Source organism: Filifactor sp., assembly GCF_057248345.1.
In genome coordinates this window covers 57,672-106,407 of sequence record NZ_DBHIIC010000001.1, presented here as the reverse complement: position 1 = coordinate 106,407, position 48,736 = coordinate 57,672, and the positions used below count along the sequence as shown (strand labels likewise).

The following is a 48,736-nucleotide window of genomic DNA, read 5'->3' as shown; positions in this document are numbered from 1 at the left end:
CGGTATTATAAGACCGACAAATTCTTACTTATTTTTGGGGAGTATGAGGGTGAAGTTTTTGTAATCAATCCTTTATGTGAAAATCAGTATTTAGATGAAGCATTTGATGAAATAGAGCATATCTTCCGGGAGTTACAAAAACCTTTGGAATTTCGTGCAATTACAGAGGAAATAAAAACATATATTGAGAAACGATATGGTAATCGCTTTTATTATTATAATATTCGTGATAATTGGGATTATGTCTATGAAGGAGATAAAATGAGAGATCTTTCGGGACGAAAGCTTCACTCAAAAAAGAATCATTTTAATTCCTTTTTGAAAGAATATGACGGAAGATATGAATACCGTTTGCTGACAAAGGATGAATTTGAAAAATGTATTGAATTGGAAGAAAAATGGGCAAGAACAAAAGAAAATGATCAAAATTTGATTAGTGAAAGATTGGCGATTTCTAAAATATTTTCAAATATCAGATTTCTTTCTGATATAAGAGTTGGGGGAATATACGTTGATGGGAAGTTAGAAGCATTTTCAATTGGAGATTTGATTCTACCAAATATGGCGTTAATTCATGTAGAAAAAGCGAATCCTGATATTCGTGGATTGTATGTTGCAATGAGTGTGTTCTTTTTGCGAAATGAATTTGAGAACGCTGAGTTAATCAATCGTGAAGATGATTTGGGAATGGAAGGACTAAGACAGGCAAAATTGTCTTATAAACCATATAAGATGGTTGAAAAATACTGGATAACAACAGTAGAACAGAAAGATCTTACGTAGGTTTTGAAAGGAATAAAATAATATTGTTATCTCTAAGGTTGTGTAAGTAGTGGATTATATTTGTTTAGAATCTATCAATCTTATTTGAAACATCTAAATTATGAAACATATTAGAAATCATACAATTTGGGAGAAAGTATATGAAGATTCGATTTGCAAGAGAAGAAGATAAAAAAATAGTGAAACAGTTGTGGAGTTATTCTTTTCAAGATTCACAGTCTTATGTAGATTATTATTTCTCAGACCGATATAAAGCATCAAACAATATTGTTTTGGAAGATAATCAAACCATTGTAGCATCGTTATTGATTAATCCGTATACATTGGTCTTAGATGGTGAAGAAAAGAAGTTGAGTTATATTGTAGGAGTAAGTGTTTTTCCTGAGCATCGTGGAAAAGGTTATTCTTCTTTTTTGATGAAACAAACACTCTCTTTATTACAAGAAAGAAAAGATGAAATGGTACTTCTTATGCCGATTGATACATCCATTTACAGACGGTATGGTTTTATCAACACTTTTTTTGATCATTCCTTCAAAATAGAAGTCGGAAAAGTATTTCCAAACAAAACAAATATTTGTTTTGAAAAAGTAGAGAAAAACAACACAAAGCATATCGACCTTTTGTTGAAATTATATCAGCAAGAAATGGAGAAAAAAATTGCTTATATCAAGAGAACAAAAGAAGATTTCATCATTAGAATTTCAGAATGGGAATTAGAGGGTGGAGATATGTATCTGATGTATCAGGAGAACAATTCCATAGGGTATTTTATGATGCATCCTCGTTATGAAAAGGATACTGCCATGGTACAAGAACTGATTGTTACAAATCATAACGCAATATCTTCTGTGATAAATTTTTTAAATCACCATCAAACACAATGTAAAAGTGCTATCGTTCATCCGGTAAATAAAAATTTGTTTGATTTATCTATAGGCTATAATAACCAAATTTTGCGAAAATCACATCCTTTTATGATGAGCAGGGTACTGAATGCAAAAGAAGTTTTACAGGGAAAATATACAGAATTTTTTTTGGAATTAGAAGGGAAAAAAGTATTCATAGAGGATTTTGTTTTGAGTGAAAATCATGGAGTTTTTCAGTTTTTGAATGGAGATGTTGTTAAAGTAGAATCGTCAGAGTGGGATATGAAACTGAGTATAGATGCACTGACACTCTTAACGATGAGACAGATAGATATGGAAACATTGTTGCAGACAGATATGATTGAAGTAACGGAAGATATAAGAATATCTTTGAAAAAATATGCTCAAAATATTCGATTAGGAGAATCATATAGCAATGACTATGTATAAATTTATTCTATACAGGAGACCATTAGTTTTGATTGCAGTAATAGCAATTCTCTACTCATTTTTCATGACATCTTTCTATCGACCTGTTGAATTCAAACAAGAGTTGCGTGTGGAAGATACTGTTACAAAAGTGGATAGAAACCATGGTAAATTACGTGTATGGACAAGAAATGTTTGTGCAACCAATGTATCCAATCTAAAAAGTATAGGAGTAGGAGATATTATTTTGTTAGAAGGAAATTTTGAAGATGTTCTATGTCTCAAAAATCCTTCTTACGGAAAATATCTTAAATCACAACATATTACATATATTATTGATAAGCCGACAGTTAATACTACTGGAAAAAGAAATTTATGGTGCTATTTACGTGGAAAAAGTTTAGAACATCTAAATAGCAGAATTGATATAAAATTCAGGAATAGAGGTTTTTTGTGGAAGGCACTGCTGTATGGAGATAAATCTGAACTTCCTGATGAAGTGACAGATCATTTTTCAAAACTTGGAATTTCACATCTGTTAGCAATCTCCGGATTTCATGTTGGAATTATAGCATTATTTTTTCATCTCATATTATATAAAATGTCAATGAAGAAGAGAAATCTGCTGGTTTGTATATTTTTAATCACATATGCCTATATGACAGGAGCAAGAGCATCTATCATTCGTGCAGTAGGTTTCTATTTACTGTATTATCTATCGTTTCATATCAAACGAAAATATGATTTGTTCAGTACGGTTTCTTTTTTGATTACGATATTATTGATTCACAATCCATGGAAAATTTGGGATATCGGATTTCAACTTTCCTTTGCAAGTGTGATATCGATTGGTATTTTTTATCCAAGACTCCATCGTACAGTAGGAGGATTTCTTAGTTGGAATCCAATGAATATGGTATTGGATAATGTAAAGGTTGTCATAGATTATGTGATTTCCTTGATAGAAGTGACAATCTCTGCACAAGTACTGACATTACCATTGTGCATCTACTATTTTCATCAAATTCCAATCTATAGTATTGTTGCTAATTTAATTTCAATTCCAATGATTACAATTGGTATGATACTATTTCTGATTTCTTTTTTTCTTCCGAATGGATTTTTTATAGAGCATTATGTGATAGAATTATGTAACAAAGGAATGGATAGTTTGTTACATTGGACTGATTTATTGAATGCATTGCCGTTTTCAGATTTAAAACCATCTGAATTTTCACCATATTGGTTAATGGTAATCTATATTCCTTTTGTTATTTGGTATTTATATGAAGAAGAAAACACAGTAAGGAAGAATTTCTATGACATACAAAGAACAAAGAAAGAAGGTAACTACTCCGGATAAATACATTCTATATGGAGAGGAAGAGTTTTTGATAGAGGATTTTGTTGATTTTATACGTAAGAAATTAAATCCTAATTTTTCAGAATTTAATTTTATTACAATATCACAGCAAACAACAGATTATTTGGATGCAATCTCAAAAATGGAATCAGTTCCAATGATGGATGTTCAAAAAGTCATCTATTTTCCGGAATTTATGACAAGAAATACTGCTAAGAATCAGTGGTCCAAAAAAGAGATGGAACAATTTGTGCAACGAGTTGAAAACTTGTCAAAAGATACTTGGCTTATTATGAAGGTTGCAACGGAAGATAGAAAAAATACAATTTACAAATCTTTAGAAACACATTGTAAATGCCTTAATTTGAAAAAATTAACTGATCGAGAGCTATATTCTTATATTCAATATCAGTTGAATCAAAAAAAAGTAACATTATCGGATCAAGTGATAAAACAATTTATTGATCGAAGCGGATATTTGGATAAGTTATCAAACAAGACCTTGTATGATATTAACTCGGATTTAAATAAAATAATTTCATTATTGTTGCAAGAAAAAGTAGTAGATGAAAATATGTTAGATCAGCTAATGTCACCCAAAAATAGCAAAACTATTTTTGACTTGGAAAATTATATTTTTACAGGAAACGTAAAAGAGTCATTTAAGCTTTATGATATTTTGGAATTGCATAACAAGAGTCCTGAGTTTCAACTTTCTTTATTGAGTATTTTGTTTAAAAAATTGGCTATTTATATGAAAGCCGATTATTTATTGAATCAAGGATACTCACAGGGTAAAATTGCGAAAGAGTTAAATGTAAATACTTTTTATCTCACAAAAGCATTATCTTTAAAACAACGATATTCTTATCAAGAATGCCTTGTTATATTAAATGAACTCAATGACATTGATTACCGATACAAAATTGGAAAAATATCAATTTACAGACTTGTGGAACTGACAATTTTGACCGTATCAAAAGCAAATCAGAAGCATTAAATTAAAATAGAACATCATTGCAATCAATTAGTGCAGTGATGTTCTATTTATTACGTTTAAAAGCAAAAAACCATAGGGAATCCTATGGTCCTAATATCATATCAAGTCTATATAAAAATAAGTATACTTGTACAAACTTGTTACTGTAAAAATAGGTTATTTTGCAGCATTCAGTCTTTTTGCAAGTTTAGAAACCTTTCTATCTGCGGCTTTCTTATGGATTGTTCCTTTGGCAGCAATTTGATAGATTTTCTTTTGAGCATAACGAAAAGTTTCATTTGCTTTTTCTAAATCTCCAGCAAGAATTGCTTCATCAAATCTACGAATTGCAGTCTTTACTTGAGATTTTCTCATTTTATTAACAGCAGTTTTTTTTGCAGTTACAGAAATTCTTTTTTGAGCGGATTTTATATTAGCCAACGATTTCACCTCCTAGTATTCTGATATTCTCTTCAAATGTCAACAGATAGTATTGTATCAAAAATATGAAAACTTGTAAATGAAAAGAGAAAGAAAAAGTAAAAAATATTTTTTCTCTTATCTACTATCTAACTGAACTCAAAAGATTGTATTTACATTATTTTTTATTATATAATAGGATTTCCTATAATGCAATTGTAAAAACAAATATTTATCAAATATTTGCAGTTTTACAATCTTTAAAGAGAAAGAAATCCAGTTTGTTTTCAAAAAGATGAAAAGATGATACAATAAGAAAGTCATGAAATAGGATGAAATCACTATTATGCGAAAGTATTATGCTATAAAATATCTAATGAAAAGCACATTATCTGAAAAGTATGGACACAGTGTAGCCATGAAAAAGGAAATAAACGATAGTAGCATAAAAGAGAAGATGTTTCTTATAAGTTTATTAGAGATTAGTAAAATGACAAATATATTGTTATTTATACCGACATTATATTATAATAGGACATTATACGATGAAATTCTTTTTTAAGGAGGAGAATGTTTGAATAGAAAGGAAAGAACAAGAAATTTTAGTATTATTGCACATATTGACCATGGAAAGTCAACACTGGCAGATCGCTTGATCGAAAAAACAGGGTTAGTAGAACATAGAGATATGAAAAATCAACTTCTTGACAATATGGATTTGGAAAGAGAAAGAGGAATCACAATCAAGTTACAGACCATTAAGCTGGTATATCGTGCAAATGACGGAGAAGAATATTACCTGAATTTAATTGATACGCCGGGCCATGTCGATTTTAACTATGAAGTATCAAGAAGTTTAGCTGCTTGTGAGGGTGCTATTTTGGTTGTAGATGCAGCACAGGGAGTAGAGGCACAAACATTGGCAAATGTGTATCTTGCATTGGATCAGAATTTAGAAATTCTACCTGTGATTAACAAGATCGATCTTCCTAGTGCGAGACCTGATGAAATAAAAACCGAGATTGAAGATATTATCGGTTTAGATGCGTCAGATGCTCCGATGATTTCAGCAAAAGATGGTTTGAATATCGAAGATGTATTGGAAGCGGTTGTAAAACATATTCCGGCACCGCAAGGTGATGAGAATGAGCCTTTGAAAGCATTGATTTTTGATTCATACTACGACAGTTACAAGGGAGTAATTGCATATATCAGAGTGTTTGACGGAACTGTGAAAAAAGGCGATGAAATCCTAATGATGAATACGAACAAGAAGTTTGAGGTTGTGGAAACAGGAATTATTTCTCCAAATCATATGCCTGTAGATCAACTTTCCGCAGGAGATGTAGGCTATATTGCAGCATCCATCAAAGATATCAGAAGCTGTCGCGTGGGAGATACCATTACATCAGCAGATCGTCCGACAGCAGAACATTTGCCGGGATACAAAAAAGCAACACCGATGGTGTATTGTGGAATTTATCCTGCTGAAGGGGAAAAATATGAGAATGTAAGAGATGCTTTGGAAAAACTCCAAGTGAATGATGCTGCCTTGGAATTTGAGGCAGAAACCTCCGTTGCATTGGGATTTGGATTCCGTTGCGGATTTCTTGGATTGTTGCATATGGAAATTATGCAAGAGCGTTTGGAAAGAGAGTTTAATCTGGATATTGTTACAACGGCGCCGTCTGTTGTATATCGTGTGACAAAGGTGACAGGGGAAGTTGAGATGATTCAAAATCCTACCAACCTTCCACCGGTAACAGAGATAAAAATGATTGAAGAGCCGATTGTAAAAGCAGATATCATCGTTCCTAAAGAATTTGTCGGTTCTGTGATGGAACTTGCACAGGAAAGAAGAGGGATTATGATTCATATGGAATATCTGGATGAAAAAAGAGTCATGATTCACTATGAACTACCTTTGAACGAAGTAATTTATGACTTCTTCGACTCCTTGAAATCCAGAACAAAAGGATATGGAAGTCTGGATTATGAATTCAAAGAATACAGAGAATCCAACTTGGTAAAATTAGATATTTTGATTAACAAAGAACAAGTAGATGCTTTGTCGTTCATTGTTCACGAGACAACAGCTTACAATCGCGGTAGAGGAATGTGTGAAAAATTGAAAGAAGAAATTCCGAGACATCAATTCCCCGTACCGATTCAAGCCGCAGTAGGTCAAAAAGTCATTGCAAGAGAAACAGTAAGCGCATACCGAAAAGATGTTCTAGCAAAATGTTACGGAGGAGATATTTCTCGTAAGAAAAAATTGCTTGAAAAGCAAAAAGAAGGAAAGAAGAGAATGCGACAAATCGGAAGTGTAGAAGTTCCACAAAAAGCATTTATGGCAGTGTTGAAACTGGATGATTAGGGGTTAAGAATGACACTGAATATAGATATGCTTCATCTCTTCATAAAAATACAGAAAAAAGACATAGTTCAAATAATGGACTATGTCTTTTTTTCTATATAGAGTTCATAAGATTTATTGAAAGCCATACTTCATACTAAGATTAGACTTGATGTTGGAACAATTATTTTGTTATATAGGTAGGAACTTCTACCAATTTTCCGTTTTGTAGGACATATTCTGAAAATAATCCTTGAGAACCGATTGGAGTGATAATATGACCGTTTTTCTTCACGATGATATCTCTTTGGAAATATTCTGTACCCAAAACTTTGTTATATAGAGCATCGACAACGACTCCGTCACCTACATTAAGAGAATTAAACGGTTGTAATACTGAAAAAACACCATCAATAACTCCGTCGTGTATAGCGACAATAATTTCATCTTTTCCGTCTTTATCCAAATCAACCGTTGCAGCCTGTAAGGTTGGCATTTGGTGATAGAACTCCATTTTGATAGAAATCAACATAATCAAAGCCTAACTCTAAGTTTGTATTTATGGAGTACCAATAAAGAGCTATATCAACAGAATCCATTACTTTGGCAACTTCCAAGGTGGCTTTTCCGTGTTTATGGAACAAATCTACTTCAACATCACTGGATTGAGTATTTTGTTGTGGATACATGATTACTTTACTGCTAAGAATTCCTTTAATTCGTTCTTCAGAAATTTCTGTTGTGTCATTGGAAGAAGTATTTTTTTGTCCTATTGTTACAATTTGATTTTTGCCATCCCAATTTACCGGAATATGAAACAAGTCAGCAATAAATGCAACCGGAACATAAGTTTTTCCTTGAATGATTTGAGTAGGAACCGATAAGATTTTTGTTTTTGTTCCAATATAAGCTATATTTTTACCAATGAACAGTGAGATTGGTTTATCACCTTGAATGGTTATTTTTTTCTCTTTTTGATTCCAGTTGACTTGTAGATTAAGTTTTTGGGCAATAAATGCCAAAGGAACCAATGTACTTCCATTTTTGATGACAGGTCGATATTCGTCATAAAACACTCCGTTTACATTTAAGCGAATAGGATTTTGTGCATAGGTGGGAACAGTAAAAATCATGCTGAATAAAAGAACCAAAGTTATAAAAATTGTATTGATTTTTTTCATAATGAAATCACAGCTTTCGAATATTATAAATAGTGGCAGTACGAAATGTTAAGTTTCTGCATGGTTCTATGTACTGGATTTTGATATTCTAACATCATTTCCTTTTTATGATTTTGTACTCTCTATATGATAATCATAACATAGGAACAAAAGCTTGTCACAGTCTGTTTTTTCAAAATGAAAGAAAAATGTTTGAAATAGCGATTTTCATACAATTTGATAAGAGGTCAAATGAATATTAAGTTGCGAAATTGATTGATACAACAATATTATGAGTTTAGGATAAAAACAGAGTAAGAAGTTGTAAAGAGAAGTTGTACTAAGTTGGTAAGGTTTGAAAATGAAATGGTATACAGAAAATAGATATCACATAAAGTATTTTCAAAAAATCTTTGACTTTAGTAAGTATATTGAATATAATAGGAGATTATAAGGGAAAATTTATCATTTATTGCATAGAAGAAGAGGCTTTTGCAGGGAAGTGATAGGGAGCAGTATTCATAGACTGGAAGATACTGTGATGAAAGTGCAAAATGTGTAGCTTTGGAGCAAACTATCCGAGTTTAGTAAGATAGTCGTAGTTCTGCGTTAAAGAAATTGAGTGCATCATAGTATTATGATGAATTAAGGTGGTACCGCGATTTGACCTTCGTCCTTTTTTAAGAGAACGAAGGTTTTTTATTTTGAAAGATGCAAGAGTATCAAATCGAATGATAGTGGATTCTTTTTATCACAATTAGCAGTTGAATAAGATTGTAATAAATGAGGTAGAATGACATGCTCAGACAGGAATGATAGGAAGAATGATTTACTCCTAAGATATCTTATTTTGATTATGAAAGATGAGGATAATAACAGTATTTATTTAGGGAGGAAATAAATAGTGGAAATGAAAAAAGAATACCTATCCTTAAAAAATGGGAAAGAATTATTGATTCGTACTCCTATTGAAGATGATGCAGAGAGTATGCTTGAGTATTTATGTGATGTATCGGAGGAGACTCATTTTCTGATTCGATATGTGGAAGAAATTTCATGTGATGTGGAAGAAGAAAAGAATTTTATCAAAAATGTGGTGCAAGATAAAAACTCAGTTATGATAGTAGCCTGTGATGGTAGAAGAATAGTAGGGAGTATCAGCATTTTCGCAATCGGAAAATTTGATAAGGTAAGACATAGAGGTAACCTTAGTATTGCAATTCGAAAAGAGTATTGCTCGCTTGGTCTTGGACGAATACTGATGAATATTGCATTAGTTTTGGCAAAAGAAAAGGGATATGAACAAATTGAATTGGGAGTACTTTCAGATAATACTCATGCAATAGCTCTCTATAAATCTATGGGTTTTGTAGAATGTGGAAGAATACCACATGCTTTTCGCTTGAAGAATGGAGCTTGTATAGATGAAAAATTGATGGCGCTGTTTTTCAGTTAAAAAAATATATGGTTAACATGAAAGTGAGGGTTATTATATATAGGAAATAATATTATTGTTGAAAAAGCAGTTGTTTTTTATTATGAAATAAAAGCGGTGTATTTATTATAAGGAAAACAAGGGGGATTTTATGGCAAATTTATCAAAAACATATCAACCGAAAGAGTTTGAAAAAAAGATTTATGAAATGTGGGAAGAAGGAGAATACTTCAAACCACAGAGAGGAAAAAAAGGAGAAGCTTTCAGCATCGTTCTTCCTCCACCTAATATTACAGGGCAGTTGCACATGGGTCATGCGCTCGATCACACGCTACAGGATATTCTAATCCGATACAAGAGAATGCAAGGATATGATACATTGTGGCAACCCGGAACGGACCATGCTTCCATCGCAACGGAAGTGAAGGTGGTTGAAAGAATTCGCCAAACATTGGGAAAATCGAAGGAAGAAATTGGCAGAGAGGAATTTTTGAAGCATGCTTGGGCATGGAAGGAAGAGTTCGGTAATCGTATCGTAGAACAAATGAAAAAGCTCGGTGATTCTTGTGACTGGAGCAGAGAGCGTTTCACAATGGATGAAGGATGTAATGAGGCTGTATTAGAGTTTTTTGTGAAGTTATATGAAGAAGGGTATATTTATCGTGGAAATCGTATCATTAACTGGTGTGTGGATTGCAAGACTTCTCTTTCTGATGCAGAGGTAGATCACGAAGACAACAACGGACATTTTTGGCATTTCAAATATATGTTTAAGGATTCGGATGAATTCTTGGAAGTTGCGACAACAAGACCTGAAACAATTGTTGGAGATACGGCTGTAGCAGTTCATCCGGAAGATGAGAGATACCGTCATTTGATAGGTAAAATGTTGGTAGTACCGTTTATTGGAAGAGAAATTCCGTTGATTGCAGATGAATATGTAGATCCTGAATTTGGAACCGGAGTGGTAAAAATTACTCCGGCACATGATCCTAACGATTTTGAAGTAGGTCTACGTCATAATTTAGAGCAAATTATTGTGATGAATGAAGACGGAACGATGAATGAAAAATCTGGAAAATATGATGGAATGAGTCGTTATGAATGTCGAAAAGAGATTGTAAAGGATTTGGAAGAAGCAGGTCTGTTGGTTTCTGTCAAAGACCATGCACATGCAGTAGGACATTGTTATCGTTGTCATAATGTAGTAGAACCTATGGTATCAAAACAATGGTTTGTGAAGATGAAAGATTTGGCGCAACCAGCTTTAGAGGCATTGGTAACAAAGGAATTGAATCTTGTACCGGACAGATTTGACAAAATTTATAATATGTGGTTAGAAAATATTCGGGATTGGTGTATTTCCAGACAATTGTGGTGGGGACATAGAATTCCTGCATATTACTGTGAAGATTGTGGAGAAATGATTGTTGCAAAACAAAAACCGGAGCATTGTTATAAATGTCATTCAACTAATTTGAAACAAGATGAAGATGTGTTGGATACATGGTTTTCTTCTGCACTTTGGCCAATGAGCACATTGGGATGGCCGGAAGAAACATCCGAGATGTTCCGTTTCTTCCCGACAAGTACGCTTGTAACGGGATATGATATTATTTTCTTTTGGGTAATTAGAATGGTATTTTCGTCTCTTTATTTGAAGAAAGAAGTACCTTTCAAAGATGTGTTTATTCATGGTCTTGTTCGTGATGACCAAGGGCGTAAAATGAGTAAATCGTTAGGAAATGGAATTGATCCTCTAGAAATCATTGACCAATATGGAGCAGATGCTCTAAGATTTATGTTGGCAAGCTCCAATACACCGGGAAATGATATGCGTTTCTATATGGAACGAGTAGAGGCCGCAAGAAATTTTGCAAATAAGCTATGGAATGCGTCAAGATTTATTCTGATGAACTTAGAGGAATATCAACCTGTTTTAACAACTCGTGAAGAAGTGGAACCTTATTTGGAATTGAGTGATAAATGGATAATTTCCTTGTCAAATAAGGTGTCAAAAGAGGTATCTGATAACTTAGATAAGTATGAGTTGTCTTTGGCAGCTGATAAGATTTATGATTTCACTTGGTCAAATTTCTGCGACTGGTACATTGAAATGGTAAAACCTCGTCTATATGGAGAAGTGGGAGCTGAAAAAGATACGGCACTTTATACATTACAATATGTATTGAAGAAGATATTGAAATTATTGCATCCGTTTATGCCGTTTATTACAGAAGAAATCTATTCTTATGTGGAAACGGAACATAAATTGATTGTGGCAGAATGGCCTGTATTTGAAGATAAGGACAGTTATGAAGTAGAAGAGAATGAAATAGAAATTGTAATGTCTGCGATTAGGGCAATTCGAAATACAAGAAGTGAAATGAATGTACCTCCTTCTAAAAAAGCGAGACTATTGGTAGTAACAGAAGGAGCTACAGAAATAATTTTTGTGAAATCGGAAGAATATTTCAAGACATTGAGTTCAGTTTCAGGATTAGAGTTTGTTCAGGAATCTGATGTTCCGTCAGATGCTGTTTCTATTGTCATTGATAAGGCAAAACTATATTTACCTTTGGAAGAATTGGTTGATTTTGAAAAAGAATTGGAACGATTGAACAAAGAAAAAGAAAAATTACAAAATGAAATTAAGCGAGCGGAAGGCAAATTAAACAATAAAGGATTTACAGATAAAGCGCCTGACTCATTAGTACAAGCTGAGCGTGATAAAAAGGTAAAATTCGAAGAAATGCTTGCAAATGTTTTGGACAGTATTGCTAAAATTCAAAAATAATCTTTAGAATACAAACAAGAGCTCCTCAACTTGGTATCCATTTCGGTTTCGTAGTTTGAGGAGTCTTGTTATGATATATGGTGGAGGTTACTTTCTTATCAAAAGAAGGTAAAACTGTTAGAGTAAGGAGGAAGTTGTTATGAGCGAAACTTTCAATAAGTGGAAGCAGACACTTCAAGAGAATAAAGAAATGCAAATTTCAGATATCTTTGATTTAAAGGATGAAGATATTTCAGATGAGATTTTAGAAGAGGCAAATGGAATTGGAGTTGTTTTGTTTGAAGCATTAGATGATGTTGAAGTTTCAAAACAGGAAGAAGTTGAGATGATAGAAGAAGATTTGGAAGAGGAAGAACAAGATTTTCAACAACGAATGGCGATGTTTCAAGATAGATTGCAACAATTGAAACAGGATGAGTTGTTTGATTTAGATTATAAGGATATCGAGTAGATAAGGAATAGAAATAGATTATTGAGAGTGTCTTGGTGCCATTTAAAAAAGACACTGTAGAGAATGTGAATTTTTGACATTCTCTACAGTTTTGATGTAGATAAAATATGAAGATGTGATGTTATAAAAATTTATTTGTAACTTTATTCCAAAATTCATAGTTTTCCATTCGAATGACACGGATCGGCTCGGTATGAGTTGTTACAACAATTTCTTTAAAATTATTATAGTGTTTTTGTACTCCGTCTACGATAATAGAGATATAGTTTCGGTATTGCGCCTCAGGAGATACGATAATATCTGATGTAGAGGAAGAAATAATACTCGAAGTAAAAGAACGATAAGCGTTGGTATTGAGTGGAGCAAGTGGTGTGATTTGTAATGTGTTAATGGACGGATCCACAATGGCACCACCCGCAGAGTAATTGTATGCTGTAGAACCGGCAGAGGATGATATAATCAATCCATCTCCTCCGAAACATTGGATAAAATTTCCATTGATAGATAGATTCAAATGTACGGCTTTTCCTAAGTAAGAACGAAGTACAATTTCGTTTATAGATTTTATGAGAAACCTTTTATCTGCAATATATGCTGTAGCTTTTAGAGGAAGAATTTCTTGTAGAGTGTAGTTTTGTTTTTGATAATTTTCGATGAATAAATCAAGTTGTTCAGGAAGAATTTCCTGAAAGAAACCTAAGTGTCCTGTATTGATTCCGACAATTGGGATAGATGGAAAATTAAAATCATGAATCGTTTTGATAAATAATCCATCTCCTCCGATGGTAAAAATGAGGTCTTCATCACCAATGAAATTATGATGAACAGCGAAATTAGATTGGATTAGTTTTTCTTTTAATTGTTCGGCAATGACAGCAGAAATTGCATAATCATTATAAGTAATCACTACTGATTTTTTCAACAAGACTCACTCCTTGAATTTTGAATTTTTAATCTTAAATAAACCATTTCATATTATACCACAGACTGTGTTAGTAAAACGCAAACTGTGGCAGAAATCGGACAATTCATCAAAAGGAAGGGTGTTTTTTTGTTGGGAATAGAGAAGAGAGGAATAAACCAATATGTGGGTATCGGAAAAACAGAAATATAATTATTTGGTTTGGAGTGTAGAAAAAGAACAAGTTTTGAAAAAAGTTCTAATTGAAGAAATGGGAATTTCACTTAGAATGATATCTGAATTGAAGAGTAGACGTGCTGTAAATGTAAATGGAGAACTTAGGTTCAACCATGAAATAGTATCTGTTGGAGAAATTATTACAGTTGATTTGGGAGAAGATAGAAGTGTGTATGGTTTAGAAGAGGGAAGTGTTGATGTAATCTATGAGGATGAAGATATTGTTGCTGTCAACAAGTCTCCTTTTATGGTGGTTCATCCGACAGGAACTCATCTGACCGGAACACTCCTTAATTATATGGAATCGTGGTTTCGTCAAAATGGAATATTTGAGAAAGTAAGATTTATCAGTCGCTTGGATAGAGATACATCAGGAATTTTGTTGATTGCTAAAAATCGATATGCACATCATAGAATGTCTCAAGCACATCAAGATATGATGATGCAAAAAACATATATTGCATTGATTGAAGGAAAAATGGAAATAACAGAAGGAGAAATTAGCGCACCGATTGGTAGACCGGAAGACGAAGGAATTAAACGAGAAGTGATGGAAGATGGTCAGATGGCGATTACAAAATATAAGGTATTGAAAGAAGGAGAAAAATTTTCATTGGTAGAATTGACTCCGGTTACAGGTAGAACACATCAGCTTAGATGTCACATGGCATATATCGGATACCCTCTGATTGGAGATAGTTTGTATGGTGGAAATATGGAATATATGAATCGACAGGCATTACATTCTGTCACATTAGAGTTTTTTTCACCAAGAAAAGAAGAAAAGATTCATTTAAAAGCAGAACTCCCGCAAGATATGCAGGAGTTGATAAATCAATTATAGTAATTATTCTTCTGATGTATGTTCTTCAATATATTCCACAACATCACGGATGGTTTCCAGGTTCTCTAAATCGCTATCATCAAATTCAATTTCAAATCGATCTTCCAAAGCCATAATGATATCGACTGCGTCGATTGAGTCCGCATTCAAGTCATTTCGTAAATGAGAGTCCATAGTGATGTCTTTTTTATCAATATGCAATTGTTCAGCAATAATATCTTGAATTACATTAAAAATCATGTAGTAACCTCCTGTTCAGTAGTAATCAATCTATTTCGAACTTAGTTTAATACAATATGTCTGTTTTTTCAAGTAAAAATAAAAAAAATTTGGAAGGAACAGTATTTGAATTCAAGTTATCATGAATGAGAAGAGATAAATTTATAGATGAGGGAAAAGTATGAGATATAGAAGACCAAAATATTTTAAAGAAAAATTGGAGTCGTTTGAAGGTACTTATTTTGTAAAACAACCGGAACAGTATAAAGGAGACTGGAGAAACAGAGTGGAAGGTTGTAATGAGATTTTTTTGGAAATAGGTATTGGAAAGGGGCAATTTTTATATGAACTTTCTAAAAGAAATCCAAAAAACTACTATATTGGAATGGAAAAATTAGATGCTCTTTTAATTCAGTCTTGTCAAAGAGCAGAAGAGGAAGAACTTAAAAATATTTGTTTTATAGGTAAAAATGCAACTTGTTTGGAAGAATATTTTGAAGAGAATGAGTTGGATGGAATCTATTTAAATTTTTCTGATCCTTGGAAAAAGAGTAAACAAGCTAAAAGAAGATTGACACATGGACTTATGTTGGAAAAGTATGAAAAAGTTTGTCGAAATGGAGCTATTTTGGAGTTTAAGACAGACAATGAGGACCTATTTGACTTTAGTGTGGATTGTTTAAAAGAATCTCAATATGAAATACTATTTTTAACTCACAACTTACATCACGAAGAAGGTTGTGAGGACAATATCATGACAGAGTATGAGAGAAATTTTGTGAATTCGGGGAAAAAGATTTGTAAAGTAAAATGTATTTTGAATAAAACATTTAATTTGTAGTATAATAAGTATCAAACATAACAATTATGATTTTTAGAGGAAAGTGTAAATAAAAGTATTGTTTTTATCTTATGTGGGGAGGTTATAGTATGGTCATAACGATAAAAGATGTCGCAAGAATGGCAGGAGTTTCTATTTCGACTGTATCCAGGGTACTAAATCACTCCAAACCTGTTTCTGATGAGATTCGTAAACGAGTCGAAAAAGTGGTAGAGGAGACAGGATATGTTCCAAATCCTGTTGCAAGAAGTTTGGTGATGAAGAAAAGTCAATGTATCGGTGTCATTGTTTCAGATGTATCGAAACCTCGTGTAGGTGGATATTTGAATGGCATTGAGGAAATTGCACGAATGTATGATTATGATTTATTTTTGTGTAATTCCTATGGCGAAATAGATAGAGAGATCAAATTTATGCACTTGTTGTATATGAAACAGGTCGCAGGAATTATTGTTATATCTCCCCGTCTGAGCAAAAAAGTAGTTGATTTGGCAACAGAGCTAAAAATTCCAATGGTATTTATCAGTAAAAATGCTATGGATTATGATGTAATATCGGCAGGAGTGGATGATAGAAAAGCTTCTTACGATATTACAAAATATTTTTTACAACATGGGCATACTAACATTGGGTTGATTCAGATGAAATTATCGGATGATATTGAAAGAACACGAATGTTTGAAGGATATCAGAATGCGTTGCATGAGTATGGCATCACTGTTGATAAGAAAATTGTATCTCAAGTGAAGAATACATTTGAAGAAGGATATCGAGCGATGCAAAAGTTGTTAAAGTTAAAAAGCAGGCCGACAGCAGTTTTTTGTTGCTCTGATGATTTAGCAGTAGGTGCGATGGGAGCAGTAGTAGATAATGGGTTATCAATACCTAAAGATATTTCTATTGTTGGATATTATGATACGGAAATATGCAGTTGGGTAAGACCGAGAATGACAGCAGTACGTCATCCGTTGTATGATATCGGTGCTTCTGCAGCAAGCTTATTGTTGAAAAAAATAGAAAGTAAGCCGATAAAAGAGAAACATATACAGTTACCTTATGAAATTATAGAGAGAGAAACTTCTAACATTTTAGAAAGAAAAAAATAGAAAGGAATATAATCAGATGGATATTGAAAAAAAAGTTTGGGAAGTGTTGTGTTCTGAAGAAGAAATCAAGTCAAGAATTAAAGAAATGGGAAAACAAATTTCTGAAGATTATAAGGAGAAAAACTTGTTGATGATTTCTCTTCTTAGAGGAAGTTTTATTTTTGCTGCTGATTTGGTTCGTGAAATTACAATTCCATGTAAAGTTGATTTTATGACAACTTCAAGCTATGGTCATTCAGAAGAAACAACAGGAGAAGTACAAGTAGTAGCAGGCGTTTCTACAGATATGGTAGGATATGACGTGCTTATTGTAGATGATATCGTAGATTCCGGAACAACAATGTCTTTTGTGAAAGATTATATTCAATCCAAAGGAGCGAAAAGTGTGAAAACTTGTTCCCTTTTAGATAAGCCTTCTCGTCGAAAAGTGGATGTGGATCCTGATTATACCGGATTCATGATTGAAGATAAGTTTGTAGTCGGATATGGTTTGAACTATGGAGATTATTACAGAAATATTCCATATGTATTTGCAGTGACTGACCAAGATAGATAGGAAGTAAAAAATAAAATCTGCATAAGTAGATTTTATTTTTTATGTTTTAAGGGGGAAGGTTTTGTGGCATACGAGGTTATATCCAAAATTTACGATGAATTGATGGAAGAAGTAGATTACAATGAGTGGTGTGATTTTATGGAGAATTTGTTTCTTGAGCAAACTCCTGATATTCATCATATTTTGGAATTAGGGTGCGGTTCCGGTATTATGACGAAATGTCTGCTTAAAAAAGGATATGAAGTTGTTGGGGTAGATACCTCTGAAGATATGCTGTTTTTAGCACAAGAAAGATTGCAAGACTTTGGAAATAATGTCATCCTTATGGAACAAGACATTGAGAATATGGATTTTGAAATTTATGAAATAGATTGTATTTTTTCATCAAATGATACCTTGAATTATATTTTAGAAGAGGATAAACTCAAAAATCTATTTTTTTACCTCAATGCACGATTGAAAAAAGGTGGGACATTGATATTTGATATTTCTTCGGAATATAAGATTTCTGAAATATTGGGTAACAATGTTTTTGGTCAAAGTTTTGAGGATATGATTTATCTATGGGAAAATGAATACGATGAAGAAAAGAAACAAGTAGAAATGACCATTACTTTGATGGAACAAGAAGGTACTTTATATAGAAGAATGCAAGAGAAACAGATTCAAAAGGCGTATTCTATTGAGGAAATGAGAAAACTACTGCAAGAGACGGGATATCGAAAAGTTTTTGTATATGGAGATTTTGATAAGGAGCAAATAGACTTGAATTTTGCAGAACGGTTATTTTTTGTAGCTGTAAAATAGAATAATAAGAGGAAAAAAGGGGAACAAAAATGGGAAGATTATTAAGAGCAATTTCAGATAATAAAACAATCAATATGATTGTAATTGATTCAAAAGATATGGTGGAAGAGGCTAGAACAGTTCACCAGTGTACACCTGTTGCAACAGCAGCATTGGGACGTGTCATTACTGCCGGCACGATGATGGGAGTCATGATGAAAGAAAAAAATGCAAAACTGACTCTACAGTTTAAGGGAGGTGGCCCTTTAGGATTGTTGGTTTGTGTATCAAATTCTCAAGGGGATGCAAAAGGATATATTTCGCATCCTGAAGTAAACTTACCGATTCGCATGACTGACAGAAAGTTGGATGTTTCTGCCGGAGTTGGAACGAATGGGATGATATCTGTTATCCGAGACTTAGGTTTGAAAGAGCCTTATATTGGACAGTATCCGCTTACAAATGGAGAGATTGCAGAGGATTTGACAGCATATTATGCAAACTCTGAACAGGTACCATCTTCTGTTGCGTTGGGTGTTTTGGTGGATGTAGACGGAAGCGTTAAATCTGCAGGTGGATTTATCGTTCAGTTGATGCCTGATGTCAGTGAAGAAGATATTGAAATATTAGAGAGAAATCTACGTGGTGTCATTTCTATTTCTCATATGTTGGATGAGGCGGAATGTTTGGAACAAATTATGGAAGTTATTTTAGGCGAATTGGGAATGAACATTGTTGAAGAGAGACAAACGAGATACTTCTGTGATTGTAGCAGAGAAAGAATGGAAAAAGCGTTGATTAGTTTGGGAAGACATGAATTGGAACAGCTTCTGATGGAGGACGGACAAGCAGAACTTACTTGTCATTTCTGCAATAACAGATATTTGTTTCAAGAAAAAGATTTAAAAGAGTTGATTTTGGCATCAAGACCGAAATAATGATACAATTAGGATTATTCTAATAAAAAATTATGAAAAAAGACATTACCGAATTCATTATTTTTATGAGTTGGTAATGTCTTTTTTGATTCTATGACAAAGACTTAGACAAGAAGAAATTTTCTAATATTTCTCAGTTTTCGTCATCTCCTATTATCATTGATTTTAAAATATTACTCCTACAGTAAGTTCTTTTTGTTCACCAGCAATGATAACGTGCCATTTCATTAGTTGTGAACAATGGTTGTTACATATTATTCAAATTACAACTTATGCGATTTCCAACCTGTTTTTTTATGAGAGATGAAAAAATTATTATTTGGAAGAATAATCTGTATAGATAATAGGGAATAGGTGAGTAAACATAGAAAAACCTAGAAACATAGAATCCTCATTGAAGTCAAATGCTTCATTGTGATGTGGTGCTGCCAATGTTGCACCAATTAAGAAATGGATGCTTTTCCCACCATTGTCTTCAACAGTCTTCAACATATAGGTAATGTCTTCAGATCCATTAAAGGAAGGTTGAAAATCGGTCTTGAAACCTTGTTGTAATAAACTTTCGTTGATCAAAGATTCAAATTCAGGATGTTCTGTTGTAAAATCAGGAGCTTCTCCGACAACGTCAATACGATATTGTAATCCGAATGAGAGTGCCGTGCCTTGAACGGCTTGAACAATTCTGTTCCATAAATCAGACAGAGTGGTATAGTGGTCTGCACGGACTTCTGCTTCAAGAGAACAATCTTGTGCAATGATATTTCTGTTTTGACCGGATAAAAATTTACCGATATTTAATTTGGTATTGGAAGAACTGTATTGAATCAGACTATTGAGAGTAAGACATAGACTGGCACCGCCCAAAAGAGCGTTTCTTCCTTGTTCGGGATTGTTTGCAGCATGAGCTGAGCGTCCCCAATAAGTGACATTAAATTTTTTAGTGGAAAGGAAGTCTTTTGTTCCGACACCAATAGTATCTTTATGTTCATTCATTCCAATATGACATCCTACCATATAGTCTACTCCATCAACACAACCTTTTTCCATCATAGATTTTGCACCATGAACGCCTTCTTCTGCCGGTTGAAAAATGATACGAAGGTTTCCACAAAAGTTATCAGTATGCTCTGAAACATATTTTGCAAGAATAATTCCCATGGCAATATGTGCATCATGTCCGCAAGCATGACAGGTATTTTCGTTTTTAGATTGAAAATTCAATTTGTTAGGAACATGATTCTGATCTGAAGTTTCTCTGATGGGAAGAGCATCAATATCAAATCGAAATGCTATTTTTGGACCTGGTTTTCCAGTATCCAAATCTGCAATAAGACCGGTATAACCTAACTTGATGTCTGAGATGTCAAATGAAATGTCTTTTTGATTCAATTTAGATGCGTGCAGTTCCAATTCTGTTTTCAAAGGCATACCTTCTCTATGTCCATGAATTTCTCTTCCATAACGTACTTGAAATCCAAAAGACTTCATAAGTCGAATCAATTCGATTGTAGTATTCATTTCCAAAAATCCTGTTTCTGCCATTTGTCGGAATTTTCGTCGATAGAATATTAAATCATCAAAGTATTGTTTCATAGTATTTCACCTTCATTTCTTTATTATAATGACATCAAAAAAAGTGTGTATCAAGGAATCGCCAATCTAAGAGGATTCCTTGATTAAAAACACACTTTTTACTCGTTTCATCAAAAATAATTATTATACAGAAGCTTTTACAATAGAATCGATAGAGGAGTCAAGCATTGAATCAAACTCTTCTTGTGTTTGGTTTACATTTAGACCTTCTGTTAAAGCTCTTGAGAAACTTGCAATCATATTTTGATTTTTGCTTAAAAGAGCATTGGCATCTTCTCTTGAGTATCCACCTGAAAGAGCTACGATTCGCACAACACAAGGGAAATTCACCAAATCAGAGTACAAGTTCGGTTCTGTTGGGATTGTGAATTTGAACATTAATTTTTGGTCTTCATTCATGGTTTCTAACTGTTTTACTATTTCTGCTTTTAGGAAAGATTCAATTTTAGATTTTTCTTCTGCATGAATGTCTACTTCAGGTTCAACGATAGGAACAAATCCTTGTGCAATGATTGCTCTTGCATATTCGAATTGTTGTTTTACCACTTCACGGATACCATCTTCGTTATATTCTTTGACAACGGAACGCATCTTAGTACCAAAAATATGACGTTCTTTTGCATTTACAAGAATTTCATCTAATTCAAAAGGTTTCATCAATTGAACACCGTTATTTAGTTCTGCTAAACCACTATCAACTTTTAGAATAGGAACAATGCCTTTTTTATCCCAAAGAAAATCAGAAGTATATAAACCATCAATTTTAGAGTTCATAGTAACTTTGAATAAGATGGCTGCCAAGATTCGTTCACTTGTAAAAGAACGGCTTGTGATGATACGTTTACGCATTTCGTGAACCAAACGGAACATTTCATCTTCATTACTGTATTGGTCTTCATTTATTCCGTATAATTTCAGTGCTTTTGGTGTAGAACCACCACTTTGATCCAATGCAGCAATAAAGCCTTTTCCGTTTTGCATAATTTCCAATTGTTTTGTATTCATTGTCATTCCTCCAAAAAATAATAGTTACTGATATCAATAGGAATCATGTTTATTCAGAAAAAAGAGAATAAAGATGGTGTATTAAAATAATTTATCTCAGGTAGAAAGTAGCATTTTATAGATAAGGGCTACTCTCCATTCGTGTTCCTTCTGAATAAAAATTCCAAAATATAATTTCACATTAAAGTATACCATAAAAAGAAACAGTAGAACATAAGAATGATAAACTATTTTGCATTAAACAAGAAAGAGTTGACATTTGTTATAAAAATAGTTTTGACTAAGAATATTTTATAGTATAATATAAATGATACGTTTTATTACAGATGGGATGATTCAATTAACAGTAATTTGTTGAAGGGGGAAAAAATGAGCTATCGCATTGTACAAAAAAAACAATTAAATAACCTTGTATATTTAATGGATATTGAAGCACCAAGAGTAGCAAAATCAGCAAAACCGGGACAATTTGTAATCGTGAAAATTGATGAAAGGGGAGAGAGAGTTCCTCTTACGATTGCTGATTATGATAGAGAGAAAGGAACTGTTGCCATTGTATTCCAAGTAGTTGGAATGTCAAGTAAAAAGTTATCTACATTGAATGAAGGGGATTCATTGAAAGATTTTGTAGGGCCACTTGGAAATCCTAGCGACTTTATTCACGAGGATATCGAAACATTAAAAAACAAAAAATTTATTTTCATCGCTGGTGGAGTTGGAGCAGCTCCGGTATATCCTCAAGTAAAATGGTTCAAAGAACATAATTTGGATGTGGATGTTATTATTGGAGCAAAAACAAAAGATTTGTTAATCTTTACTGAAAAGATGGAGAAAGTTGCTAAAAATGTGTATTACGCTACAGATGACGGTTCTTTCGGATTTCACGGAATGGTTACTGCTCTATTAGAAGATTTGGTAAATAATCAAGGAAAATCTTATGATGAAGCAGTAATTATCGGACCTATGATTATGATGAAATTTGCTTCTATGACAACAAAGAAATTAAATATTCCTACAATCGTTAGTTTGAATACTATTATGGTTGATGGAACCGGAATGTGTGGTGCATGTCGTGTTCGTGTCGGCGACGAAGTGAAGTTTGCTTGTGTGGATGGTCCGGAATTTGATGGTCATTTAGTGAATTATGATGAAGCAATGAGAAGACAGACGATGTTCAAGACAGAAGAAGGTAGAAAGATGTTGAAGTATGAAGAGGGAGATACACATCGACCTGAAGGCTGTGACTGCGAGGAGGTTGATAAATAATGTTGGATAAAAAAGTAAAAGTTCCTGTAAGAGAACAAGAACCGAAAGTAAGAGCAGGCAATTTTAAGGAAGTTTGTTATGGATATGATACGAACGAGGCAATGTTGGAAGCTACAAGATGTTTAAATTGTAAGAATCCACGTTGTGTTCAAGCTTGTCCTGTAGGAGTGAACATTCCTTCTTTCATTTCAAAAGTGAAAGATGGGGATATTGAAGCAGCAGCTCAGATTATTGCGTTAAATAGCTCTTTGCCTGCAGTGTGTGGTAGAGTTTGTCCACAAGAATCACAATGTGAAGGTTCTTGTATTGTTGGAATAAAAAATGAGGCTGTTTCTATTGGAAAATTAGAGAGATTTGTTGCTGATTGGGCAAGAGAACGTGATTTGAATGTTTCAAAAAAAGATGCTTCAAACGGGATAAAAGTAGCAGTTATCGGATCAGGTCCTTCAGGACTTGCATGTGCAGGAGATTTGGCAAAAAAAGGTTATGATGTAACAATATTTGAAGCATTCCATGAACCGGGTGGAGTATTAACTTATGGAATTCCGGAGTTTCGTCTTCCTAAAAAAGAAGTGGTACAATATGAAATTGATTCCATTCGAAAATTAGGTGTAAAAATTGAAACGAATGTTATCATAGGCCGTACAGTTACAATTGAGGAACTATTTGAAGAAGAAAATTTCAAAGCAGTATTTATCGGATCTGGAGCAGGCCTTCCTATGTTTATGGGAATTCCGGGCGAAAATGCGAATGGTGTATTGTCTGCAAATGAATTTTTAACAAGAGTGAACTTGATGAAAGCATATTTGGAAGATTATGATACTCCGATTCGAAGAGGAAAAAAAGTGGCGGTTATCGGTGGTGGAAACGTTGCGATGGACGCAGCCAGAACAGCATTGAGATTGGGAGCTGAATCTCATATCGTGTACCGTAGAAGTGAAAAAGAATTACCTGCCAGAGTAGAGGAAGTACATCATGCAAAAGAAGAAGGAATCATCTTTGACACATTGACAAATCCAAAAGAAATTTTGACTGATGACACAGGATGTGTTCGTGCAATGAGATGTGTTAGAATGGAATTAGGAGAAGCAGATGAATCAGGAAGAAGAAGACCTGTTGAAATTCCGAATTCTGAATTTGAGATGGAAATAGATACTGTTATCATGTCACTTGGAACAAAACCGAACCCATTGATTACTTCTACAACAGATGGATTGGAAACAAATAGAAAACAATGTATTGTTGTAAATGAAGATGGACTAACTTCCTTAGAAGGAGTTTATGCAGGTGGAGATACGGTAACAGGAGCAGCTACAGTAATTTCTGCAATGGGTGCAGGTAAAGTTGCTGCAAAAGCGATGGATGAATATTTGAAAGGTAAATATCTATCAGAGTAAAGTAAGAAATTTACTATGAAAATGATATCAGTAGTCGTTTCTGTAAATTTTATATCTTTGGAGTAAAGATAATTAGATAGCTGTTATCATAGAATGAAAAAACTTTCTTTTTTGAAATGAAATAGACTTCAAAAGAGAAAGTTTTTTATTTAGATTTTAAGATTGCAAAAAATATGGAAAGAAAAAAATGAACCATCTATTATTATAAAGAAAGATGTTAAAAGAACTAGAATTGTCACGATATTACAAAACAGGACTGAATTTGTTTCAATCAGTTTGATAGAAGAAGTCTATTATGAGTTAAATTGAAGTAATATGAAGATGGATTATCATGAGATTTTAAAGAAGCAGTCTTCTAATATAGAGATGTCAGGGTATCAATGATTTTCTTGGTGAGAAAAGATGAAAAATAAAGGATATCATGGACATATACCACGAATTTAATAAAGAATGATATTCTTTTTTAAAAAAATATGGTACGATAGATGGCAATATAATAATGAACAACTACTACAGTCTGTTTGGTGTAATTCAGGTTGTTTGTAAATAAATAATGGAAGGTGGAGCATAGAATGTTTCAAAAACAGTCAATGAAAAGAAAACTATTAACAGCAATTATTATTTTTGTTGTAATCAGTGTAGGAAGTACAGTCTTGGTAGGGAATTATTTTCTTAAAGTTGCAATTATTCGACAAGATAAAAAGCCGAAAGTTGCTCCGCCTGATGGATTGAGTGAAATGGATTTGAATAAAATCAATCAATCAAAAGAGCAATATAAAGAGAGACGAGAAAAAATTTTTAAGAATGATGCAGTTCATAAACAAGAGGTCACAATTACGTCTGATGACGGGTTAAAATTGAAAGCGGATGAATATACACAACATGGTGAAAAATCTGACATGTGGGTAATCGTGGTACACGGTTACAAATCCCATCGACATAAGGAAGCTCCTCAAAACATAACAGCCACCTATTTAGAGCAAGGATATCAGGTATTGTCTCCGGATCATAGGGCACATGGAGATTCAGAAGGAAAATTTATTGGAATGGGCTATTTGGAGCGAAAGGATATTCTACATTGGATAGAATATATTTTAGATAAAAATCCAAATGCAAAAATTGCTTTGCACGGAGTATCTATGGGTGGAGCGACTGTTATGATGGTTTCAGGAGAGTCCCTTCCTTCAAATGTATATGCTATCATTGAAGATTCAGGATATACCTCTGCTTGGGAAGAATTTGAATCTGAGTTGAAGTATCTGTATCATTTGCCAACTTTTCCTGTATTAAACATGGCAGATGCTATGTCTCGTATTAGAGCAGGATATTCCCTTAAGGATGCTTCTTGTGTACCTATGTTACAAAATACAACGGTACCGATGTTATTTATTCATGGAGATAAAGATAGCTTTGTTCCGTTCTATATGTTGGAACAGAATTATCAGACATATACCGGAGATACAAAAGAAAAATTAATTGTTCATGGAGCAGGTCATGTACAATCATATTTGTTAGAAACAGAAAAATATTGGGATACAGTATTTCAGTTTTTGAAGAAGTATCAAAGATAGTTTTTTGTGAAGTTTCTTAGAAGTAAACTTAAAAAATGGAATAAGTGAAAGAATATAGATATTCTACGTAATGATTTTTGTTTCTATCATTCCATCATCTAAGATAAATTTAAAAAACAAAACATCCACTTAATCATATCGAAAATGAAGTTTTCAAGTTGATTGAGCGGATGTTTTTTATTTGATGATATTCAGTTTTTATCAAGTGATGGATTATACATTGAATCTGAATAATACAATATCTCCATCTTGCATGATATATTCTTTTCCTTCTAGACGAACTAATCCTTTTTCTTTTGCTGCAACCATATTTCCACCTGATGCAACTAACTCTGCAAAGGAAATAGTCTCTGCTCTAATGAAACCACGTTCAATATCGGAGTGAATCTTTCCGGCAGCTTGTTGTGCTTTTGTTCCTTTTCTTATCGTCCATGCACGAGTTTCCATAGGACCTGCAGTTAAGAAGGAGATAAGGCCGAGTAAAGAGTAGCTGGCTTTCACCAATTTATCCAAACCGGATTCTCCAATTCCAAGGTCTTCCAAGAATAATTTTTTTTCTTCCTCTTCCAATTGCGAAATTTCATATTCCAAACCTGCACAGATAGATACACATTCTGCATTTTCAGATTTAGCAAATTCTGCTACTTCTTTTACATAAGGGTTTTCTGATGTGTCGGAAGAAAAGTCATCCTCAGAAACATTTGCAATATAGATAATTGGTTTGTAGCTGAGCAAATTTAATGATTTTACAAACGATAATTCTTCATTGTTGAAAGACATAGTTCTTGCAGAGAGAGAGTTTTCTAATGTTGACTTGATGTGTTCCATAATTTCTACTTCTTTTTTCAAGGAAGCATCTGCTTTCGCTAATTTGACTGTTTTTTGAATTCTCTTTTCCAATAATTCAATATCAGAAAAAATAAGCTCCAAATTGATGGTTTCAATATCTCTTAGTGGATTGATATTTCCCTCTACATGGACAATATTGTCATCTTCAAAGCAACGAACGACATGAACGATTGCTTCTACTTCTCTGATATGAGATAAGAATTTATTTCCAAGTCCTTCTCCTTTGCTGGCACCTTTTACAAGACCGGCAATATCATAAAACTCAATATAGGTGGGTATAATTTTTTTAGATTCATATATTTTCGCTAACGCTTCCAATCTTTCATCCGGAACAGAAACAACTCCAACATTCGGTTCAATTGTGCAGAACGGATAGTTTGCCGACTCTGCTCCTGCATTTGTAATAGCATTAAATAATGTGGATTTTCCAACATTTGGTAATCCTACGATTCCTAATTTCATAATAAATAAACATCCTCTCTAAAAAATTAAAATGTATCTATCCTTTTTTTATGGTATCGGCAAGTTCTTTTAAAAGAGATGCTGTCATTCCCCATATAATATCACCGTCATATTCATAAAAATAGGTAGTATATGTCCCGGTTCCAAAAGAATACTGTTCTTTGTTTGGAATTTTATCATAAGGAAAATCATCAGGTCTTTGAATGGTGATTGTTCCTCTATATGATTTTGGTTCGGTAGTCGTTAAAAAAGAGATAGGTAAAAAAATCAATCTCTCTACTTCCTCTCTATTCGGTTGAAAATCAATTGACTCTGTGGTAGCAAGAAAAGAATAAAGTACTTTCCCAAAAGGCGGAGTCAAAATATCAAAATCTGAGAGAACAAAGATGTCATCTCTGTTAATTCCCAATTCTTCCTCAGTTTCTCGAAGAGCAGCGTTCAATCTACCCAAATCGGACTGTTCTATTTTTCCGCCGGGAAATGAAATTTCTCCAGATTGTGGAATGTTAGAAGAACGCTTTTCTAAAACAATATGGTATTCATCCTGTAATTTGACAAAGAGGATTAGGACCGCATACTCCTTTTGATGCATTCCGATAATTTTAGAATGATAGTCTTGAAAGATAGAGTATAATTCATCTCTATTGTCCATAATATCCTCCCTCAAGTAACTGTTCTACAAATTATATCATAAAATTTTAAGATTCAACTCTTCGAAAATTTGTATCATTTTGGTAAAAATTTTGAATATCTTAATGACGAAAGCTGATTCTTCTTATTTTGATATGGTAATATGATATATCATAAGAGATTATATCATAAATTAAAAAAGAATAGGATATAAATATAATGTAATTTCATGTATGAGAAAGAGACTGATTGTTTTGGTGGAAATTTGTGGTATAGGCTCCAAAAATCATATCTTTCCGTTACAGAATCTGTTAGAATGATTATAAAACGTCAGTAGGAGGGACTTTTATGAAGAATAACTACAGTATTTTTTTACAAGGATTACGTTTTTTGAAAACAGTAAAATATTTACCTGATTTTTTGTTAGATGATGAGGTAAAGTGGTATAGAAAATGCAAGATTATACTATTACTTATTTTTATGGGAGGATATTTGATTAGTCCAATTGATTTATTGTGGGACTTTTTATTTTTTGGTCTAGGATATGTCGAGGATATATTTGTGATTCTCTTCCTTTTGACTTATGTGTGTGATGAGTTGGAATTATATGCCGAACAAAAAAGTTTGGTAGAAAATCAAGAAACTGTTTGCAATTTTAAAAATGAAAAAGACTGTGATATAATTGATGTGGAATTTGTAGAAACAGATGAAGATACTAATGGAAAGAAAAGGTAATTTTATTGGAAGACTACAAGATTAAAAACAGACTCGATTAACGATAAAAATCAAATTATAGTACGAGAATAGGAGATATGGAGGAATTATTTTGAAACACAATAACAAGTATAATAAGGATTTGATGACGTTTTTGGATGAAGGAGTCTCTCCTTATCATGTTGTGGAATCTATGAAAAAAAGATTAGAAAAGAGCGGTTATGAAGGTTTGGATGTCAAGGACTCATGGACTTTAAATCGTGGGGGAAAATATTATGTCGATTTGGGAACTACATTGATTGGATTTGAAATAGGAGAAAAAGCAGATCATTTTCGTATCTTAGGTTCTCATACAGATTCACCGACTTTTTTGATTAAACCGAATGCTGATATTCAGTTCAAAAATTATCAAAAGCTAAATACGGAAACGTACGGAGGCCCTATTTTGAACACGTGGTTAGATAGACCTCTTTCTGTTGCTGGAAGAGTAGATTTGAAAGGAGATTCTGTCTTTGAAACAAAGGAAGTATTGGTAGATTTTGAAGAACCGGTTGCAATCATTCCGAATTTAGCAATTCATCAAAATAGAACAGTAAATCAAGGATTCGAATTAAACAAGCAAAAGGATATGTTGCCAATCATCGGATTGTCCGGAAAAAAATTGGAAGAAGATTATTTTTTGAACCGATTATCTGAAAAAATCAACTGCAAGAAAGAAGATATTTTGTCTTATGAATGTTATTTTTATCCTGTTGAAAAAGCATCATTTGTAGGTTTTTCAAAAGAAATGATTAGCTCAGGAAGATTAGATAATTTATCTATGTTCTATACAAATTTTATTGCGTTGATGGAAACTGAAGCTAAAAATGCGGTAAATCTTGTAGTTGGTTTTGACAATGAAGAAGTAGGAAGCGGTTCTCGTTTGGGTGCAGGTTCTGTATTGTTATCTACAGTTTTGGAAAGAATTGCACAATCGATTGGTATAACAGGTGACGAATACTATGCGATGATACAAAGATCATTTATGATTTCTTGCGATATGGCACATGCTATTCATCCTAATATACCTGAAAAAACAGATGTTACCAATCATCCTAAGTTGAATGAAGGACCTGTAATTAAGATTAGTTTCAACAAAAAATATAGCAGTACAAGTTATTCCACCTCTGTGTTTATGCAATTATGCCAAAAAGCGGGAGTACCTTGCCAACAGTTTGTGAATCGTTCCGATCAGGCAGGAGGTTCTACAATTGGCCCGATTTCTGCACGTGAATTAGCAATTGAATCTGTAGATATCGGAAATCCAATGTTATCAATGCACTCAAGTCGAGAGTTGATGGGTTCTAGTGATACGGAATACTTAATATTGGCATTGAAAGTATTTTTTCAAGAGTAAAAAATAATAGTAGTTGATGGAATAGCTATTTTTGTAAAATAAGGATATTTAATAAGTTTGGAGTGTATACTTTGGCGAGAAGAAAAAGTGTGACAGAAAAAAAACCAAATGTGAGAAAGAAAAGAAGAAAGGAACCACAAACACCTCCGGTTCCTTCTCAACGTAAAAATAATATAAAGAAACAAGGAAAAAATGAAACTTTAAGTGCAATCATTATGGTTTTTGTGGGAATTTTTATTTCTCTATCCTTAAATACAGCTTCTATGGGGATTGTAGGGAAAGGAATTCGCTTCTTATTGCTTGGAATTTTCGGGAAGATTGCACTTCTTATTTCAATTGGAATGATTATTTTGGGTGCGATTAAATTGTTATATCACAATCGATTTACATTTCAAGACATTCCAAATGGACTGTTTCCTTTACTGTTGTTGGATTTGAGTTTGTTCTATGCTAAAATTAACAGTTCTATCCTTCCAAAAGGAGAATATCGTTGGAGTAATGTAGGTAGAGTATTTATGGATTCAGCAGACAATTTAGGAGTAGGAGTTATTCCTTATTCGTTTGTATATCTATTCCATAGATTTTTAGGAGTATGGGGAACTACATTTTTTATTTTCGCGATAACTTTGTTTATTATATGGTTTTATTTTGGATTTGGCCCATTGCAAATGATTGAAGAAACTGGTGGTGCGGTAAAAGGATGTCGTACATTTGTTGATATGATAAAAGAAAAAATTAACAATTTAATTTTTGAAGATTTGCCTGATGAAGAAGATGATGAGGAACACAGTGCATTTTTGGATTATGGGAATTTTGAAAAAGACTTTGATTATAGCTCGTATGAAGACTATCAATTGAAACCGCTAACAAAGGAAAGTTATATGGAGCAGGAAAAGCGGGAAAATTTGTTTAAAGTATTTTTTGGTAAAAATGATAACGAAGACTTTTCAATCAACAATCCATTAGAAAAAGAGGAGGAATCCCTCTATCAAGAAGAGCCTTATGTTCTGGATAAGACAGATTTTGGTGATGATGCATCTTCTCAGTTTAAATACAATAATTTGGAAGAGATTGTTTATCGAAAAGATCGTTTTGATTATCCTGTGAGTGTTCAAGATAATGATGAATTGGCAACACTGAAGGAAGAAAGTGAAGTAACACCAATTCTAAAGGAAGAACGACAGACGAAGCTCCAAAAAGAGTATATTCTTCCGCCGTACTGGTTGTTGGAAACGTATACAAAATTACAACGAAAAAATTCTGACATTCAGAACAAAGCGAAATTGGTAGAAGATACTTTAAAAATTTTTTCTGTAGAGGCAAATGTAGTGAATGTTTCATCCGGGCCGACTATTACAAGGTTTGAGTTACAACCGAAACCTGGAACAAAAGTTTCTAAGATATTAAGTTTATCAGACGATTTGTCACTTGCCTTAGCTGCTCAATCCATCCGGATTGAAGCACCGATTCCCGGAAAATCTTTGGTAGGAATTGAAGTTTCTAATGAAGAAACAGAAATGGTAGGTTTTAAAAGTGTAGTAACAGATGAGATTTTCAGAAATGAATCGTCTAAAGTTTCTTTTGTGCTTGGAAAAGATGTAGCAGGAAAAACAAGAATTTCTAATTTAGTAAAAATGCCACATCTATTGGTAGCAGGTTCAACAGGTTCCGGAAAAAGTGTATGTATTAACACTTTGATATGTAGTATTCTCTATCGTGCAACACCTGATGAAGTGAAGTTTATTATGATTGATCCTAAGATGGTCGAACTGTCTGTTTACAATGGAATTCCTCATCTTATGATGCCTGTTGTTACCGATATGAAAAAAGCGCCCTATGCTTTGAGTTGGGCGGTCGATGAGATGAATCGCCGGTATAAAACATTTGCAGAAAATCTGGTAAAAGATATTGATGGATATAATAAAAAAAATCCCGAAGAAAAAATGCCGAGTATTGTCATTATTGTAGATGAGTTGGCAGATTTGATGTTAGTAAGTCCAAAAGAAGTGGAGGATTCTATCTGTCGATTGGCACAAATGGCAAGAGCTTGTGGAATTCATTTAGTGATTGCAACGCAAAGGCCTTCAGTAGATGTTATTACCGGTTTGATTAAAGCTAATATTCCTTCGCGAATCGCCTTTGCAGTATCTTCTCAAACAGATTCCCGTACGATACTGGATATTGGCGGTGCGGAAAAGTTGTTAGGAAAAGGAGATATGCTCTATTATCCAATTGGAATGAGTAAACCTCTTAGAGTACAAGGAGCATTTATTTCAGAGCAAGAAGTGATAAATATTGTATCTTTTATCAAAGAACAAAATTCTCCATCGAAAGAAGAAGAACAGGAAGAGAAAGAAGATGTAGCTTTACAAATTCAAGAAAAGATGCAACAACAACTGCAAGAAGAGGAAATAGATGACTTGTATCAGGATATTGTGAAGTTTGCCATTGAAAACGGAAAAGTATCCACTTCTTTGATTCAGAGAAAATTCAGAATAGGGTATAACAGGGCATCTCGAATTATGGACTATATGGAAGAACAAGGGATTGTAGCTGCAAGTGACGGAGTGAGACCGAGAAATGTATTGGTTGATGGAAATAGTACGTTGAGAGGAAATAATGATGGAAACGAATTGGAATAGAGTATTTATAACAACAATGGGTTGTGCAAAAAATTGGGTAGACTCTGAGAATATGCTTGGAATTATGGAGACGGAAGGGCTAACTCAGACATTAGATGTTGAAGATGCAGAGATTGGAATTGTTAATACATGTGGATTTATTGACAGTGCAAAAGAAGAATCCATACAGGAAATTTTGTCATTGGCACAGTATAAACAGATAGGAAATCTAAAAAAATTGATTGTGACCGGATGTTTGGCACAAAGATATTCTAAAGAGTTGATGGAAGAAATTCCGGAAATTGATTTTATTTTAGGAACAACAAGCTTTCCTCAAATTATGAGTGCAATTAAAATGACAGAGTTTGGGAAACGGGACAGTTTATTGGAAGATATCAATTTGAATCTATCTGAAGATATGGAAAGAACACAACTGACAGAAGAGTATTATGCATATCTTAAAATAGCAGAAGGTTGTGATAATCTTTGTACCTACTGTATCATTCCTAAATTGAGAGGGAAGTATCGTAGCCGAAAAAAAGAAGATATCGTAGAAGAAGCCACAAAGTTGGCGGAATCCGGAGTGAAAGAATTGATTGTGATTGCGCAAGACACTACAAAATATGGGATAGATTTGTATGGAAAAAAATCTTTGGGTGGATTGTTAAAAGAGCTGGATAATGTGAAAGGCTTGCATTGGATTCGTGTATTGTATTCGTATCCGGAAGACATTGATGATGAATTCATTTCAGCAGTAAAGAATTCCAAAAAAATCATTCCTTATTTTGATATGCCGATTCAGCACTGTTCTGATACTGTACTGAAAAGAATGAATCGTCACACCTCCAAACAGGAATTGTACGATAAAGTGAATCAGATTCGAACACAGATACCGAATGCAGTTCTAAGAACGACTCTAATTACAGGATTTCCGGGAGAAACGAAAGAAGAGTTTGAAGAATTAAAACAATTTGTGCAAGAAGTTAAATTTGATAGGTTGGGAGTATTCGCCTTTTCACAAGAAGAGGGAACGCCCGCATCAAAAATGAAAGATCAGATTGAAGAGCAAGAAAAAGAAAATCGTCGTGCTGAAATTATGAATATTCAACAAGGGGTTTCTTTTGAAAAGAATCAATCGTTCTTAAATCAAAAAGTGGAAGTATTGATTGAAGAAGAAGTAGAGCAAGGAGTATATGTAGGAAGAAGTAAAAGAGACATGGTGGAAATAGACGGAGTAGTTTATGTTCACACAGAAAGAAAGTTAGAAATAGGAGCATTTGTATCCGTAGAAATAGATGATTTCATGGAATATGATTTAATTGGGAGGGCAGTATCATGAATACACCAAACAAACTGACTGTTTTGAGATTATTATTGGTACCTGTATTTTTTGTGGTAGCTTATTTTGAAAGAAGTAAAGAAATTTATCTATTTGCAACCATTGTATACAGTATTGCTTCTGCAACAGATTTTTTGGATGGATATCTTGCCAGAAAATATCATTTGGTCACAGATTTTGGAAAATTTATGGATCCGCTTGCTGACAAAGTGTTAGTTGCAGCAGCTATGATTTTTTTGGTTCAAGTAGGAAGATTACCCGCTTTTCTTGTTGTAGTCATTGTTGCAAGAGAGTATGCAATCAGCATCTTAAGAGCGATTGCATCCAGTCAAGGAACGGTCATTGCAGCAGCAAAGGGTGGAAAAATCAAGACAGTTACACAAATGATAGGAACAATTTTATTGTTGTTAAATATTATTGTAATCGGTTTACCGATAATGTATATTGCCTTAATTGCTACGATATACTCCGGTGGGGAATATATCTACAATAGTCGTCATTTAATTTCAGAAAAATAGAAAAAATCTTGTTTGTTTTTATAACAGACAAGATTTTCTAGATAATGATGATACAATTTACAATGATATTACTATAGATAACATTCCGAACTAATTTATAAATACTTTATAATATTAGCTATAAAAATACAGAATACAGGAAATGAATATCTAGATTTAATTAGGTTTATAAAAAAACAGCCAGTTATAAGTTGGAAACATCATTAAAAAGTTATGGGATTGATAAAGAAGTGACACATAGAGCATTGGAGGATGCAAGGACTATCTTTGAACTTTCTTTAAAATTGAATAATTTTTTAGAGAAATTTAAATACAAAGCATTGTTTTTAGGAATCTTTTAAGTGTATTTCCCACGTATGAAGAGGTGATCTTAGTATTTTGACAAATTAAAAGAAATGGAGGAAAATCACGATGGATAAGCATTTATGTCCAGTTTGTGGGAAATATGAGTTTGAAGAACAAGGCTCTTTTGATATTTGTGATGTGTGTGGTTGGGAAGATGATCCGTTACAATTAAAAGAACCAAATTTAGAAGGCGGTGCAAACGAGATGAGTCTCAACCAAGTAATAAAAAATTATAGCCAAAGTTTGGCAGTAGTGTAATTTTATACGAAATTCAACCCAACAATATATTTCTGGTATTACTCGTGTATGCGAGGATGATTCTAAAATGAAAAAAATATTTGTAGACTGCTTAACTATTCTTTGCGTGATCGGAGGTGATCCAGCCACTTAATTCATGTCTGTTTGTTTCAGTTTGTAGTCCATATGTATTTTTTGTTGATTTCTGTGGGTCTTTTATCAAAAATATTAAAATAAATAATGAGACTGACTATTGTAGAAGCGTGGGAAGTATATAACATTATGCAACTTATCGGAGGAAAGATTATGAATAGAGTAGATGATTTTATAGAAAAAGTGAATCAAGTAACGTCAGACCATAATGCAACAGATGTGGATTTTCTTTCGTTAGAGAAAGAATACCTTGAAATCTGTGCAGATGATGACATTCCTTTTGGAGAAAAGTCAAGGATTTGGTTCAAATCTCGTTATGAGGTAGTAGATATGATGTGTTCCGGAATTAGATATTTTAATGGCGAAGATGATGAAGCGTAAAAAATATAGATGCTCTGAAAAAATTTGAAGAAGACTTTTCTTTTAGTTTTTTACTTAAAATACAATTGATTTTATTACTGCATTCTATGATATCAAGTCCGAAATTGCATTGCATAGAGATTAATGTGTTTGGAAATATATTTTAAATAGCAGATTTAAGTGCAAAGACAGCCAGTCAACTATATCAGAAATGATAAGCATTTTTGCTATCGGATATGGAATTTATAAAGGTTTTTTATAAGGTTTCATTTTTGAAAATTTTAGTAAAATTATTTCTGCGGATAATTGGATATCGATTAGAGCTTTTTTAAACATTGTCATCCTGTATTACAAAGGAACACAGAGTATGTTTACCTCATCAATAACATTAAATGTACTTTTAGGAGAGCAAATGTCTATTTTAGATATTCTGAAAAAGAAATGAACGCTATTGAGTAAGATAAACAATATCACGCTTTTATAAAATCTGGCATGCAAAAGCGATTCTCGTCATCATCAGTTTTTTTATATTAGATGGAGAGCTCATTTTTAATGTTTGTAATTCAAAATATGAAACTTGGTAATTTTTTTTGGTATGTTGTATTTTAACTTTTTGGAAAGTGTAAAGTATATACAAGAACAAAATACTCTTTTAATTGTAAAATACAATTTCTAAAGTTTTTTCGGAGGAATAAAAAAAGAGCCTGCTGAAAGGCTCTTAGAATTGGTATGGCTTATGAGTTAGTATACATTTATAAAATTTGCAGGCTTCAAAAAATGATTTTCTCAAAGAATAATTATCGAAATGATTTCTTTTGATAACACCTTTACTCATTTGTACTCCTGCATAAAACAAATACGGAGTTATAAACAGCATATAAGCAATTGCTAGTGGTATTAAAATAATTCCACTTATAATAAAGGATATTAAAAGGATGTAGTAAGTGCTGGTAAGACTTGAAACTAATGTCATCTTCTTTACCTCCTTTCTCTCATTATATCATATATAAAATAGATGTTACAACAAAGATATACTTTATTTTAATGAAAATAAAAAAGAATCCCAAAAAAGTGGTAGTTTTCATTCGTTCTAAATGAAACTTCCACTTTTTAAGACTTTAGAAAGATTGTATCCAGTTGAAAGATAAATAATTTTCTACCTACATAAGATTAAAAAATATTTTTATAATGAGAAACTATAAACTTATTAGTGATACATAATATTGGTTAATTGGAGCTATTTTAATTGACAAAAACATTGAATAGGAATAGAATAAATAACGAAAATAGGAATTATTCCTATTTTTGCTCATTGTAAAATATAGTTATCATAAAGGAGTAGTGAAATGAAAAGATTTTGGAGTAAAGCACTAACAGTTGCTTTGATTACAACTATGGGATTATCTGTTTTTTCTGCTTGTGGAACAACAGAGAAATCAGAATCAAACAATACAGAGGAAAAAAAATTACAAGTTTATACCAGTTTTTACCCAATGTATGATTTTACAAGTAAAATTGCCGGAGATAAGGTGGATGTAATCAATTTAGTTCCTTCCGGTATGGAACCTCATGACTGGGAACCAAGCACAGAAGATATTGCAAATTTAGAAAAAGCTGATATGCTTATTTATAATGGTGCAGGTATGGAACACTGGGTAGAGGATGTAACAAAATCATTGAGCAATAAGGATATCGTGTTGGTAGAAGCATCTGAAGGAATTGATTTGATGGAAGGACATCATCACCATGATGACGAAGGAGAAGAGGCACATGAACATGAAGGTGAAGAAGCACATGAGCATGAAGGTGAAGAAGCACATGAGCATGAGGGTGAAGAGGCACATGAACATGAACATAGTTTAGATCCTCATGTTTGGACAAGTATTAAAAATGCAAAGAAAGAAATGGAAAACATCAAAAATGCTTTGGTTAAGTCAGATGCAGCAAATGCCGAATATTATGAAGCTAATTTCAAAATGTATAGTGAAAAATTTGATGAGTTAGATAAAAAGTATGAAACGGAAATTGCAAAACTTCCAAATAAAAATATTGTAGTTTCACATGAAGCGTTTGGGTATTTATGCAAAGAATATGGATTAACACAAGTAGGAATTGAAGGATTATCTCCTGATTCTGAACCAAATCCAAAAAGAATGGCTGAGATAGTAGAATTTGTAAAAGAAAACAATGTAAAAGTTATCTTCTTTGAAGAATTGGTAAGTCCTAAAGTGGCAGAATCTATTGCAAAAGAAACAGGGGCTACAACAGATGTATTAAATCCTATTGAAGGTCTTACAGAAGAGCAATTGAAAGAAGGAAATGATTATATTTCTATTATGGAGCAAAATCTGAATTCCATTGTGAAAGCATTGCAATAGGAAAGGTGTATACGAGTGAACGAAATTATTTCTTTAGATAATGTCACATTTGGTTATGAAAAAGATACCGTGTTGGAAAACCTGGATATGAAAATATATGAAGGAGATTTAATCGGTATCATGGGAGAAAATGGTGCCGGTAAAAGCACTTTGATTAAGCTGATCTTAGGTCAGTTGGAACCATGGCATGGAAGCGTCATGATGAATGGGAAAAAAGTCGGTAAATATGATGTGCAAAAAGGAATAGGCTATGTTCCACAAAGAGCTTCAGGTAAAAACTCAGGATTTCCGGCAACGGCAGAAGAGATTGTTATGCTAAATCTCTTTCGGGATATAGGTTTCTTAAAAAGACCGAAAAAGCATCATTATCAAATGGTTCATAATGCATTAAGAATGGTAGAGATGGAAGAGTATGCAAATCGTTTGATTTACAAAATGTCCGGCGGACAACAACAGAGAGTAATGATAGCAAAGGCGTTGGTGAACAATCCGAATATTTTGTTGCTTGACGAACCGACAACGGGAATTGATAGAAAATCTACCGAACAGTTGATGCATTTGCTCCATCATATCAACTGTCATCATAAGATTACAATCGTTGTGATTAGCCATGATGTGTCTGTTTTGAAGAATGTTTCGAATCGTATATTTTTATTAGAGGATAAACGAGCAGTAGAAAGAAAAGGGGAATGGTAACATGGAAATGTTTCAATATGCATTTATGCAAAAAGCCTTTATTGTAGGAATTATGCTTTCTGTTATCATTCCATGTGTAGGAATTGTCGTGATTCTAAGAAGATTGTCTATGATAGGAGATGCACTTTCACATGCTTCATTAGCAGGAGTAGCAACAGGGTTGATATTGAACTTCAACCCTGTTTTGGGTGCAATTGCAACAGCGGTTATTGGGGCATTAGGGATTGAATTTATCCGAAAAAAGATTCCTAAGTATTCCGAGATGTCTATTGCAATTATTATGTCAGGCGGAGTAGGATTGGCAGCAATTCTATCAGGATATGTAAAAAATTCTGCTAATTTTAACAGTTTTTTATTTGGGAGCATTGTTTCTATCAGTGACTTTGAGTTATATTTTGTCATTGGTGTAAGCATTGTTGTATTTTGTTGTTTTTTATTGTTATATAAAGAATTATTGCATATTGCATTTGATGAGGAAAGCGCAATTTTGTCGGGAGTTCCCGTTCGTTTTGTCACTTTCTTATTTACTATTTTAACAGGATTAACGATTTCTATTTCAGCGAGAATTGTAGGAGCTTTGATTGTTTCTTCCATGATGGTAATTCCAGGTGCTTGTGCAATGGAATTTGCTAAAAGTTATAAACAAACGGTGATATTCTCTATTTGTTTTGCCACCATCTTTCATGTTGTAGGATTGATTCTTGCTTATCAATTTGCGATGAAACCGGGTGGAACTATTGTATTGACGGGAATTTTTACACTGTTGTCAATATTTTCAATTAAATATATTCAAAAAAAATAACTACAAGATAAATTGGATATCATAATTTTCAGTGGTATCAAATTTATAATTTAAAATAATGGATAGAATAGTAGTGTAAAGATATTCTATTGAAATTTGTTGAATGGTTCAAAGAATAAAATGCTGTTGTAATCAAAAAAAGAGGGAGTATCTCTCTTTTTTTCACATAGTTTAAATCAACAATATATGATTGTTGGTAATATCAATAGATGTTGTGTTAGATATATTGAAATAACGACATTTCAGTTAGTCGTAAGCAATAAGAAAATAGAGTATGGTATTTAACATACTTCTTTTAGAGAAAACTATTTTCCGATTTGTTTGTTCAAAATGAAAAAAGTCAAGTTAAGAGTTTTTTGATATGAAGAAGGAATGGTATGACACCGTTGAATTTTAGAGATAAAAATTGACATTTGTGAGGGAGATAATATGTCAAAAGTAGGTACAGGCAATATAATAGAGGATAATAAAAATGCAACAAATCAAAGTTTTCTTTATTTTATGCATGAAGAAAATATATTTGATGAAAAGTCTTTTTCTGAGTTATACAACTATATCAATAAATTGGACAGCGTAAGTCTTGCTGAACTAAAGGACTTATGTTTTATTCAAAATCAAATCATGAGACATCTTGTTTATCATTTTGATAAAGATGATTTTAGCAATATCAGTAATCTTCCGGCAACATACTGGAAGTATATTGATCTTTTGGATAATGCTATACAGAAGCTCCCTGTCATTTAGTTATAAACAGATTGATATATTGTATTATTTCGGTTCTAAAAAACAAGATTTGTTTATCTCAAATATTTTTTCATAACAACCGCCTTGCTTTTTTTATTTCCCCAGCTCAGGACTATCTCTTCTGCTTCCTCAAATCCATGTTTTTTCCAAAAAGAAACCAAATTTTTTTGGTAATCGTTCACGACATCAATTCGTATAGAATCCCTTTTATCTTGTATCATTTTTGATTCAAAGTAGGAATATAGAATGCTACCTGTACCGTTTCCCTGTAAATTTTTTGCTAGCATAATCAGTGAAAGATACACCTCTTGTTCTAATTTATAGTCCAATATTCCTTGTATCTTTGAATTTTGCTGATTTACGATTACAGAAGGACGAAAACCGAGTTTTCTCATAGTCGAGAGTTCTTGTATCATAAATGTTTCATCTACTGATTTTACACCTAAATGATGGAATAAAAATTGGTAGTTAGAATTATAAATATCGACTATAGCCTTTATATCCTTCTCCTGCACATCACGAATCATATATTTTGACATAGGTGTTTTCTCCTAAAACTTCAGTTTGTTTATCATATTTTTTCTTTATTGATAGGATTCAATCTCTTCCCTTTTCATACCGGTAAGTTCTGTTATCCATAATCCCACAATATCAGAAAGTACAGAATCACAGACATATTCATTTTCACCATCAATATATTTACAGGAAAATATCGGTTCCCTTGTTGCAGATTGATAAAACTTCATTGCAAATTCGTCCAATTTGTCAGGATGAAAAGGAAGTGACAGAGTTTCTGCAATTTTGCTGCGTGTTTTGTCCCAATCCTCATTTTTAGCAATATAATTCTCTCTCGTTTTTGATAAATATCCTGCGCAAAAAGATTTTAGTAAAGCGTGATTTTTATAAAGATACTTACAATTAAAATCAGAAATACATCCTGCATGGAGTAAGAATATCAGTAACTCCTCCAAGGTTTCTGCAACTCTTCCAACATCACCTTCACTACTGATAAACCCTATGCTGTCATCTTCAAGAAAAACAAATTCACCGCCACTTCCGTCTTGAGCGAATGCTTTGCATGGTATGGAGTAGATTTCAAGATTGTTTGAGAATGCTACCTGTTGAATTTTGTCATAAAAATAAATATCACACTCACGCATGAGCAAGGCATTCAGGTCATTGTTTTGACGTATATATTTGAGTAAATCCATTGTGTTTTCTCCTTTTACATAAGTTTATTATTGGTCAGTATTCAAAGATATTTTATTACAATTATCAATATCTGATACCAACTGCTTTTTATAATACATCCGGTTACAGTATATCATTTTTAAGATACTATTTTTATCGTAAAAAACAGCATTTATTCTTATACTTAACCACTGGTTAAAGTTATCATAAAAAATTTACTTTTTTCAAGTTCCGGTATATCTTATTATCTTTTTCATAATCATACACTATTTCTACATTTTACAATAGTATTTAGTATGAATGGTATGTTACTTAAGTTGTTTGTACGATTTTTCAGAGAGTTTTAATGTTGCTTTTTTGTGAAGGACTGATTTATGTTGTGGAAATTTGTAAGAAATAATTTTTAGATAAGGATATTCTTTGTTTGTTTTTAAAAATTATAAATTAGTTTTTTGATAAGAAGTTACTTCCGTTTCATATTTACCTCAAAATTTGATGGAAAGACAGTTGGAAAAGTATGATTTCAGTATAATAATATCATATCTTTTGATGACTGATTTATCTGAAAAACAAAACGTACAGAAGGGAAGCATGATTGTTTTGAGGGAATGAGTTGTTTTTGTAGTGTATTGGATAGATTGCATTCTGTAATATACTTTAATAATCAATGATAAAATGCATGATATAACAGTATAAGAAACCTTCTTTATGATATTGTATGTAATTCCATTCTAATATATAATGGAATAGGATTCATTATGATTGTATATGAGATAAAATAATAGTTTGAGGAGAAGAGTACGATGTTTAGTATGACAGGGTATGGTAGAGCAAATGCAGAAAATACACTATGTTCTATCACAATAGAGATGAAGTCAATTAACAATCGATATTTAGATATCTATGTAAGAATGCCCAGACAACTTATGAGGTTGGAAGAAAAAGTAAAGGATATGATAAAGCAGGAAATTCAGCGTGGTAAGTTGGATGTATTCGTTACTTTGACATTAAAAGATGGTGTCGATAAGAAGCTGACACTGAACAGAAGATTGGCACAAGAGTATGTTGCGATTGCACAGGAAGCAGAAAATCAATTTTCTCTCAGTGGAGGAATCAGAACAATGGATTTGTTGAAATTTCCTGATGTGATTGCAGTTGCTGAAAATGAATTTGATGAACAGGAAATTTTGGAATTATTAAATACTGCTACTCGTCAAGCTGTATCAGAAATGGTTGAAATGAGAAGAAAAGAAGGGCAAGCATTATCGAAAGATATTTTCGACAGATGCAAGATTCTTTCAGATAATATTCTTTGTATTGAAAGTTTCGCAGATACTTTGGAAGAAGAATATCAAGAAAAGTTGATGGAGAAGATGACTGCCTTGTTACAAAAAATGAGTCAAAATATTGATGAACAAAGAATCATACAAGAGGCTGCAATTTTGGCAGACAAAAGTTCTATCACAGAAGAAATCATTCGTTTTAAGAGTCATATAGCACAATTACTGGAAACTTTGGAAAAAACGGAACCGATTGGCAGAAAGTTAGATTTCATTATTCAGGAGATGAATCGTGAAGTAAATACCATCGGATCTAAATCAGACAAAATTGACATCTTAGATAAGGTTGTTATGTTAAAGAGTGAGTTGGAAAAGATTAGAGAACAAGTACAAAATATAGAATAACATGGAGTAGATTGATGAAGAAAAAAGGACTGTTGATTGTCCTTTCCGGTCCATCAGGGAGTGGAAAAGGAACAATTTGTAAAAGTTTTTTGGAGAAAAATGAAAAAGTAGGACTGTCCATCTCGGCAACAACAAGGGCGCCAAGGGATGGAGAGGTAGATGGAAAACATTATTTTTTTATAGATAAGCCTAAGTTTGAAAAGATGATTCAGAATCATGAACTTTTGGAATATGTTCATGTATTTGATAACTATTATGGTACTCCTAAGAAGTATGTGGAAGATAAAATTGAATTTGGAGATGATGTGATTTTGGAAATTGAGATTGAGGGAGCCAAAAACATCAAATCCGGTTATCCGGATGCAGTGCTTATCTTTGTATTGCCACCGACAATTGAAGAATTGAGAAGAAGAATTTGTAGTCGTGGAACGGAAACTATGGAGCAAATTGATAAAAGGTTGGAACGTTCCGTTCGAGAAATCGGTGAAATTGAACAGTATTCCTATTTTATAGTGAATGATAAATTGGAGAATTCCGTAAAAGAGTTGGAAGCCATTGTTTTGGCAGAAAAGAACAGTGTTTCCAGATACACAAAACAGATTCAGGAACTTTGTCAAGAGTATAAAAATAGTATGAATAAATATTCAAAATAGGGATACGATGGATTGAAGGAGATTTGGTATGGGAAAAAATATTATCGTTGGTGTCAGTGGAGGAATTGCAGCATATAAAGCTTGTGATGTGGTATCCAAACTAAAAAAACAAGGTTTTGAGATAGATGTTATCATGACAAAAAATGCACAGAAATTCGTTTCTCCTTTGACTTTTCAGACATTGAGTAACCGAAAGGTGGTCACGGATATGTTTGAAAGACCTTCCGATTGGAATGTAGAGCATATCGAATTAGCAAAAAAAGCAGATGTGTTTGTGATTGTACCGGCAACAGCTAATATTATAGGAAAAATTGCTAACGGGATAGCTGATGATATGCTTACTACCACAATCATGGCAACGGAAGCAAAAAAAGTAATTGTACCGGCTATGAATACAAAGATGTATCACAATCCGATTGTTCAAGAGAATATTATGAAATTGAAAAGACATGGATATTATTTTATTGAACCGGTCTCGGGATTATTAGCTTGTGGAGATACTGGAAAAGGTAAAATGGAAGAGCCCGGTGTGATTGTAGAGGAATTGTATTTAATAGCAAATCAGACACAGGAGATGGCTGGATGTAAAGTAACCGTTACTGCCGGAGCAACGATGGAAGATATTGATCCTGTCAGATATCTTACAAATCGTTCTACCGGTAAAATGGGATATGCGATTGCAGAGCAAGCTGTTTTAAAGGGTGCAACAGTTGTTATGATTTCAGGAAAAACAAATTTAACTCCACCACGAGGTCTTTCAAAATTTATTGAGATTCGTTCTGCACAAGAGATGTACCAAGAAGTAAAAAGAGAAATGGTAGATACGGATATCTTGATTAAAGCTGCAGCGGTAGCGGATTTCACGCCGAAGGTTACTGCTGAAAATAAAATTAAAAAACAGGATGATGATTTAATTATTGATTTGAAACGTACGAAAGACATTGCTTTTGAGATGGGAAAAGTTAAAAAATCAAATCAGGTAATAGTGGGATTTGCTGCAGAGACAGAGAGTGTATTGGAACATGCGGTTCAAAAATTAAAAAAGAAGAATTTGGATTTTATAGTGTCAAATGATTTAACGAAATCCGGAGCGGGATTTGGAACAGATACAAATATTGTGAGTTTCTTATTACCGAACGGAGAAATTGAAAGATATGATTTGATGCAAAAAAAAGAAGTGGCAGATAACATTTTGAAAAAGGCTTATACAATTTTGCAAAATAGAAAGTGATGATTACAATGTTTGAATTTGAAAAACCGATTTTATACAAGGCAGTGATTCATGCATTAAACAAACATGAAAATGTCCCGACTTTTTCTACTTTTGAGATAGATAGAGAAGAAGAAATGACCTATGATTTTTTGTTGAAACATATTAACTCATTATATCATTCTCGTGAAATGAAATGGGCAAGGTTTCAGGAAGATAGTGTTGTAGATTGTATGATGACGGATTTAGATCAAAACTTAGATGCTTTTATGGAGGTAACAAAAGATATTTCCAGTCTGCTCCATCAAGTTATTCACGATAACTCATCCACACTACCTTCATGTGATTTGGCATTTGTGTTGTTTGAAATGAACAATTTGTTCTATTTTGGATGTTTTAAGTGGAATCACAAAAGATTTTTCGTTCGGGGGAAAGAGCCGACAAGAGATGGAAACATTTGGAAATTAGCTAATATGGAAGATTTGTATTTAGCAAACAGAACAAAGGTAGATGAAGGATTTTTGATTCATTTGAAACATAAAGACATCGCTTTGATTGATCGAAAATACATCATTAACTCAGATGAAGTGCAACTTTTAGGAGATATGCTTCTTAAGAGTGATGCGGGATTCTCTGAAAAAGAAAAATTTCAAGAGTTTAAAGAAATTACAAGGAACTTGGAAGATAAATTTGTGGGAGAAGATTTTAGTCAAAAAGCACAAGTAAAACAAGCAGTTTTGGACAGCGTTTTTGAAAAAGGAAGTGTTCATATTCCAACTGTTATCGAACAAGCATTTGAACAGAAGAGTGAGTTGAAAAATATTTACGAAAATGCATTTCAAAAAGCAAATCTTTGGGATGAAGAGATTGTGATACCTGAAACTACTTTGAAGAGAAATTATCAAAAACAACATATCATAACTGATGAAGGAATTGAAGTGAACATACCGGTACATTTGATAAATGAAACAGATACAGTAGAGTTTATTTTGGGCGATAATGGAAAGTGGTCCATTGTAATAAAAAATATTGATATGATGAAAGAAAAATAAAAACAGGAGGGAAAGAAATGTTAGAAATTGGTGGAATTTTGTTAACGGAAGAACAAATTCAAGAAAAGGTAAAAGAGTTGGCTAAACAAGTGGAAAAAGAGTTCGAGGGAGAGGAGCTCTATGTAGTCGGAATTTTGAAAGGAGCTTGTATTTTTTTGTCAGACTTGATAAGACATATTGATTTGGATGTGAAGATTGATTTTATGTCTTTGTCAAGTTATGGTATGTCTTTGGAAAGCTCAGGAGTTGTTAAAATTATCAAAGACCTAGATATGGATGTTGAGGGTAAAAATGTTTTGGTTGTTGAAGATATTATTGATACCGGATTAACAATAGATTATCTAAAAAACTACCTATATGCCAGAAAATGTAAAAAATTGAAGATTTGTACTCTATTGGATAAACCTGAAGGTAGAAAATGTGATGTGAAAGCAGATTTTACAGGATTTCATTTGCCTGATGAATTTATTATAGGTTATGGAATTGATTGTCAAGAAAGTTATAGAAATCTTCCATATATTGCATTTGTGAATCAAGATAAGTAGATTTTAAAGACTTACATTTTTTTGGTAGAGCAACATATTATTTTTGGGAAATGAATATAATTTGTTTTTATAATTGATTGAGTTGTAGATAATTACCTTGAGATATATCTTTTTAAAAACAACATAATTTTTATATATTATTACCATAATTATTTAGTATAATAGAATAAGGAGGAAAGGAGGAAACTGGGATGTTGAAAAAAATACTATCTGTAGCTATCACTTTAATTGGGATTGCGTTAGGATTGACTTTGTTCTTTTTTGTGGAAAGCACTACTGATATATTTCCAAGTGGTGTAGTGTCAATGACTGTGTTGGCAATTAGTACGATTATTGTTTTTGGAATTATTTTTTCTTTATTGGCACCTATTTTTATTCAAATCGGTTTGTCTATCACAACAAAGATTGAAAAAGAATTTTCTCAATTCAATACTGTAGATATTCTAATAAGTTCATTGGGTGGAATCATTGGATTGATCATTGCATATTTTATTGGAACTATCGTTCAAAAAATACCAGTGGTAGGAGTTCCTATCTCTGCATTTTTCTATATTTTTATGCTTTATTTGGGAATTAAAATTTGTTTGAAGAGAAAAGAGGATATCCTATCTTTATTAGTACGATCTAATTGGACAACAACAAAGAACAAAGATCAAATGACTATTTCTGAAACTGATAATACAGAAAGAATAAGACCTAAAATTTTGGACACAAGCGTCATTATTGATGGAAGAATAGCTGATATTGCCAAGACAGGATTCATTGAAGGAAAATTGATTGTTCCTAGTTTCGTTTTGGAGGAGTTGAGACATATTGCAGACTCGTCAGATGATTTGAAAAGAACAAAGGGAAGAAGAGGTTTAGATATTCTTAATTCAATGCAAGCTGAATTGAAACTTCAGTTTGAAATTACAGAAAAAGATTTTGATTCAGTAAAAGAAGTGGATGTGAAGCTATTGAAACTTGCTGAAGAGTTGGGTGGAATTGTATTAACGAATGACTTTAACTTGAATAAAGTAGCAAAATTTCAAGGAGTAAAGGTATTAAATATTAACGAACTGTCTAATGCAGTAAAACCAATTCTTTTGCCCGGTGAAGTCTTAGATGTCACCGTTATCAAAGAGGGTAAAGAAATGAATCAAGGTGTTGCTTATTTGGAAGATGGTACGATGATTGTTGTAGAAGGTGCAAAAAAAATGGTCGGTATGCAAAAAACTGTGGTTGTTACTTCTGTTCTTCAAACTGCAGCTGGAAGGATGATTTTTGCAAAACCGATTGAGAAATCAAATTAGAGGAGTTAGTATGAGAGATAGAATACAAGATTTCATATTTTTAGGAATTGATTTTCAAGAAAAATTGATGCCGGCAATTTATGAATCAGATAAAATGATTAAGAATGAAATTATTTTGTGTGAGTTATCAAAATACTATGATGTTCCAAAGATATTCACCGAGCAATATCCCAAAGGTTTGGGTTCCACTATAGAACCATTGAAACAATATCAAACTGAGGAAAATACTTTTTCAAAAATGGTGTTTTCAGCATATCCTTATATTGAAGAGGTGTTAGAGAAACTTCAACGAAAGACAATTATTTTATCAGGTTCGGAAACACATATTTGTGTTTATCAAACAGCAAAAGATTTGTTGAAACGTGGATATTCTGTAATGATCGTGGCAGATGCAGTATCTTCACGAGCACCTGAGAATAAAGCGATTGCCTTACATCAAATGGAAATGATGGGTGTATCGATTGTAAGTACAGAGATGTTGGTATTTGATTTTTTAGAGACTGCAACTGCACCACATTTCAAACATTTTTCAAAGTTGATAAAGTAATATTAAAGAGAGAGT

The 48,736-nt window shown here is 32.9% G+C and carries 46 protein-coding genes; 35 read left to right on the top strand and 11 right to left on the bottom strand.

All coding sequences use genetic code 11. The features are described 5' to 3' along the window. The 4 genes from ACO5GE_RS00485 to holA form a co-directional block, all read left to right on the top strand. Positions 1-783 (top strand): DUF2156 domain-containing protein (locus tag ACO5GE_RS00485; RefSeq protein ID WP_484828954.1); only part of this gene is annotated, 783 nt, incomplete at its 5' end. A gap of 140 nt (positions 784-923) precedes the next feature. Then, complete coding sequence (locus ACO5GE_RS00480) at positions 924-2,102, top strand: GNAT family N-acetyltransferase (protein WP_484828953.1); 1,179 nt, start codon at positions 924-926, stop codon at positions 2,100-2,102. A gap of 28 nt (positions 2,103-2,130) precedes the next feature. Beyond that, the gene (locus ACO5GE_RS00475; RefSeq protein ID WP_484828952.1) at positions 2,131-3,444 is read left to right on the top strand and encodes a ComEC/Rec2 family competence protein; all 1,314 of its coding nucleotides are present in this window, start codon (positions 2,131-2,133) and stop codon (positions 3,442-3,444) included. Then, positions 3,401-4,444, top strand: a complete 1,044-nt coding sequence (holA, locus tag ACO5GE_RS00470; RefSeq protein WP_484828951.1) for a DNA polymerase III subunit delta — start codon at positions 3,401-3,403, stop codon at positions 4,442-4,444. Before ACO5GE_RS00475 ends, holA begins: the two co-directional genes overlap by 44 nt. A 156-nt stretch (positions 4,445-4,600) precedes the next feature. Here the strand turns inward: holA and rpsT are convergent, their stop codons facing one another. Beyond that, positions 4,601-4,864, bottom strand: coding sequence for a 30S ribosomal protein S20 (gene rpsT / locus ACO5GE_RS00465; protein ID WP_041250773.1), 264 nt, complete (start codon positions 4,862-4,864; stop codon positions 4,601-4,603). Positions 4,865-5,417: 553 nt separating this feature from the next. On the opposite strand from rpsT, the gene lepA reads away from it, so the two are divergent. Beyond that, a complete protein-coding gene (gene lepA, locus ACO5GE_RS00460) occupies positions 5,418-7,220 on the top strand; it encodes a translation elongation factor 4 (RefSeq protein WP_484828950.1) in 1,803 nt (600 codons plus the stop codon). Positions 7,221-7,383: 163 nt separating this feature from the next. On the opposite strand, the gene ACO5GE_RS00455 is transcribed toward lepA, so the two are convergent. Beyond that, positions 7,384-7,695 carry a hypothetical protein gene (locus ACO5GE_RS00455; protein ID WP_484828949.1) on the bottom strand — a complete coding sequence of 104 codons (312 nt, stop codon included), beginning with the start codon at positions 7,693-7,695 and terminating at the stop codon, positions 7,384-7,386. Then, a complete protein-coding gene (locus ACO5GE_RS00450; protein ID WP_484828948.1) occupies positions 7,667-8,380 on the bottom strand; it encodes a copper amine oxidase N-terminal domain-containing protein in 714 nt (237 codons plus the stop codon). Before ACO5GE_RS00450 ends, ACO5GE_RS00455 begins: the two co-directional genes overlap by 29 nt. Before the next feature lie 889 nt (positions 8,381-9,269). Between ACO5GE_RS00450 and ACO5GE_RS00445 the strand changes: the two genes are divergently transcribed. From ACO5GE_RS00445 to ACO5GE_RS00435, 3 genes are all read left to right on the top strand, one after another. Then, positions 9,270-9,815 carry a GNAT family N-acetyltransferase gene (locus ACO5GE_RS00445; protein WP_484828959.1) on the top strand — a complete coding sequence of 182 codons (546 nt, stop codon included), beginning with the start codon at positions 9,270-9,272 and terminating at the stop codon, positions 9,813-9,815. Between the two features lie 130 nt (positions 9,816-9,945). Next, positions 9,946-12,591 carry a valine--tRNA ligase gene (locus ACO5GE_RS00440; protein WP_484828947.1) on the top strand — a complete coding sequence of 882 codons (2,646 nt, stop codon included), beginning with the start codon at positions 9,946-9,948 and terminating at the stop codon, positions 12,589-12,591. A gap of 139 nt (positions 12,592-12,730) precedes the next feature. Further along, the gene (locus ACO5GE_RS00435) at positions 12,731-13,042 is read left to right on the top strand and encodes a hypothetical protein (protein ID WP_484828946.1); all 312 of its coding nucleotides are present in this window, start codon (positions 12,731-12,733) and stop codon (positions 13,040-13,042) included. Positions 13,043-13,163: 121 nt separating this feature from the next. Here ACO5GE_RS00435 and ACO5GE_RS00430 read toward each other — a convergent pair whose 3' ends face one another. Further along, a complete protein-coding gene (locus ACO5GE_RS00430; protein WP_484828945.1) occupies positions 13,164-13,964 on the bottom strand; it encodes an NAD(+)/NADH kinase in 801 nt (266 codons plus the stop codon). A 163-nt stretch (positions 13,965-14,127) separates the two neighbouring features. Here ACO5GE_RS00430 and ACO5GE_RS00425 point away from each other — a divergent pair, with 163 nt between their 5' ends. Continuing rightward, entirely contained in the window at positions 14,128-15,024 is an 897-nt protein-coding gene (locus ACO5GE_RS00425; protein ID WP_484828944.1) for an RluA family pseudouridine synthase, read from the top strand. Between the two features lie 3 nt (positions 15,025-15,027). On the opposite strand, the gene acpP is transcribed toward ACO5GE_RS00425, so the two are convergent. After that, positions 15,028-15,264, bottom strand: a complete 237-nt coding sequence (gene acpP / locus ACO5GE_RS00420; protein WP_484828943.1) for an acyl carrier protein — start codon at positions 15,262-15,264, stop codon at positions 15,028-15,030. A 160-nt stretch (positions 15,265-15,424) separates the two neighbouring features. Between acpP and trmB the strand changes: the two genes are divergently transcribed. From trmB to hslO, 5 genes are all read left to right on the top strand, one after another. Continuing rightward, on the top strand, positions 15,425-16,084 hold the full coding sequence (gene trmB / locus ACO5GE_RS00415; protein WP_484828942.1) for a tRNA (guanosine(46)-N7)-methyltransferase TrmB: 660 nt from the start codon (positions 15,425-15,427) through the stop codon (positions 16,082-16,084). Positions 16,085-16,173: 89 nt separating this feature from the next. Next, positions 16,174-17,190, top strand: a complete 1,017-nt coding sequence (locus ACO5GE_RS00410) for a LacI family DNA-binding transcriptional regulator (protein WP_484828941.1) — start codon at positions 16,174-16,176, stop codon at positions 17,188-17,190. Between the two features lie 16 nt (positions 17,191-17,206). Then, positions 17,207-17,746 (top strand): hypoxanthine phosphoribosyltransferase, encoded by a 540-nt coding sequence (gene hpt / locus ACO5GE_RS00405; protein ID WP_484828940.1) that lies wholly within the window; start codon positions 17,207-17,209, stop codon positions 17,744-17,746. Between the two features lie 63 nt (positions 17,747-17,809). Next, positions 17,810-18,553: a class I SAM-dependent DNA methyltransferase gene (locus ACO5GE_RS00400; protein ID WP_484828939.1), complete on the top strand. Its 744-nt coding sequence runs from the start codon at positions 17,810-17,812 to the stop codon at positions 18,551-18,553. Positions 18,554-18,582: 29 nt separating this feature from the next. Beyond that, on the top strand, positions 18,583-19,470 hold the full coding sequence (gene hslO / locus ACO5GE_RS00395) for an Hsp33 family molecular chaperone HslO (protein WP_484828938.1): 888 nt from the start codon (positions 18,583-18,585) through the stop codon (positions 19,468-19,470). A gap of 315 nt (positions 19,471-19,785) precedes the next feature. Here hslO and ACO5GE_RS00390 read toward each other — a convergent pair whose 3' ends face one another. Further along, on the bottom strand, positions 19,786-21,063 hold the full coding sequence (locus tag ACO5GE_RS00390; protein ID WP_484828937.1) for an amidohydrolase: 1,278 nt from the start codon (positions 21,061-21,063) through the stop codon (positions 19,786-19,788). A gap of 123 nt (positions 21,064-21,186) precedes the next feature. Beyond that, positions 21,187-22,068, bottom strand: a complete 882-nt coding sequence (locus tag ACO5GE_RS00385; protein ID WP_484828936.1) for a fructose bisphosphate aldolase — start codon at positions 22,066-22,068, stop codon at positions 21,187-21,189. Between the two features lie 369 nt (positions 22,069-22,437). On the opposite strand from ACO5GE_RS00385, the gene ACO5GE_RS00380 reads away from it, so the two are divergent. From ACO5GE_RS00380 to ACO5GE_RS00370, 3 genes are all read left to right on the top strand, one after another. Next, positions 22,438-23,334: a sulfide/dihydroorotate dehydrogenase-like FAD/NAD-binding protein gene (locus ACO5GE_RS00380; protein WP_484828935.1), complete on the top strand. Its 897-nt coding sequence runs from the start codon at positions 22,438-22,440 to the stop codon at positions 23,332-23,334. Further along, entirely contained in the window at positions 23,334-24,731 is a 1,398-nt protein-coding gene (gene gltA / locus ACO5GE_RS00375; protein ID WP_484828934.1) for an NADPH-dependent glutamate synthase, read from the top strand. The genes ACO5GE_RS00380 and gltA overlap by 1 nt, the downstream gene beginning before the upstream one ends. A gap of 572 nt (positions 24,732-25,303) precedes the next feature. Further along, on the top strand, positions 25,304-26,302 hold the full coding sequence (locus ACO5GE_RS00370) for an alpha/beta hydrolase (RefSeq protein ID WP_484828933.1): 999 nt from the start codon (positions 25,304-25,306) through the stop codon (positions 26,300-26,302). A 213-nt stretch (positions 26,303-26,515) separates the two neighbouring features. Here the strand turns inward: ACO5GE_RS00370 and ychF are convergent, their stop codons facing one another. After that, positions 26,516-27,613 carry a redox-regulated ATPase YchF gene (gene ychF, locus ACO5GE_RS00365; RefSeq protein WP_484828932.1) on the bottom strand — a complete coding sequence of 366 codons (1,098 nt, stop codon included), beginning with the start codon at positions 27,611-27,613 and terminating at the stop codon, positions 26,516-26,518. Between the two features lie 37 nt (positions 27,614-27,650). Beyond that, positions 27,651-28,265 carry an NUDIX hydrolase gene (locus tag ACO5GE_RS00360; protein ID WP_484828931.1) on the bottom strand — a complete coding sequence of 205 codons (615 nt, stop codon included), beginning with the start codon at positions 28,263-28,265 and terminating at the stop codon, positions 27,651-27,653. Between the two features lie 326 nt (positions 28,266-28,591). Between ACO5GE_RS00360 and ACO5GE_RS00355 the strand changes: the two genes are divergently transcribed. From ACO5GE_RS00355 to ACO5GE_RS00305, 11 genes are all read left to right on the top strand, one after another. Further along, a complete protein-coding gene (locus ACO5GE_RS00355) occupies positions 28,592-28,978 on the top strand; it encodes a YkvA family protein (RefSeq protein WP_484828930.1) in 387 nt (128 codons plus the stop codon). A 91-nt stretch (positions 28,979-29,069) separates the two neighbouring features. Further along, positions 29,070-30,353: a M18 family aminopeptidase gene (locus ACO5GE_RS00350; RefSeq protein WP_484828929.1), complete on the top strand. Its 1,284-nt coding sequence runs from the start codon at positions 29,070-29,072 to the stop codon at positions 30,351-30,353. Positions 30,354-30,424: 71 nt separating this feature from the next. After that, complete coding sequence (locus tag ACO5GE_RS00345; RefSeq protein WP_484828928.1) at positions 30,425-32,995, top strand: DNA translocase FtsK; 2,571 nt, start codon at positions 30,425-30,427, stop codon at positions 32,993-32,995. Then, positions 32,976-34,313 carry a 30S ribosomal protein S12 methylthiotransferase RimO gene (gene rimO / locus ACO5GE_RS00340; protein ID WP_484828958.1) on the top strand — a complete coding sequence of 446 codons (1,338 nt, stop codon included), beginning with the start codon at positions 32,976-32,978 and terminating at the stop codon, positions 34,311-34,313. Before ACO5GE_RS00345 ends, rimO begins: the two co-directional genes overlap by 20 nt. Further along, entirely contained in the window at positions 34,310-34,831 is a 522-nt protein-coding gene (gene pgsA, locus ACO5GE_RS00335; protein ID WP_484828927.1) for a CDP-diacylglycerol--glycerol-3-phosphate 3-phosphatidyltransferase, read from the top strand. Before rimO ends, pgsA begins: the two co-directional genes overlap by 4 nt. Before the next feature lie 411 nt (positions 34,832-35,242). After that, entirely contained in the window at positions 35,243-35,434 is a 192-nt protein-coding gene (locus tag ACO5GE_RS00330) for a CPCC family cysteine-rich protein (RefSeq protein ID WP_484828926.1), read from the top strand. Between the two features lie 285 nt (positions 35,435-35,719). Beyond that, a complete protein-coding gene (locus tag ACO5GE_RS00325) occupies positions 35,720-35,947 on the top strand; it encodes a hypothetical protein (protein WP_484828925.1) in 228 nt (75 codons plus the stop codon). Positions 35,948-37,272: 1,325 nt separating this feature from the next. Then, positions 37,273-38,304, top strand: a complete 1,032-nt coding sequence (locus ACO5GE_RS00320; RefSeq protein WP_484828924.1) for a metal ABC transporter substrate-binding protein — start codon at positions 37,273-37,275, stop codon at positions 38,302-38,304. A gap of 15 nt (positions 38,305-38,319) precedes the next feature. Beyond that, positions 38,320-39,000: a metal ABC transporter ATP-binding protein gene (locus ACO5GE_RS00315; protein WP_484828923.1), complete on the top strand. Its 681-nt coding sequence runs from the start codon at positions 38,320-38,322 to the stop codon at positions 38,998-39,000. Between the two features lie 7 nt (positions 39,001-39,007). Further along, positions 39,008-39,802: a metal ABC transporter permease gene (locus ACO5GE_RS00310; protein WP_484828957.1), complete on the top strand. Its 795-nt coding sequence runs from the start codon at positions 39,008-39,010 to the stop codon at positions 39,800-39,802. A gap of 429 nt (positions 39,803-40,231) precedes the next feature. After that, positions 40,232-40,546, top strand: coding sequence for a hypothetical protein (locus ACO5GE_RS00305; protein WP_472344295.1), 315 nt, complete (start codon positions 40,232-40,234; stop codon positions 40,544-40,546). A gap of 53 nt (positions 40,547-40,599) precedes the next feature. On the opposite strand, the gene ACO5GE_RS00300 is transcribed toward ACO5GE_RS00305, so the two are convergent. Together ACO5GE_RS00300 and ACO5GE_RS00295 are read right to left on the bottom strand one after the other, a co-directional pair. Continuing rightward, positions 40,600-41,085 (bottom strand): GNAT family N-acetyltransferase, encoded by a 486-nt coding sequence (locus tag ACO5GE_RS00300; protein ID WP_484828922.1) that lies wholly within the window; start codon positions 41,083-41,085, stop codon positions 40,600-40,602. Between the two features lie 45 nt (positions 41,086-41,130). Further along, on the bottom strand, positions 41,131-41,757 hold the full coding sequence (locus tag ACO5GE_RS00295) for a hypothetical protein (protein ID WP_484828921.1): 627 nt from the start codon (positions 41,755-41,757) through the stop codon (positions 41,131-41,133). A 783-nt stretch (positions 41,758-42,540) separates the two neighbouring features. Here ACO5GE_RS00295 and ACO5GE_RS00290 point away from each other — a divergent pair. From ACO5GE_RS00290 to ACO5GE_RS00260, 7 genes are all read left to right on the top strand, one after another. Next, the gene (locus ACO5GE_RS00290; RefSeq protein ID WP_484828920.1) at positions 42,541-43,422 is read left to right on the top strand and encodes a YicC/YloC family endoribonuclease; all 882 of its coding nucleotides are present in this window, start codon (positions 42,541-42,543) and stop codon (positions 43,420-43,422) included. A gap of 14 nt (positions 43,423-43,436) precedes the next feature. Further along, positions 43,437-44,075 carry a guanylate kinase gene (gmk, locus tag ACO5GE_RS00285; RefSeq protein WP_484828919.1) on the top strand — a complete coding sequence of 213 codons (639 nt, stop codon included), beginning with the start codon at positions 43,437-43,439 and terminating at the stop codon, positions 44,073-44,075. A 28-nt stretch (positions 44,076-44,103) separates the two neighbouring features. Next, on the top strand, positions 44,104-45,306 hold the full coding sequence (coaBC, locus tag ACO5GE_RS00280) for a bifunctional phosphopantothenoylcysteine decarboxylase/phosphopantothenate--cysteine ligase CoaBC (RefSeq protein ID WP_484828918.1): 1,203 nt from the start codon (positions 44,104-44,106) through the stop codon (positions 45,304-45,306). 8 nt (positions 45,307-45,314) lie between these two features. Further along, positions 45,315-46,337, top strand: a complete 1,023-nt coding sequence (locus ACO5GE_RS00275; protein WP_484828917.1) for a nucleoid-associated protein — start codon at positions 45,315-45,317, stop codon at positions 46,335-46,337. A 17-nt stretch (positions 46,338-46,354) separates the two neighbouring features. Then, entirely contained in the window at positions 46,355-46,882 is a 528-nt protein-coding gene (gene hpt, locus ACO5GE_RS00270) for a hypoxanthine phosphoribosyltransferase (protein WP_484828916.1), read from the top strand. Between the two features lie 191 nt (positions 46,883-47,073). Then, positions 47,074-48,174, top strand: coding sequence for a PIN/TRAM domain-containing protein (locus tag ACO5GE_RS00265; protein WP_484828915.1), 1,101 nt, complete (start codon positions 47,074-47,076; stop codon positions 48,172-48,174). 10 nt (positions 48,175-48,184) lie between these two features. Beyond that, entirely contained in the window at positions 48,185-48,721 is a 537-nt protein-coding gene (locus ACO5GE_RS00260) for an isochorismatase family protein (protein WP_484828913.1), read from the top strand. Positions 48,722-48,736 lie beyond the last annotated feature (15 nt).

Bases quoted from the DNA above. Each gene is read 5' to 3' on its own strand.
- ACO5GE_RS00480 (WP_484828953.1), top strand. From the start codon at position 924: ATGAAGATTCGATTTGCAAGAGAAGAAGATAAAAAAATAGTGAAACAG.
- holA (WP_484828951.1), top strand. From the start codon at position 3,401: ATGACATACAAAGAACAAAGAAAGAAGGTAACTACTCCGGATAAATAC.
- ACO5GE_RS00455 (WP_484828949.1), bottom strand. From the start codon at position 7,695: ATGCCAACCTTACAGGCTGCAACGGTTGATTTGGATAAAGACGGAAAA.
- ACO5GE_RS00450 (WP_484828948.1), bottom strand. From the start codon at position 8,380: ATGAAAAAAATCAATACAATTTTTATAACTTTGGTTCTTTTATTCAGC.
- ACO5GE_RS00445 (WP_484828959.1), top strand. From the start codon at position 9,270: ATGAAAAAAGAATACCTATCCTTAAAAAATGGGAAAGAATTATTGATT.
- ACO5GE_RS00440 (WP_484828947.1), top strand. From the start codon at position 9,946: ATGGCAAATTTATCAAAAACATATCAACCGAAAGAGTTTGAAAAAAAG.
- ACO5GE_RS00435 (WP_484828946.1), top strand. From the start codon at position 12,731: ATGAGCGAAACTTTCAATAAGTGGAAGCAGACACTTCAAGAGAATAAA.
- ACO5GE_RS00425 (WP_484828944.1), top strand. From the start codon at position 14,128: ATGTGGGTATCGGAAAAACAGAAATATAATTATTTGGTTTGGAGTGTA.
- acpP (WP_484828943.1), bottom strand. From the start codon at position 15,264: ATGATTTTTAATGTAATTCAAGATATTATTGCTGAACAATTGCATATT.
- trmB (WP_484828942.1), top strand. From the start codon at position 15,425: ATGAGATATAGAAGACCAAAATATTTTAAAGAAAAATTGGAGTCGTTT.
- ACO5GE_RS00410 (WP_484828941.1), top strand. From the start codon at position 16,174: ATGGTCATAACGATAAAAGATGTCGCAAGAATGGCAGGAGTTTCTATT.
- hpt (WP_484828940.1), top strand. From the start codon at position 17,207: ATGGATATTGAAAAAAAAGTTTGGGAAGTGTTGTGTTCTGAAGAAGAA.
- hslO (WP_484828938.1), top strand. From the start codon at position 18,583: ATGGGAAGATTATTAAGAGCAATTTCAGATAATAAAACAATCAATATG.
- ACO5GE_RS00390 (WP_484828937.1), bottom strand. From the start codon at position 21,063: ATGAAACAATACTTTGATGATTTAATATTCTATCGACGAAAATTCCGA.
- ACO5GE_RS00385 (WP_484828936.1), bottom strand. From the start codon at position 22,068: ATGAATACAAAACAATTGGAAATTATGCAAAACGGAAAAGGCTTTATT.
- ACO5GE_RS00380 (WP_484828935.1), top strand. From the start codon at position 22,438: ATGAGCTATCGCATTGTACAAAAAAAACAATTAAATAACCTTGTATAT.
- gltA (WP_484828934.1), top strand. From the start codon at position 23,334: ATGTTGGATAAAAAAGTAAAAGTTCCTGTAAGAGAACAAGAACCGAAA.
- ACO5GE_RS00370 (WP_484828933.1), top strand. From the start codon at position 25,304: ATGTTTCAAAAACAGTCAATGAAAAGAAAACTATTAACAGCAATTATT.
- ychF (WP_484828932.1), bottom strand. From the start codon at position 27,613: ATGAAATTAGGAATCGTAGGATTACCAAATGTTGGAAAATCCACATTA.
- ACO5GE_RS00360 (WP_484828931.1), bottom strand. From the start codon at position 28,265: ATGGACAATAGAGATGAATTATACTCTATCTTTCAAGACTATCATTCT.
- ACO5GE_RS00355 (WP_484828930.1), top strand. From the start codon at position 28,592: ATGAAGAATAACTACAGTATTTTTTTACAAGGATTACGTTTTTTGAAA.
- rimO (WP_484828958.1), top strand. From the start codon at position 32,976: ATGGAAACGAATTGGAATAGAGTATTTATAACAACAATGGGTTGTGCA.
- pgsA (WP_484828927.1), top strand. From the start codon at position 34,310: ATGAATACACCAAACAAACTGACTGTTTTGAGATTATTATTGGTACCT.
- ACO5GE_RS00330 (WP_484828926.1), top strand. From the start codon at position 35,243: ATGGATAAGCATTTATGTCCAGTTTGTGGGAAATATGAGTTTGAAGAA.
- ACO5GE_RS00325 (WP_484828925.1), top strand. From the start codon at position 35,720: ATGAATAGAGTAGATGATTTTATAGAAAAAGTGAATCAAGTAACGTCA.
- ACO5GE_RS00320 (WP_484828924.1), top strand. From the start codon at position 37,273: ATGAAAAGATTTTGGAGTAAAGCACTAACAGTTGCTTTGATTACAACT.
- ACO5GE_RS00310 (WP_484828957.1), top strand. From the start codon at position 39,008: ATGTTTCAATATGCATTTATGCAAAAAGCCTTTATTGTAGGAATTATG.
- ACO5GE_RS00305 (WP_472344295.1), top strand. From the start codon at position 40,232: ATGTCAAAAGTAGGTACAGGCAATATAATAGAGGATAATAAAAATGCA.
- ACO5GE_RS00300 (WP_484828922.1), bottom strand. From the start codon at position 41,085: ATGTCAAAATATATGATTCGTGATGTGCAGGAGAAGGATATAAAGGCT.
- ACO5GE_RS00295 (WP_484828921.1), bottom strand. From the start codon at position 41,757: ATGGATTTACTCAAATATATACGTCAAAACAATGACCTGAATGCCTTG.
- ACO5GE_RS00290 (WP_484828920.1), top strand. From the start codon at position 42,541: ATGTTTAGTATGACAGGGTATGGTAGAGCAAATGCAGAAAATACACTA.
- gmk (WP_484828919.1), top strand. From the start codon at position 43,437: ATGAAGAAAAAAGGACTGTTGATTGTCCTTTCCGGTCCATCAGGGAGT.
- coaBC (WP_484828918.1), top strand. From the start codon at position 44,104: ATGGGAAAAAATATTATCGTTGGTGTCAGTGGAGGAATTGCAGCATAT.
- ACO5GE_RS00275 (WP_484828917.1), top strand. From the start codon at position 45,315: ATGTTTGAATTTGAAAAACCGATTTTATACAAGGCAGTGATTCATGCA.
- hpt (WP_484828916.1), top strand. From the start codon at position 46,355: ATGTTAGAAATTGGTGGAATTTTGTTAACGGAAGAACAAATTCAAGAA.
- ACO5GE_RS00265 (WP_484828915.1), top strand. From the start codon at position 47,074: ATGTTGAAAAAAATACTATCTGTAGCTATCACTTTAATTGGGATTGCG.
- ACO5GE_RS00260 (WP_484828913.1), top strand. From the start codon at position 48,185: ATGAGAGATAGAATACAAGATTTCATATTTTTAGGAATTGATTTTCAA.